This is a genomic window from Rhodanobacter sp. PCA2, from assembly GCF_013620825.1.
In the GTDB taxonomy this organism is placed as follows: Bacteria; Pseudomonadota; Gammaproteobacteria; order Xanthomonadales; family Rhodanobacteraceae; genus Rhodanobacter_A.
On sequence record NZ_NJIC01000049.1, the window covers coordinates 1 to 51,049 of the forward strand.

General features: G+C 67.1%; 36 protein-coding genes and 1 pseudogene. 13 read left to right on the forward strand and 24 right to left on the reverse strand.

The genetic code is table 11. The annotated features are described in order from the left end of the window. The 8 genes and pseudogenes from PCA_RS15390 to PCA_RS15425 all read left to right on the forward strand — a co-directional run. A pseudogene (locus PCA_RS15390) lies at positions 1-338 on the forward strand (O-antigen polymerase); the annotation flags it as partial. Positions 339-343: 5 nt separating this feature from the next. Continuing rightward, positions 344-1,894 (forward strand): oligosaccharide flippase family protein, encoded by a 1,551-nt coding sequence (locus PCA_RS15395; protein ID WP_181303495.1) that lies wholly within the window; start codon positions 344-346, stop codon positions 1,892-1,894. Beyond that, complete coding sequence (locus PCA_RS15400) at positions 1,891-3,237, forward strand: phenylacetate--CoA ligase family protein (protein WP_181303496.1); 1,347 nt, start codon at positions 1,891-1,893, stop codon at positions 3,235-3,237. The genes PCA_RS15395 and PCA_RS15400 overlap by 4 nt, the downstream gene beginning before the upstream one ends. Before the next feature lie 17 nt (positions 3,238-3,254). Beyond that, entirely contained in the window at positions 3,255-4,370 is a 1,116-nt protein-coding gene (locus tag PCA_RS15405) for a glycosyltransferase (RefSeq protein ID WP_181303497.1), read from the forward strand. Further along, complete coding sequence (locus tag PCA_RS15410) at positions 4,367-5,539, forward strand: glycosyltransferase (RefSeq protein ID WP_181303498.1); 1,173 nt, start codon at positions 4,367-4,369, stop codon at positions 5,537-5,539. The genes PCA_RS15405 and PCA_RS15410 overlap by 4 nt, the downstream gene beginning before the upstream one ends. Further along, complete coding sequence (locus PCA_RS15415; protein WP_181303499.1) at positions 5,536-6,177, forward strand: polysaccharide deacetylase family protein; 642 nt, start codon at positions 5,536-5,538, stop codon at positions 6,175-6,177. Before PCA_RS15410 ends, PCA_RS15415 begins: the two co-directional genes overlap by 4 nt. Further along, entirely contained in the window at positions 6,174-7,343 is a 1,170-nt protein-coding gene (locus PCA_RS15420; protein ID WP_181303500.1) for a glycosyltransferase family 4 protein, read from the forward strand. Before PCA_RS15415 ends, PCA_RS15420 begins: the two co-directional genes overlap by 4 nt. Beyond that, the gene (locus PCA_RS15425) at positions 7,340-8,542 is read left to right on the forward strand and encodes a hypothetical protein (RefSeq protein WP_181303501.1); all 1,203 of its coding nucleotides are present in this window, start codon (positions 7,340-7,342) and stop codon (positions 8,540-8,542) included. The genes PCA_RS15420 and PCA_RS15425 overlap by 4 nt, the downstream gene beginning before the upstream one ends. A gap of 1 nt (position 8,543) precedes the next feature. On the opposite strand, the gene PCA_RS15430 is transcribed toward PCA_RS15425, so the two are convergent. The 12 genes from PCA_RS15430 to PCA_RS15485 form a co-directional block, all read right to left on the reverse strand. Beyond that, on the reverse strand, positions 8,544-9,377 hold the full coding sequence (locus PCA_RS15430; RefSeq protein WP_255436911.1) for an alpha/beta fold hydrolase: 834 nt from the start codon (positions 9,375-9,377) through the stop codon (positions 8,544-8,546). Further along, positions 9,374-10,093 (reverse strand): alpha/beta hydrolase, encoded by a 720-nt coding sequence (locus PCA_RS15435; RefSeq protein WP_181303502.1) that lies wholly within the window; start codon positions 10,091-10,093, stop codon positions 9,374-9,376. The genes PCA_RS15430 and PCA_RS15435 overlap by 4 nt, the downstream gene beginning before the upstream one ends. Before the next feature lie 50 nt (positions 10,094-10,143). Continuing rightward, complete coding sequence (locus PCA_RS15440; RefSeq protein ID WP_181303503.1) at positions 10,144-11,457, reverse strand: outer membrane beta-barrel protein; 1,314 nt, start codon at positions 11,455-11,457, stop codon at positions 10,144-10,146. A 79-nt stretch (positions 11,458-11,536) separates the two neighbouring features. Beyond that, positions 11,537-12,313 carry a polysaccharide biosynthesis protein gene (locus PCA_RS15445; RefSeq protein WP_255436912.1) on the reverse strand — a complete coding sequence of 259 codons (777 nt, stop codon included), beginning with the start codon at positions 12,311-12,313 and terminating at the stop codon, positions 11,537-11,539. Continuing rightward, the gene (locus tag PCA_RS15450) at positions 12,310-13,854 is read right to left on the reverse strand and encodes an XrtA system polysaccharide chain length determinant (protein WP_181303504.1); all 1,545 of its coding nucleotides are present in this window, start codon (positions 13,852-13,854) and stop codon (positions 12,310-12,312) included. Before PCA_RS15450 ends, PCA_RS15445 begins: the two co-directional genes overlap by 4 nt. Before the next feature lie 35 nt (positions 13,855-13,889). Next, positions 13,890-14,423 (reverse strand): XrtA/PEP-CTERM system exopolysaccharide export protein, encoded by a 534-nt coding sequence (locus PCA_RS15455; protein ID WP_343204478.1) that lies wholly within the window; start codon positions 14,421-14,423, stop codon positions 13,890-13,892. 555 nt (positions 14,424-14,978) lie between these two features. Continuing rightward, a complete protein-coding gene (locus PCA_RS15460; protein ID WP_181303506.1) occupies positions 14,979-15,959 on the reverse strand; it encodes a hypothetical protein in 981 nt (326 codons plus the stop codon). A 434-nt stretch (positions 15,960-16,393) separates the two neighbouring features. Then, a complete protein-coding gene (locus PCA_RS15465; protein ID WP_181303507.1) occupies positions 16,394-17,398 on the reverse strand; it encodes a hypothetical protein in 1,005 nt (334 codons plus the stop codon). Further along, complete coding sequence (locus tag PCA_RS15470; protein ID WP_181303508.1) at positions 17,398-19,773, reverse strand: hypothetical protein; 2,376 nt, start codon at positions 19,771-19,773, stop codon at positions 17,398-17,400. The genes PCA_RS15465 and PCA_RS15470 overlap by 1 nt, the downstream gene beginning before the upstream one ends. Positions 19,774-20,336: 563 nt before the next feature. Then, positions 20,337-20,621: a BPSL0761 family protein gene (locus PCA_RS15475; protein ID WP_181303509.1), complete on the reverse strand. Its 285-nt coding sequence runs from the start codon at positions 20,619-20,621 to the stop codon at positions 20,337-20,339. Positions 20,622-21,170: 549 nt separating this feature from the next. Then, a complete protein-coding gene (locus PCA_RS15480; RefSeq protein WP_181303510.1) occupies positions 21,171-21,821 on the reverse strand; it encodes a Fis family transcriptional regulator in 651 nt (216 codons plus the stop codon). A gap of 92 nt (positions 21,822-21,913) precedes the next feature. Continuing rightward, entirely contained in the window at positions 21,914-25,036 is a 3,123-nt protein-coding gene (locus PCA_RS15485; protein WP_181303511.1) for an N-6 DNA methylase, read from the reverse strand. A gap of 129 nt (positions 25,037-25,165) precedes the next feature. Here PCA_RS15485 and PCA_RS15490 point away from each other — a divergent pair, with 129 nt between their 5' ends. Further along, complete coding sequence (locus tag PCA_RS15490; protein ID WP_181303512.1) at positions 25,166-26,038, forward strand: WYL domain-containing protein; 873 nt, start codon at positions 25,166-25,168, stop codon at positions 26,036-26,038. Here PCA_RS15490 and PCA_RS15495 read toward each other — a convergent pair. The 3 genes from PCA_RS15495 to PCA_RS15505 form a co-directional block, all read right to left on the reverse strand. Continuing rightward, entirely contained in the window at positions 26,035-27,639 is a 1,605-nt protein-coding gene (locus tag PCA_RS15495) for a hypothetical protein (RefSeq protein WP_181303513.1), read from the reverse strand. The genes PCA_RS15490 and PCA_RS15495 overlap by 4 nt on opposite strands. Before the next feature lie 284 nt (positions 27,640-27,923). Then, complete coding sequence (locus tag PCA_RS15500) at positions 27,924-29,525, reverse strand: glycosyl hydrolase family 39 (protein WP_181303514.1); 1,602 nt, start codon at positions 29,523-29,525, stop codon at positions 27,924-27,926. Beyond that, positions 29,522-30,919 (reverse strand): GH1 family beta-glucosidase, encoded by a 1,398-nt coding sequence (locus PCA_RS15505; RefSeq protein ID WP_181303515.1) that lies wholly within the window; start codon positions 30,917-30,919, stop codon positions 29,522-29,524. Before PCA_RS15505 ends, PCA_RS15500 begins: the two co-directional genes overlap by 4 nt. A gap of 155 nt (positions 30,920-31,074) precedes the next feature. On the opposite strand from PCA_RS15505, the gene ugpC reads away from it, so the two are divergent. Beyond that, positions 31,075-32,169 (forward strand): sn-glycerol-3-phosphate ABC transporter ATP-binding protein UgpC, encoded by a 1,095-nt coding sequence (gene ugpC, locus PCA_RS15510; protein ID WP_181303575.1) that lies wholly within the window; start codon positions 31,075-31,077, stop codon positions 32,167-32,169. A 32-nt stretch (positions 32,170-32,201) separates the two neighbouring features. Here ugpC and PCA_RS15515 read toward each other — a convergent pair whose 3' ends face one another. From PCA_RS15515 to PCA_RS15555, 9 genes are all read right to left on the reverse strand, one after another. Then, positions 32,202-34,403: an alpha-N-acetylglucosaminidase gene (locus PCA_RS15515; RefSeq protein ID WP_181303516.1), complete on the reverse strand. Its 2,202-nt coding sequence runs from the start codon at positions 34,401-34,403 to the stop codon at positions 32,202-32,204. Between the two features lie 8 nt (positions 34,404-34,411). Further along, positions 34,412-35,233 (reverse strand): carbohydrate ABC transporter permease, encoded by an 822-nt coding sequence (locus tag PCA_RS15520; protein WP_181303517.1) that lies wholly within the window; start codon positions 35,231-35,233, stop codon positions 34,412-34,414. Continuing rightward, positions 35,230-36,105, reverse strand: coding sequence for a sugar ABC transporter permease (locus PCA_RS15525; protein WP_181303518.1), 876 nt, complete (start codon positions 36,103-36,105; stop codon positions 35,230-35,232). The genes PCA_RS15520 and PCA_RS15525 overlap by 4 nt, the downstream gene beginning before the upstream one ends. Further along, positions 36,102-37,349: a sugar ABC transporter substrate-binding protein gene (locus tag PCA_RS15530; RefSeq protein WP_255436913.1), complete on the reverse strand. Its 1,248-nt coding sequence runs from the start codon at positions 37,347-37,349 to the stop codon at positions 36,102-36,104. The genes PCA_RS15525 and PCA_RS15530 overlap by 4 nt, the downstream gene beginning before the upstream one ends. Positions 37,350-37,477: 128 nt before the next feature. Continuing rightward, complete coding sequence (locus tag PCA_RS15535) at positions 37,478-38,977, reverse strand: glycosyl hydrolase family 39 (RefSeq protein WP_181303520.1); 1,500 nt, start codon at positions 38,975-38,977, stop codon at positions 37,478-37,480. Positions 38,978-38,986: 9 nt separating this feature from the next. Then, positions 38,987-40,486 carry a glucoamylase family protein gene (locus tag PCA_RS15540; protein ID WP_181303521.1) on the reverse strand — a complete coding sequence of 500 codons (1,500 nt, stop codon included), beginning with the start codon at positions 40,484-40,486 and terminating at the stop codon, positions 38,987-38,989. 82 nt (positions 40,487-40,568) lie between these two features. Then, positions 40,569-42,098 (reverse strand): tryptophan halogenase family protein, encoded by a 1,530-nt coding sequence (locus tag PCA_RS15545; RefSeq protein ID WP_181303522.1) that lies wholly within the window; start codon positions 42,096-42,098, stop codon positions 40,569-40,571. Between the two features lie 126 nt (positions 42,099-42,224). Beyond that, positions 42,225-45,272, reverse strand: a complete 3,048-nt coding sequence (locus tag PCA_RS15550) for a TonB-dependent receptor (RefSeq protein WP_181303523.1) — start codon at positions 45,270-45,272, stop codon at positions 42,225-42,227. A 20-nt stretch (positions 45,273-45,292) separates the two neighbouring features. Continuing rightward, positions 45,293-46,357 carry a LacI family DNA-binding transcriptional regulator gene (locus PCA_RS15555; protein ID WP_181303524.1) on the reverse strand — a complete coding sequence of 355 codons (1,065 nt, stop codon included), beginning with the start codon at positions 46,355-46,357 and terminating at the stop codon, positions 45,293-45,295. A gap of 780 nt (positions 46,358-47,137) precedes the next feature. Between PCA_RS15555 and PCA_RS15560 the strand changes: the two genes are divergently transcribed. The 3 genes from PCA_RS15560 to leuC form a co-directional block, all read left to right on the forward strand. After that, positions 47,138-48,727 carry a 2-isopropylmalate synthase gene (locus PCA_RS15560; RefSeq protein WP_181303525.1) on the forward strand — a complete coding sequence of 530 codons (1,590 nt, stop codon included), beginning with the start codon at positions 47,138-47,140 and terminating at the stop codon, positions 48,725-48,727. Positions 48,728-48,742: 15 nt separating this feature from the next. After that, positions 48,743-49,717 carry a branched-chain amino acid transaminase gene (locus PCA_RS15565; RefSeq protein WP_181303526.1) on the forward strand — a complete coding sequence of 325 codons (975 nt, stop codon included), beginning with the start codon at positions 48,743-48,745 and terminating at the stop codon, positions 49,715-49,717. After that, positions 49,714-51,049: 3-isopropylmalate dehydratase large subunit (gene leuC / locus PCA_RS15570; RefSeq protein ID WP_181303576.1), on the forward strand; the 1,336-nt coding region annotated here is incomplete at its 3' end. The genes PCA_RS15565 and leuC, both read left to right, overlap by 4 nt.

The window sequence follows — 51,049 nt, forward strand, 5'->3', positions numbered from 1 at the left end:
GCCACCTTCGCCGCGTCGCCGCCGCGCTACCGCCGCCGCCCGCGGCGAAGGTGGCCGACGCCGCCGCCGCGGTGCGCGGGGACGCGGCCGAGCAGGCGCTTTCGCTGACCCTGTTCTGCGCGCTGTGCGGCTTCTTCCTGGCCGCGTTCTTCCTCAGCCGCAGCTACAACATCATGCTGTACACGCTGGCCGCGATCGTGGTGGGCCACTACACCAGCATGCGCAAGCAGCACGAGTCGCTGCCGCTGTTCACGCTGTCGGTCAGCGGCTGGCGCTGGCTGCCGATCGCCATGGCGGCCGTGGTGGCGCTGTACATGCTGGTGGCGGTCCTGCTGTGAACGCCATGAACTCCCGCTCGCTCGCGCTGCGCAACACGCTGTTCTCCTCGGTGGGGCTCTACGTCGAGTACTTCCTCGGCATGGTCTGCGCCGTGCTGATCGCGCGCCACCTGGGGCCGCACCAGTACGGCATCTACGGAATGTTCATCTGGTTCGCCGCGATCGGCATCGTGGTGACCAACTCCGGCATCACCACCGGGGTGATCAAGTTCGTCGCCGAGCTGCGCGGCAGCCGCCAGGCGGAACTGATCCGGCCGATGCTGGGCCACATGCGCATGGTGCAGCGCTGGCACCTGGTGGTGGTGCTGGGCCTGGGCCTGGCGCTGTTCCTGCTGTTCGGGCATCGCTATGCCGCCGAACTGGGCACGCTGGAGTTCGCGCTGCTGGCCGCCGCGGTGGGCATGCGCGCGCCGTACATGTTCAACGTGTCGATCGCGAAGGGCTTCGAGGCGTTCGACGCCACCGCCCGCATCACCCTGATCGCCGCGCCCACCAACCTCGCGCTGGTGGTCGCGGCGATGCTGCTGCACGGCGACATCCTGTGGTTCGTGGTGATGTACTCGGCCTCCAGCGTGATCTTCCTGCTCGCCTCGCAGTACCAGGTGCGCCGGCTGCTGGCGCCGCTGCCGCGCGGCGGCAGCCTGCCGGCGGAGCTGCTGCAGCGCATCCGCCGTCACCTGCGCATCGTCTCGCTGACCATCATCGTGAGCTTCGTGATCGCCAGCGACGTGGAGATCCTGTTCCTCAACATGTTCGCCAGCGCCGACTCGGCGGGCTACTTCAAGGTGGCCTACCAGCTCGCCAGCGGCATCATGCTGCTGGTGCCGGGCGTGTTCAGCGCGGTGCTGCTGCCGATGATGGCGAAGGCGCTGAGCGAGGGACGCAGCGAGGGCGGCCGCCGCTTCGTGGCGGCGACCTCGTACCTGGCCTTGCTCGGCGCGCCCATGGTGGCGTTCGGCGCCTGCTTCGCCAGCGCGGTGATCGGGCTGCTGTACGGCAACGCCTATGCCGCAGCCGCGCCGGTGTTCGCGCTGTGCATGCTGGCCAGCGCGCTGAATACCTCCGCGCAGGGCGCGACCAGCCTGCTGGTGAGCGCCGACCGCCAGCACGTGATCCTCACCCTGACCCTGCTGTTCGGCGTGTTCAAGATGGCGATGGACGTGACCCTGATCCGCGCGTACGGCCTGCACGGGGCGATGACCGCGATCGTGGTCGCCGCGGTGGTGAGTTCCGGGGCCTACCTGCTGCTGGGCATGCGCGTGGGCGGCCAGCCGCTGGATTGGCGCCGGCTGGGGCGCATCCTGCTCGCCGCCGCGCTGGCCGGCGGGGTCGCCGCGCTGGTGCTGCCGCTGCGCCTGCCGCCGCTGGCGACCCTGCTGCTGGGCGGCCCGCTGCTGCTGGGCGCCTACGCGCTGCTCACGCTGTGGCTGCGCTGCTGGACGCTGGCGGACATCGAGCAGCTGAAGGACTTGCACCGGCGCTTCGCCGCGGGGCGCCCGCTCGTGCTGGGGCGGCTGCTGGACTGGTCGGGCACGCGGGCGGAGCAGCGGCCATGAGCGCCTACGAACAGTTGTTCCGCCGCGTGCTGTATCCGGCCTACGAGACCGGCCTGCGCCGCCGCCGCACCATGGAATGGATCGCCGCCTACGAGCGCGACCAGTGGCTGGCGCCGGAACGGATCCGCGCGCTGCAGCTGGAACGCCTGCAGCAGCTGCTGCGCCACTGCGAACAGCACGTGCCCTGGTACCGCCAGCGCTGGCGCGAGCTGGGCATCGCGGCGGCGGACATCCGCAGCCTGGACGACTACGCGCGCCTGCCGGTGCTGGGCAAGGACGAGATCCGCGAGCACTTCGAGGAGTTCAAGGCGGACGGCTGGCACGACCGCCTGCTGTACAAGGCCACCGGCGGCTCCACCGGCCAGCCGATGCGCTTCGGCTACACCCGCGAGAGCAACGAGCGGCGCACCGCGGTGATGTGGCGCGGCTACGACTGGGCCGGCGCGCGCATGGGCCGGCGCACCCTGTTCCTGTGGGGCGGCGCGGTGGGCCAGCCGCATCCGGTGAAGCAGCTGAAGGAGCGGATCTACCACGCCGCGTTCGGCCGCCGCATGCTCAACAGCTTCCACATGACCGACGCGAACCTCGGCGAGTACGCCGACGCGATCGACGCCTACCGGCCCGAGGTGATCGTGGGCTACGTCGGCCCGCTGGTGCGCCTCGCGCAATGGCTGCTGGACCAGCAGCGGCAGGTCGCGCGGCCGGCGTCGGTGCTGGGCGCGGCCGAGGCGCTGCACGGGTTCCAGCGCGAAATCATCGAGCGCGCGTTCGGCTGCCCGGCCTACAACACCTACGGCTGCCGCGAGGTCATGCTGATCGCCTCCGAGTGCGAGCAGCGGCACGGCCTGCACGTCAACGCCGACCACCTGGTGGTGGAGCTGCACGGCGCCGCGGCGCCCGGCGCCAGCGGCGAGGTGCTGCTCACCGACCTGTCCAACTACGGCATGCCGCTGCTGCGCTACGCGAACGGCGACATGGCCACGGCCAGCACGGAGACCTGCCCCTGCGGGCGCGGCCTGCCCTTGCTGGCGCACGTGGACGGCCGCAAGCTGGACGCGATCCGCACGCCCGACGGCCACCTGCTGCCCGGCGAGTTCTTCCCGCACATGCTCAAGGACGTGCCCGGCCTGCGCCGCTTCCAGCTGGTGCAGTGCCGGCTCGACCGGCTGGAGCTGTCGATGGTCTGCGACGAGCGTTTCGACGACGACTCGCTGGCCTACATCCGCCGCGAGCTGGCCAAGGTGGTCGGCGACGGCGTCACGCTGGATTGCCGCCTCGTCGAAGACATTCCCCTGACGCCCAGCGGCAAGCTGCGCGTCACCGTCTCCGCCCTCAACGAATGAACGCCCTGAACGCATCGATGAACATCACCCACGTCGTGGAAAACCTCAACCGCGGAGGGCTGGAACGCGTCGTGATCGACCTGGTCATGCTGCAGCACCAGCAAGGCCACCGCTGCCAGGTGGTGTGCCTGTTCCAGCGCGGCTCGCTGGCGCCCGAGCTGGACGCCGCCGGCATCCCCGTGCACGCCTGCGACAAGGGCAGGGGCATCGACTTCGGCGCGCTGGCGCGCGTGCGCCGGCTGATCCGCGACCACCGCACCGAGGTGCTGCACAGCCACAACGCGGTGGCGCACTACCTCGCGGTGCTGGCCAGCGTGGGACTGGACGTGGGCAAGGTCGTCAACACCCGCCACGGCATGGGCGGCATGCAGCGCTGGAACCGCGCCGAGATGCTCTATCGCGCCAGCCTCGCCCGCACCGACGCGGTGGCGATGGTGTGCGAGGCCGCCTGCGACGGCGCCCTCGAACATCGCCTGGTGCCGCGCGACAAGCTGCGCGTGGTGCCGAACGGCTTGCGCGTGCAGGAATTCACCGTCGCCTCGCCGGCCGCGCGCGAACGCCTGCGCGCCTCGCTGGGGCTGCCGCCGCAGACGCGCCTGGTTGGCACCGTGGGTCGCCTCAACTGGGCCAAGGACCAGGCCAACCTGATCCGCGCCTTCCGCCGCGTGCACGAACAACTGCCGGACACGGCGCTGGTGCTGATCGGCGACGGTGGCCTGCGCGGCGAACTGGAAGCCTGCGCACGCGACGAGGGCGTGGCGGCGGCCGTGCGTTTCCTCGGCGACCGCAGCGACGTGCGCGACCTGCTGCAGGGGCTGGACGTGTTCGTGCTGTCCTCGGTGAGCGAGGGCTATTCGATGGCGCTGCTGGAAGCCTCCGCCACCGCGCTGCCGATCGTTGCCACCGACGTGGGCGGCAACCGCGAGATCGTGCGCGACGGCAGCACCGGCAGCATGGTGCCGGCGCGCGACGTCGATGCGCTGGCGCAGGCGATCCTGCTGCTGCTGCGCGAGCCGGCCCGCGCCGCGCGGTACGGCACGGCCGCACGCGCGATGATGGAGGCCAGCGGCTCGCTGGAGGCGATGGCCGTGCGTTACGCCGCGCTCTACGAGGCGCGGAGGTCGGCGGCATGAAGCTGCTGGTGCTGACCAACCTGTTTCCCACGCCCTGGGACCCGCTGCGCGGCGCGTTCAACCGCCAGCAGTTCGAGCGGCTGGGCCGGCGCCACGCGGTGGACGTGCTGACCGCGGTGGATTTCCGCGAACGCCTGCGCGGGCGGCGCGGCGAGGTGCAGGTGCCGGGGCTGCGCACCGACCATTTCGTGTTCGTCTATCCGCCGCGCTTCGGGCGCGCGCTGCATGCGGCGTGCTGGCTGCTGTCGCTGCTGCTGCAGCGCGGCTGGCGGCTGCGCGCGGCCGGCTACGACTGCATCCTGGCGAGCTGGGCATACCCCGACGCGGTGGCGGCGGGCGGGCTGGCGCGCCTGCTCGGCATCCCTTGTGTGGTGAAGGTGCACGGCAGCGACCTCAACGTGCAGGCCACCCACGCGCTGCGCCGGCCGCAGATCGCGGCCAGCCTGCGCGCCGCCGCCGCGGTGGTGGCGGTGAGCCGGGCGCTGGCCGCCAAGGCCGTCGCGCTGGGCGTGGACCCGGCGCGCGTGCACACGATCTACAACGGCGTCGACGGCGGCCGCTTCGCCCCCGGCGACCGCGGCGAGGCGCGCGCGCGGCTGGGCCTGGAAGACATCGCCGGTCCGCTGCTGCTGTACGTGGGCAACCTCAAGGAGAGCAAGGGCTGCCTGGACCTGCTGGAAGCCTTCGCGACGTTCGCGGCGACGCAGCCCGAGGCGCGCCTGGTCTACGTGGGCGAAGGCGCGTGCCGCAACTTGCTGGTCGCGCAGGCACGCGCGCTCGGCATCGAGGAACGCGTGCGCCTCGCCGGCGCGATGCCGCACGCGTCGCTGGCCGACTGGTTCCGCGCCGCCGACCTGCTGTGCCTGCCCAGCCACAACGAAGGCGTGCCCAACGTGGTGCTGGAGGCGATGGCCTGCGGCACGCCGGTGGTGGCCACCCGCGTGGGCGGCATTCCCGAGGTGGTGCCGGAGTACGCCGGGCGGCTGGTGCCGCTGGGCGACCGCGCCGCGCTGGCCGACGCGCTGGCGCAAGCGGCGGCCCGGACATGGGATCATGCCGCCATCGCGGCACACGCCCGCAGCTTCAACTGGGAGTCCAACATCGACCAGCTCGACGCCATCCTGCAGCAGGCGGCGCCCGCCGTGGCCGTGGCGGAGGTGCTGCGATGAGGCAGCGCCCCATGCGGCAACACCTGCTGGGCCTGCTGCCGGAGCGCCTGGTGCTGGTGCACGGCCCGCGCGATCCGGGCGCGCTCTACCTCAGCTTCGACGACGGCCCGCATCCCGAGCACACGCCGCGGCTGCTGGACCTGCTGGGCGAACACGGCGCGCGCGCCAGCTTCTTCCTGGTCGGCCAGCGGGTGGAGCGGTATCCCGCGCTGGTCGAGCGCATCGTGGCGGAGGGCCATGCCGTGGGCAACCACTCGTACAGCCATCCGCTGTTCCGCCAGCTGGACCTGCGCGCGCAACTGGACGAGGTGGAACGCACCGACCGCCTGCTGGCGGACTTCGACCGCAGCGGCCCGCCGCGCTTCCGGCCGCCGCGCGGCGACCTGTCGCTGTCGCTGCTGCTGGCGTTCGCGCGGCGCGGCCGCAACCTCGCCTACTGGTCCTACGACAGCCTGGACTACCAGTCGCGGCCGTCCGCGGAACTGGCCGCGCGGCTGGAACGCCATCCGCCGGAAGACGGCGACGTGCTGCTGATGCACGACGACAGCGACTGCGCGGCGCAGGTGCTGGCGCGCCTGCTGCCCGCCTGGCGCGGCGCCGGCCGCAGCCTGCGCGCGCTGCCGCCGGTGGCGGCATGAGGATCCTCTACCACCACCGCACGCGCGGCCGCGACGTCGAGGGCGTGCACATCCGCGGCGTGGTCGGCGGCCTGCGCGAACTGGGCCACGAGGTCCGCGTGCTGTCCTTCCCCGGCGCGGACCCGGAGCAGGAACAGCCCGCCGGCCCCGCGCAGCCCAGCCGGCAGGGGCGCCTGGGCGCCCTGGTCTCGCGCATGCCGGGCGTGCTGTTCGAGATGCTGGAGCTGGGCTACAACCTGGTCACCGCGGTGCGCATGCGCCGTGTGTTCGCGCAGTTCAAGCCGCAACTGGTCTACGAGCGCTACTCGCTGTTCCTGTGCGCCACCGTGTGGCTGGCGCGGCGGCGCGGCATCCCGGTGATCCTGGAGATCAACGACTCGGCCCTGGTCGAACGCGTGCGTCCGCTGCGGCTGAAGTCGCTGGCGCGGCGCATCGAGCGCTGGTGCCTGCGCAACGCCACCGGGCTGGTGTTCATCTCCAGCTACTTCAAGCAGCAGGCCGAGACCGCCTACGGCGACATCGCGCCCTCGGTGGTGTCGCCGAACGCAGCCGACCTGACCCGCTTCGATCCGGCCCGGCACGACCGCGAACGCCTGCGCGCCGAGCGCGGCGTGGCGGGGCGCGTGGTGTGCGGCTACGTCGGCGCCTTCGTGCACTGGCACGGCGTCAACGGCTTCGTCGAGGCGGTGGCCGCGCGGCTGGCCGAGACGCCCGAACTGGTGCTGGTGCTGGTCGGCGACGGGCGCAGCCTGCCCGAGGTGCGCGCGCTGGTGCAGGCGCACGGCCTGGCCGACCGCATCCTGCTGCCGGGACGCGTGCCGCACAACGAGATTCCCGCCTGGATCGCCTGCATGGATTACGCGGTGCTGCCCGACTCCAACCACTACGGTTCGCCGGTGAAGCTGTTCGAGTTCATGGCGATGGGCGTGGCGATGGTCGCGCCCGACTACGCGCCGGTGGCCGAGGTGGTCAGCGACGGCCGCACCGGCTGGCTGTTCCCGCAGCGCCAGCTGCAGGCCTGCGTGCAGCGCGTGCTGGAACTGGCCACCCAGCCCGAGGAACGCCGGCACGTCGGCGCCGCCGCCCGCGACTACATCGTGCGCGAGCGGCAGTGGCGCAACAACGCCGAGCAGTTGCTCGGCCTGCTGCCGGAGGCGCAGCCATGAAGATCGTCGTACTCGTCGTCCTGGCGCTGGCCCTGCTCGCCGTCGCGGCGGTGGCGCTGGCGATACGCTCGCGCAACATGCAGATCTGGCTGGGCAGCTACCTGCGCCGCCGGCCGCCGCCGCGTCCGGCCAGCGGACCGGTGCACGTGATGTTCGCCTTCGTCGACCACTTCGAGCCGAACTGGGGCAGGGTGGACCTGGCCACCCAGCGCGCCCGCGTCGACCGCTGGTGCCACGACTACCGCGCCCTCGCCGGCCGCCACCGCGACGCCGACGGGCGGCCGCCGCAGCACAGCTTCTTCTATCCCGAGGAGGAATACGTCGAGGAACACCTCGACAAGATCGCCGCGCTCTGCGCCGAGGGCTACGGCGAGATCGAGATCCACCTGCACCACGACAACGACACGCCGGCGAACTTCATCGCCACCATCGACCGCTTCAACAAACTGCTGCACGAACGCCACGGCGCGCTGCCGCGCGACCCGCGCACCGGCCAGCTGCGCTTCGGCTTCATCCACGGCAACTGGTGCCTGGACAACTCGCGCGCCGACGGCCGCTGGTGCGGCATCAACAACGAGCTGATCCTGCTGCGCGAGCTGGGCTGCTACGCCGACTTCACCCTGCCCTCCGCGCCCAGCGACACGCAGACGCGGATGGTCAACAGCATCTACTACGCCACCGACGATCCGCTGCGCCCGAAATCGCACGACACCGGCGTGCCGGTGCGCGTGGGCGGTTCGCCCAGCGGCGACCTGATGATCGTGCAGGGTCCGCTGGGCCTGAACTGGCGCGAACGGCGCATGGGCGTGATGCCGCGCATCGAGAACGCCGACGTGCGCCGCGGCTGCCCGCCCACGCCGGCACGCGTGGACCACTGGGTGCGCACCGGCGTCCACGTCGAAGGGCGGCCCGAGTGGATCTTCGTCAAGGTGCACACCCACGGCACCCAGGAACGCGACATGGACACCTTGCTGGGCGAGGCGGCCGAACGCATGCATGCGCACCTGGAGCGCGCGTACAACGACGGCACCAGCCACGTGCTGCACTACGTCACCGCGCGCGAGATGTACAACATCATCAAGGCCGCCGAAGCCGGCAAGAGCGGCAACCCGGACGACTGGCGCGACTTCGAACTGCCGCCTCCGCCGCACAGGATGCGCGCCCCGGCGCCGGCCACCGCGGGCGCGGCGGCGGAGTAGCTCAGCCGGCCGCCACCCGGGGCGCGGGCGGCGGGAACTGTTCCTTCAGCCAGCGCTCGACATGCCCGAACATGCGCTCGCGGTCGCAGACCAGGGTGTAGGTGTGGTCGGTGCCGTCGAGCAGGTCCATGCGCAGCGCCGGATGGTCGGCCACCTCGCGACCGTAGCATTCGCGGAACTGGCGCGGATGGTTGAACTGCTCGCCGATGCCGCCGCTGTAGACGAAGTAGAGTTTCAGCCCGCGCGCCAGCATCGCGGCCAGTTCGCCGCGCACCTGCTCCTTCGGCGGATAGACGCTGCCGAAGGTGACCTCCTCCGGCGCCACCGCCTGGCGCAGCTTGCGCGCGAAGAAGCCGTGCCAGCGCGCCGGGCTGAGCAGCCGCGGCAGATAGTGGCGCAGCTTGAAACCCGTGGTGCGGTAGATGTAGCCGTCCAGGAAGATCGCCCCGGCCACGGCCGGTTCGGTGCAGGCCGCGGCGTGCGCGCTCTGCGCGCCGCGGCACAGGCCGACGAGCACGAAGCGCGTGCAGCCGGTCTGGGCGCGCAGCAGCGCGACCGCGTCGCCGACGTCGGCGCGGACCTGCTGTTCGCGCGAAGCGGCTTCCGCGCTGGCGCCGCTGTCGCCCATGGTGGAGAGGTCGAAGCGCAGGGTGGGATAGCCCAGCGCGTTGAGCCGCCGGGTCATGTCCACGTGCAGGCGGAACGGGCCCACGCGATGCATCAGGCCGGTGTTCAGCACGATCACGCCCACCGCGCCGTGGGCGCCGGTCGGCAACCCCACCATGCCCACCAGATGCCCGGCGCGGCCGAAGCGGAACGCGCGCTCCGGCATCATGCCGGCTGCCCTGCGGCATCCACGACCAGGCGCAGCAGGTCCGGCGCGAGGATGGCGTGCTCCAGCCGGTGCAGGTCGCCCCACTGCGTGCCTGGCCGCATGGCGACCACGCGCGCGCCGGCCTCGGCCAGCGGCGACCAGCGGCCGGCCTCCGGCTGCTGCAGCGAATCGACGATCAGGGTAGGCACCCGAACCGGTGCGGCGCGCCATGCGGCCACCTGCGCGCGCCAGTGCAGGCTGACCGGGAAACCCAGCCACTGCCCGCCGGCCTCTTCCGCGCTGCGCGGACGCACGTAGTGCAGCGGATCGTTGCGCAGGGTTTCCTGCCAGGCATCCAGTTCGGCCACGTGGCTCGCGCCGTCCAGCACCGGGTCCCACAGGATCAGCTGCGCGAAGCCCGCCGCCGGCGCTGCCGCCAGCGCCAGACTGCCACCCAGCTGGGCGCCGAAGCCGATCACCATGCTGCAGCCGCTGCGCACGCGCAGCTCGGCCGCCGCCTGGCGGATGTCGGCCACGCAGTTCTGCCAGTCCAGCGACCCGCTGTCGCCGGCCGAATCGCCGCTGCAGCGATAGTCGAAACGCAGCGCGCATACGCCCTGCGCGGCGAGGCCGGTGGCCAGCTGGCGATAGAGCCGGTGCGTGCGCAGCAGCGACTGCCCCAACGGCGGACACAGCAGCATGCCCACGGAAGCGTGGCCGCCAACGCCGTGGTACATCCCCATCAGCGCTCCATCGCGACCGAACTGGCAGGGTTCCGATGCCGGGGTCATCGCTGGTAGACGAAGCCGACGTAGACTTCGTTCGCGCGATAGCCCTGCCCCGGCGCGCTGCTGGTGCGGCGGCGGTTGACCAGCGACGCGCGCCAGCTCCAGTGGCTGTTCATGAACTGGCGCACGGCCACGCCGATGTTGGTGGTCGTGTCGCGGCGTCCCAGCAGCGTGGTGTAGGTCACCCGTTCGATGTTCGCGAAGGCGGAGGCCGTCAGCCGGGGGCTGATCCGGTAATCAAGGCCGGCCGCGCCGCCGCGGCCGGTCTGGTCGGGCTGCAACCCTTCCAGGTAGTGCAGCTTGTTGTACCAGGGCGACAGGCTCGCGGTGAGGCGTTCGTTGCTGTAGTCGTAGTGGCCCTCGAGGCGCTGCTCGAGGTAGACGCCGCTGCCGATCACCGCCACGCCGGTCTGGATGCCCAGCGGCGGGCTGGTCGGCGTGCCGGTGGTCGGCGGCCCGGCGAGGTTGATGAGATCCTGCGCGGCATCGGAATAGCTGCGCGTGTAGGCGATCCCGAACTCGTTGCGGGTGCTGGCGTGCCAGGTCAGGGCGATGCGCCCCATCGGATCGGAGACCGACCCGTAGCCCCGCTGGAAACGGATCCGCGACCAGCCGGCCGACGCGTCCAGGTCCAGGTGCGCCAGCTTGCGCGTGTAGCGCATGAACGCCTGGTCGCGGCTGTAGTCCACCTCCTCGCGATCGTCGAAGTTGACCTTCTGCGATTCGAGGTTGAGCGAAAGCTGGCTGGTCGGCGAAACGTCGCGGATCAGGCGCAGCGCCGCCTCGCCGCGCGAGGAATCGAACTGGGTGGTGCGCGAGGCGCGGCTGTTGATGTAGCGCAGCTCGGCCTGGCCGCGCGTCGCGCTGCCCAGGTCGAAATGCAGGGTCGGGCCCACCGTGAGCACGTTGGTCTGCTGCTGGTTGCCGGGCGCGTCGCTGGACAGCGCGCTGATCGGCTGCACGCTGGCGTAATCCTGCGCCACGAAGTCCAGCCGCTGCGGCAGCACGATCCAGTTCACCTGGCCGGCCAGCGAACCGACCTTCTGGTCCGAATAGGTGTTGCCCATGTAATTGCGGTATTCGGCGGCGCCGGACACGCGCGCCTGCACCGTGGCGCCCTGCTGGATGTAATCGAAGCCGAAGCCGGGCACCAGCACCCACTGGCTCACCGGCGCCGGGCCGCTGAGCGTGACGTTGTCGCTGTGTTCGACGCCGCCGTAGAACGAGTAGTCGAACTGTCCGGCGAACGCCGGAGTTGCGGCGAGCGTGAGCGCCAGCGAGACGGCACGGGCGAGCCGGATGGTCGAGGACATGGGTGGCGCTCCTGCATATGTTGCGCGGCCATGGCCTGCGTCCGGCCCCCCGACCGGAACCCGCAGCCGCCGCGGGGCCTCAAGGCACCTGGTTGAACACCACGCCGGCCAGCTTCTCCGGTTCGAATTGGGCCGCCGCCTGGCTGATCGCAGCCGGCGTGTCGCGACCGTAGCCGGCCACCAACACCACGAAGTCGGCAAGCTCCGAAAGGATGCGCGCGTCCGGCGAACCCTTGACGGGAGGTCCGTCTAGGAACAGGTAGCGGTCCGCATAACGGTGGCGCATGGAATCCAGCAGCGCATGCATGCGGAACGAGGAGAAGTACTCGCCGCTGGCTTCGCGCGCGTCCCCCACCGGAATCAGGCGCAGGCGCGGCACGCCGGTGGCGTAGATCTTCGAGGCGATGCCCTGGGCGGGATGCTCGAGGAAATCGATCAGGCCGCCGTTGGCCGCATCGACGCCCAGCGCGTGGTGCTGCTCCGGATAACGCAGGTTGCAGTCGATCAGCAGGCTGGTCCGCGCCTCGTCGAACGCAAACGCGGCGGCCAGGTTGCGCGCCACGAAGCTGGCGCCCGAGCGCGGGCTCACCGCCACCACCAGGGTGACGAAGTTGCCGGGTCCGGCCATGGTCAGCAGGCGCGTGCGGATCTCGCGGAAGGTGTCCGATTCCTTCCGCGACGAAGCCTCGCGGTGCACCAGCCGACGCTCCTCCAGCTGGCGCGGCGCCAGCGCGCGCGGCTCGGCCATCAGGGCGATGGTGTGCGCGGACACCTGCTGCGGCAGGTGGTCGATCTCGCCCGCCCCGTTTTCGCCGGCCTGCAGCACGGTGCCGGACATCGATTCATCGGGCTTCATGCCGCCCCCTTGAGCTTGAACACGAACAGGGCGAAGTAGGATACCGCCACGACCGCCAGGATCGTCGCCAGCATCAGGTTGCGCAGCTGTTCGCGGCGCTTGTCCTGCGGCGTGGCGTAGTAGGGCACGGTGGCCAGCACGGGCAGGCCGGTGAGCCGCTCCAGCTGTTCCGCCGAGCGCACCCGCGGGTCGAACCGCGCGACGCCGAACAGCAGCCCCAGCGGCAGCGCCAGGCCCAGCAGGGTGCCGGCCACGGCGAAGTGCAGGAAACGCAGCCCGGTGGGGATCAGCGGCATCAGCGCGGGGTTCTGCACCGCGAACGTGAGCCCCTGCTGGTTCGCGTCCAGGTCCATCGACACGCGCGCGTTCTCGCGGCGCTTCAGCAGGTCCTGGTAGACGTCGCGGTTGACGTCGTAGTCGCGCGTGAGCTCGGCCGTTGCATTCTCGGAACCGGCGATGCGACGGCTGCGCTCCAGCTCGGACGCCAGCATCGCCTGGCTCGCGTTCATCCGCGCGGTGCCGGCGGCGATCTGGCCGCGCAGGTCGGCGAGCTGGCTCTTGATCTGCTGGTACAGCGGGTTGAACTGCGCATTGCCCCCCAGCGACGGAGACCTGCCGCCGGGGTTCTGCCGGCTGCGCTCGGCCTGCGCCAGCTGCTGCTGCAGGTCCTGCATCTGGTGGCGCACGCGCACCACGTCGGGATAGTCGTTCGTGTAGGTGAGCAGCAGCTTGTCCAGCTGCGCCTGCAGGTCGGCCAGTTGCGCCTGGTAGAGGCTGGCCGTGGTCTGCACCGCGGAGACCGCGGATTCGCCCGACAGCTGTGCCGCCAGCGAGGCTTCCTGCGAGCGCTTCTCCATCACGTCCATGCGGGTGTTCTCCACCTGGGCGCGGAGTTCGTTGATGCGCGCGGCGGTGGCCGCCTCGGTGCCGGGGCGCGCATCGACGTTGTTCTCGCGGTAGACCTTGAGCTTGTCCTCGGCGCCGGTGAGCTTGCGCTTGTAGGCCTCGACCTGGCTGTTGATGAACTCGAACGCGTCGCGGCTCTCGCGCTGCTTGGAGGCCAGGCTCTCGCTGATGAACAGCTGGCCGAACAGGCGCGTGACCTTGTAGGTACGCGCGGGATCGGAGTCGTGGTAGCTGATCGTCAGCAGGTTGTCGCGCGAGAACCGCACCTGGGTGCGCGACTTGATGCCGTTGGTGATGCGGTCCAGCTCCACCGGGTTGGGGTGGCTGGCCAGCCAGCCGCCCTCGGCCAGCACCTTGTCCAGCACCTTCTGGCTGAGGATCACCGCCCGCGCGATGTCGGCGCGGTTGGTGGTGCCGGTGGGCGTGGCCGCGCCCTTCATCAGCGGCGCGATGATGTTGCTCTCCTGCACCAGGATGGTGGTGGAGGCCTCGTACTTCTTCGGCCACAGCAGGCCCAGCACCAGCGCCGCCAGCATGATCGCGGCGAAGACCAGCGCCAGCGCGACGCGACGGCGGCGGCCCTCCTCCAGCAACACGGGCAGCAGGGACTGGATGGATACCGGTTGTTCGTTCATGGCGCTCGCCTCTTCCTGAGCCCCGCAGCCTCTTCTCAGAAGTTGCGCTGGGGTACCGTTATCACGTCACCGGGTTGCAGCGGATAGTTCGTCCCGAGATCGCCGCTGTTGAGGATCTTGCTCAGCCGGACGGCATACGCCTGGCTGTCGCCCTGGCCGGCATGCCGGAACAGCTCGGTGCGGTCCGGCGCGGCGAACTCGGTGACGCCGCCGGCGGCGAGCACCACGTCGAGCACGGTCATGCCGGGGCGGTAGGGCAGCGAGACGGGAGTGCGCACGGCGCCGGTGACGCGCACGCGGGCCAGGTACTCGTGGCTGCGCAACTGGGTCAGGATCACCGCCACCTGGGGGTCGCGCACGTAGGCCTGGAGCTTGTCGCGGATCGTCGCGGCCACTTCCTCGGGCGTCTGGCCGCCCGCCTGCACGTCGCCGATCAGCGGCACGGTGATCTTGCCGTCCGGGCGCACCGGCACGGACACGCTGAGCTCCGGGTTGTGCCACACGGTGACCTGGAGCTGGTCGTCGACACCGATGCGGTAGTCCTTGACCGCCATGGCGTCAGGATTCACCTTCGGCGGCTGGGTCGACGGCGCCACCGAAGCGCAGCCGGCTACCATAGCTGCCAGGAAAAGCACAACTAGAACACTAAGGCGTTTCATGGACATCCCCTGATTCCGTGACGTTGACGTTAGCATATCGTGAACCAAGGGGGCGTAATTTCGATGTGAAATCCCGACCCTCCCCTACAACCCGAGGCCTAGGCTGACAATACGTAGCGCCATGGGATGACACGGTGACGAAGGATCGATGTCTGGCGGCACAAAAAAAGCGGCCCCTCCAGTCTAGGCGTTCAGTTAATCTGTTGATATCGACCCGCAAGGAACGCTACAACCCCCGGAGTTCACTCCGGGGGTTTCTTTTGCCACGCGCCTATCGCAAGAAGTCGGGGCCTCGGCTAAAGGTGATGTTGCCGTACTCCCATTCACCTTCGACCGTTGGGCGCCAGCGGTAGCTCATCCATCCAACCAGTTATTCATCTGCATGGGGAGATCGTCCGTGCGGCGATGCCGCCCTCGGCCGAAAGCCGCATCTGCTCGTCCGGAACCGGAGCTATCGTGATAGTCCTAGGTCGACTCGTTCACCAGGGCCCTGATTCGCTGCACATAGGACTCAAGCCTGCTATCCGATATTTTTCCACCCAGGATTTCAACATTCCCCCTGCGATGCTGGAGAAGCGCTGCCCGGATATCCTGCTCGCGCAGCCGCTGACCTACGCGCCGTCGCAGAGATGCAATCACCGCGTCCAGTCGCTTCTCGTCTGCAGGATGCGACGTGTGCCACGTCGGAAAACGCGCCCACGGCACCAGTTCCTCATAGATGACATTCTGCGTGTAGGTCCAGCCTAGCGACTGCTCCTCCGGATCAGCGTCACCAAGCGCCTCGCATAGGCGTTCCAACCTGCCGACATACTCGACGGCGTCTTTTCGGTTCCGCCACGGCGGATTGCCATCGTTAAACAGGTAGCCTGTCCCCGCGCCCTTGTTCGAAAACCTCCTGAGCTGGTCGAAGCTTGGACGCGCATGCAGGTTGCCGAACTGGCTGTAGTCGACATGATCGTTCACCACATAGCCAACCGGCTTGTAGTGCCGATTGAGGACAATCCTGTCTCCCACGTCGTCCACGACCTCGTGAACCACGTAGGGTAACCACCATCGCATCTCCGCCATCGCCAAGCTGTTGCTATTGATCCGATAGCGGGGACGCGACAGGATCGACTGCATGTAGTCGATGGCAAACTGGGTCGCATGCCACGGTGACACGAAGTTGGCGTGGATGGATTTCAGGTGCTGACCGAACGTTTGCGGCCTACGTTCTTCACCACCCTTGGTTGGACGCAGCGCTTCCTTCCAAGCTTCCTCAGATCGCTCGAAGTGGTAGGGAACAAAATCTCGATTGCGCTTCATCAACCACGACCAGTTCGCGAAACCTTCTTCGATGGCTACTTGGTCGAGGGCCTTGCTATGGGAGATGCTCGATGATCGAGCGAGAAGCTTCGCCTTGCGCTTGAGCTGCTCGATCTGGGCTGGAAAATAGTTTGATCGCATGACACTTCCCTGGTTGCGCCGCTAGCGATCGATGCGCCCGCACACCAAATCCTGCGGCAACCGGAAAGGGTCGACCACATAGCTGCAGCCATGCTGCAGTTCACGTTGCTTTTCGAGCTTCGCCAGCGCGGGCGGGCAAGCCGACGTTTCGCGGCTGGCTCGCACTATACACCCGAGCTTTGGTGGCGTTGCACGAGCGCCGACGTCAACACCATCCGAATGAATCAGTCGGCATCTACCACTGCGCGTGTCTCACGTACCGCAGTGGGCGTGGCTTTGGGTTAATCGTTCGTCTTTCCGCTTTCGACGGCGATTTCAGCCGGTCAATGCAGCTCACTGATGGCTCGGCAGCGGTCGGAGTGTTGCATGCGGCATGTTGGAGCAGGATCCAGCACCAGCACTCTGATCGCCGAGCGCACCATCGACTCCACCTCCTATGCGGGTGCCGTCATCGCTGCCGCCGCCTCCCTCAAGCATCGCCTCAGGTCGATACTGGCGTGGTAGACGAGCGCCACTGGATAGGTGCCGTACTCGCCTGCATGGGCGGATGCGTTTTGTGCCTGATAGGCGGCAAGTAGAGCCAGCAAAATGGCGTGTGCGTTCATCACCTCGCGCACCATGGGCTGCGGGACGCGAAGTAACCAGGTGAAGGCGACCGGTTTAAGCCGAGTATTAGTCGGCAGTGAAAGCGCTTGAGCCAATTTGCAAGCTAGGGCCACCAGTTTATTAGGATCGACGCGCACGATCCGCCGCAGCAGCTGAGACACTAAAGAGGGCACGTCCTTCTTGGCACCAGGCCGATATCCTCGAACGTTGGAAATACTGTCGAGGTGAATCCGATAATCGCTCAGAATCCTCGTGGCGTTGACGGCGTTCCCGTCGTGGAGTTCCGCCAGCAACGCCTCGACGGCTGCTTTGTGGCTGGCCAGCTGACCATAAAGACGGCCCAGCAAGGCCGATTCCAAATCAAAGACCAGCTCAGCAACGTTCTCGATCCGCGCTTCGGGCGCATTGAGCAACACCAGAGCTGATGCCCCGAAATCTTCGAACGCGAAGTAGGTTTCGCGCGAGGGTGCCACAGGAAACCAAGGCGGCAACGCCACCGGTGAACCGCCCTGGCTCAACCGGAATTCGGTGGTCGCCACCACAACGATGCTCAGTCGTTTGACGCTACAGGGCGCGAGCGACTCAAGCAGCTCCCGATGCAAATCGAAGAACTGATTGGCATCGCTCATCAAGATGTTGCTGTTTGTGAACAGGGGGTCTCGAAGGGGCAACCCGATCACGGCCTCACCATCGTCAGAGACGTTATGGAGCTCCTTGGCGAACCAGCCACGTGGCTGGTCTGTGACCTGAATCCAAAACAGCCGAAGGCATTGCCCCGGATTCCAAGGGGCCTGCGTGACACATTCAAGCACGCGTTCGGGGGTGAACTGCATCAGTTGATCCTTGGCATAACGGAGGCTGCAAGGCGCCCCATGAGCGGGATACCCAACAGCACTTGGCCGCCATGCTCCCGGAGGAAGTTAGCGAACTTGGCCTGGGCCAGCAGCCGGTCGGGCATGATATTGGTCGCCAGGGTGTACTTGGCTGCTATACCGCGATAGGCCATTGCTGTGCAGCGAAGCTTCTGTGGATGGGCTTGAGCAATGTCTCGTACAATTCCTGTGATGGCGTACAGCCAAGGGGTGTCGTGGCAGCACTGCTCGCCGAGATACTCGGCCAGCATGTTCTGAAACAGGCCGTAATGCGGACTGCGTGCCAGCCGTCCCACCGTGAGGCACTCCCTTGCGAAGTCCTTGTAGGTGTGCGCCTGCAGGCCCTCTCCCGGATAGTGGGCCTGCTTCACGATCAGCCAGTCGCAGAAATCGGTCATTAGATTGACCGTCAGATAGGGATGACCGTTGGTTTCCTGGTACACCGCATCCGCGAAGGGAGCGGTAAAGGGCAAGCGTGGCGAGAGCACATTGCGCAGGAACTGGTTGAACTCGGCTCCCTCGGCCGCGTGCTCGTGGCTAAATAGCGGGAAGCTGTGCTCACGGACGTTAGGGGTCAGCTGGTTCTGAGCCAGGAAGATGGCGTGAGCGTCTGGACGTTGACCCATGAAGATCAGCACGTTCTTCTGTGAGAAGGCGAGCATCTGACTCAGCAACGGCTGAGCCACGACGTAGCGGATCAAGGGATCGCGATTGCCCAGATGAAGCAGTAGGCCAAACAGGCTCTCGTACTCGTCCAGCAGGAAGACTTGCTTCTTGGCCGGAGCTAACCGGGTATGGGCCTGTTGGCATTCGGCGACAATGCTTTCAAAAAAATGCGGCTCAACCATCTTGCCGGCGGTCAAAGCCTGGCTGACGCGTCGCTCGAAGATGTTCTGGTCCAGCGCAGCCGGCTGATGGTCCATGGTCTGATAGATCACTTGCGTCTCCGGCCCCATCTCGGCCAGCCGGCGCGCTGCGGTGGTTTTACCTGAGCGGCGGACGCTGCACCAGACGAACACGCCGATGCCGCGCTGCAGATCCTGGAACACCTTACGAACGCTATAGCGTTCGACCGTCAACTGCTCACGGGACTGTGGCTCGTCCAGCGGGAAATCCCGGGCATGATTCGTCACGATACGAGAGGCGTCGATGGTCCCGGGCTGGATCGCCAGGTAAGCGCCTAGGGGTACCGCAGCGAGCTCAGCTAGGCTTTCGATATCGCTGGCCTCGGGACGGGTCGCAGAGGCGTCGATGACCTGCTCGTGTCCTTGCTTGTCGACCCATTCACGAACCGGCTTGTCCAGTGTTGCCATGGTGAGTGCCGCACGCAAAGCGAGGCTGTCGTCCAACAATCGGGTATCGTCCACCGTGCCGTTGTAATAGCAGCACACCAGAAGGTCACGCGGGACGTTGACCCCGTCGATGGAATAAATGAGGTCTAGACGCGGCACGTTGATGCCCACGCGACTCAGCCGTGGGAGCACGTATTGGTCGCCCATCACCCGGCTGGTTTGGTGCTGAACGGCCAGTAGCGCAGGCACGACTGTGCGCAGAGGCTCGTCGAACAATCCCGGATGCGAAGCCAGCAGCTCGAGGGCCTCCGAGCCACGCACGAATCCAAGGGCGGGCAACCAAGAGGTCAGATCTTGGGCCAAGAGCGCCGCCCCGGGCACATCGTCAAACGAGGCGTCTGCATAACCCTGGAGCACACCCACGATCATCATTGAGATGAGGTCCCAAGATAGGGCCGCGTCGTGCGCCTTGCGGATGACGTTACGGTGCTCAGCCAGTAGCGCCATGAGCAAGTAGAGGAACTGCCTTAGCCCATGAATGGACTTCGCATGTACGACCTCAATCGCCAAGCCACGGCCGCATGCATGCGCGTAACCGCGGGTGTAGATGTCCGTCGAGTGCCTGGCGAACAGCAGCTTCAAACCATCAATCACCTCCGCCCGCTCAGGCGCGTCATGCAAGCGCCGGTACGCATCCTGAAGGATGTAATTCATCCTCTCGCGATAGAAGGTGTTCCACTGGAAGATGTGCTTGTCGCGAAGCCCATCCAGGTGGTTTTGCCACGCCACGAGCAGGGCGGCGCATTCGATCGGTGCCGGCGGCTCCAGCCGCTGGTCCAGCAGCTCCGTCAAGTCGCGCCGTTTGCGCTTATGGAATTGATCCACGAGTCCGCGCAGCGTGGGCTGCAATAGACGAAGCTGATCGAGGCTGGCGCTATCGAGCAGTTCGCGAAAGGACTGATAGGCTTCGCCCCACGCGGTTTTCTCCACCCACGCCTGCAGCTGCAGCAACTGCTCCTGCACCCGCCCCTCTAACAGCGCCATATTCTTCCCCCGTTAACACATCAGGATGCTTCACGCTGATGTTGGGTCGGCGGAGCATCGCTACCGACATCCTAAGAGAATTCTGGGCAATGGCGAAGTCTTGACGGGCCGGGCCGGTCTTGCGTTGCCTGCGTCCCGCCCTTGTGCGGCAGTCGGCGACCTCGCGGCCAGCGCGGCATTTGTCAGTTCAGGATCGACAGATCCGCGCAGAGATGACGCCAATGGGTGGCGTCAACGCCAAGGGAGCGGCCCAGGACAAGGCAGTGTCCGCCGCGGCCAGTGTTGTCGAGGCGCCGTCGCCTATCGCACCCGCGGCAGTCGTGCACATGAAGGAAGCACTGAAAAAGGCCGCCGCATGCTGCGGCACCTCGGGGAGCCAATGCGCATGACGTGATCACCGCGAAGTTGGTTGACGGGCGTCCCCCTGCTACGGTCTTCCCGAACGATTCTCAAACCGTGATCGACCTGGTCAACGAAGATGCGGATACGTTGTCATGCGACGTTGCCCTAGCGTAGGGCTGGTCCTTCTGGATCGCGAACTCGTCGTCAACTTCTTCGGCAACTCACGCCTCCTCCGGCCAAGCAAGTCGAGTGGAGTAACGAAGGGGGCCGAAGCGACCCGCTTCAATCCCCGGATCGACCTCATCTGGAGACTTCAGCATCGGGCCAAATCCGAGCGGATGGTATAACAACGCCATGCTCGAAATATCCTCAAGGGTTGGGAAGTGTCGTGCGATGGAAACTGCGCTCCTCCTGACATCAAGTGGCAAACTGCGATCCCGGGCAAGCTCAATCAGAAAGCCGCCAGCCCATACCAACGCTCGGGTTCTTTCATTCGGCATGGTCATGGTCGATCCTCGTGGAAACTGTGTGACATAGCTTCCCTTGAAATCGTCGCAAGAGTTGCGACCAACCCATCCATATGCATCGGTCGACACCCTCCGGCACCGTCTCATTCGGTGCGACCCACGCACGGTAGTTTTCTTCGGTCACAAGACATCGCTGTGGGGATCCGCATGCACGAAAAACGTCGCATTGCCCTTGACGCGCCAATACTTCGCGCGAGGCGTACTGTGTCGATTGCTTGGTGGTCTGGCATGAACTCCGTGCAGCCGAGCCGGAACTCACCGATGCCATCCTGGAAATGGGACTCGATGAGCCTAATGCGGCACAGTGGATCTGCTAACTTGGTAAGGAGGGCGACTCGCTTGCAGGATGGGTCGTTGCCGGCCGTAGTGTCGATGCCCTGTCGACGGTGCAGCTAGCCATGCACGGATTTCTTGATTAGCTTTGGGGGCATTGCATGAGCACCAACCTCCACCCTTCTGAACGAATCAGTCGGCATCAAGTCCTGAACGCGTTATACATGAGCCACAGGCGAACAGAGCCCGGGCTATTCAACTCTCGAGGGCGTCGCGAACGGCTTGCTTCCGACCGCGCTGTACGGATGCTCGTGGCAGCCCTGGGAAGCCCAGGAAAATGTGTGAGATCACGATAGTGCCATGAGCCGGCGCTTTCTCACGCGATCGCAGGTGCTCGGTGTCGAATAGCGATTCGTCAGGGAAAAAGTCTGATGGTGCACGGGTCTGCTTGCCGCCGACGGTTTCCATGTACAACAAGGTTTTGGCTTCCGAGCCGTTGAGCCATTGGGCCAACGGCGGCACACAGTCGTCCGCGTGCGTGACCAGGATGCCGACCATCACGGCCAGTGGCTGGCGCAGGCTGTATTCACCCGTGACGAAACGCAGGATGCCCTCTTCGCCGACGTAATAGTCGCGGTGAGACTTCTGGTGTCCCAGCTTCTTGAACTCAAACACGAGCTCCAGGGCCGGATCTTCCTTGTTGGAGAAATACTGAATATCCGTGCGTTTGCGCTCGACTATACGCACGCCTTTGGGCGTGGTGCGTCGAAGTTTCCCCCGTCGCGTCTCATAGGTCCACAGGCCCGTGAGTTTGTGAATGGCCTTAGTGTCATACAAATGCTGACCCAGTAATTCGGTCAGGCACGGTTCCTTCTCGTGGGGATTGAACGTCTCCGGGCTGCTCATTACCAGCTCGTCCCAAGCAGCGTGAAGCGCACGGACGACCGTGGGAGCATCACCCGCCTTGAATGCTCGATGCCACGACGTCCTGTCAGTCATCAAGCGGCCCGCTCCTTGGCACGTGGCACTTGGGTGGTCGCCTCGACGATGCGCTCGGCATCGCGGTGCGCCTGCCGGCGAAGCCAGAGGCGTTCGGCCTGCGGCTTGATGAGGTAGACGGCGTCTCCGGCCACCAGCACGACGTCGGGTACGAAATACAGGCCGTCGCTCACCGACAGCGGGAGAAGGTCACGCTGCCGCAATTGGGCCAAGACCTGTTGCACGACGGCATCGTCATGGGTGCTATGCGCCTTGGGTTTGCCTGTGGGAGTCAGCGAGACGCGCACGATCCCGAACGGGCCGCTGCGATCCTGTCGTGTCAGGAAAGCCTCGACGGCAAACCCCCCCTCACCGCCGCGTGCATCACGCCAGGCCTCCAATTCGGTTCGCAGTGCAGTCGTGTAGGCCGCGGCCTGGGATTCGGACACGCGCAGGCGTGCCAGTTCGAAGACGCGCGACAACCCATAGGGGCGCATCGCCGGCAGGATGGATTCCACCGTCTCGTGCACCATCGCCTGGGTATCGTCATTGAGGCCGAAGTAGTTCTCCAGCAAGCGTTCCACGTCGGGCCGCCGCTCCATCCAGCGCTGTTCGCGCTGCAAGGGGTTCGTGCGCTCCAACACGCGGGTCATGTCGGCCACCTGCCGAACGATCGCCCGGGCGGCCTCCGGCTGCGGATGCCGCTCCGGCGGATAGAACGGAAAGCGGTCGATGTCGGTCAACGACACGCGGTCACGGTCGCTGAGCAACTGGTAGAGCTGCGTCACCATGAAGTAACGCACCAGATCCGAGCGCAAGTAGATGGCCGCGAACCGCAGCAGGTCTTCGTCCTCGACCGGGCCGACGATGACACCCACACTGCTCATGAACGATGCCGGGCCGTTCACGAACGCAGCACGCACTGAGCGATCCGGGGCGGGTCCGTCCGGGAACAGGATGCGCGGCCCATTGAAGAGATCCATCAGGTCGTCCGGATCGCGAGGCAGGTGTGTGATCTCGCGTCGCGGAAAGGGCTCGGCTTCCGCGGGCAACGCCACCGGGCAGTCGTAGAGATGCGACGGACGAATGAACGGACGATCCCAGAGCGGTCGACTGCTGACCCAGTCGGTTCGCGGTACGGCATTGTCGGTGCGGTGGAATCCCTTGCGTCGCCGCCACCGTTGCCGAGGACCGCGAAAAAGGTCGCCGAAGGTGCCGCGCAGCCTTAGCTTGGCCCACAGCGCCAAGTCGAAATCATCCCCCCACATCCGGGTCACCAGCTCCCGGTTCGAATGGGCGATCGCCTGGGTCTGTACTTCGTGACGATCCACTCCATGCAAGGTCAGACGACCGAAGGCTAGGCCGACGTCGGCCTTGGGTGCCCAATACTCGAAGGTCTCAGTGGGCGGAATGGTGTGTTGGCCGGTCGCGTCCGGGCCCCGACGCTCTGCGAGCAAGACCACACAGGAGAAGCGCCCGTCGTCGAACAACAGCTCCTTGAGGTCACCGAAATTGATCACGCGACGCCAGATGACACGCGTCAACCAGCCGGCCAGAAACTCTTGGCTGGTCGACTTCAGCAAGAGGCTCATCGGCAGGATCAGGCAGAGGCGCCCGTTTTCCGCCAGGTAGTCTTCCGCGCGCCAGGCGTAATCGGCCGCCATCTGACGCAAGGCGCGTGGCACCTTCTCCTGTGCCTCCTTCGACACCTTTTCCACCCATGTATCCGCCGAGGTGCGTTCCCCCGGATCAGGCTCCATCCACGGAGGATTGGACAAACACAAAGTGAGGTCGCGCCGCTTCAAGTGCGGATTGGTCGGGGAAAAGAAGTCGCCCTCGGCATCACCGCTGAAGAGGTTCTTGCCTTGCAGCGTCGGCAGTTTGACCTGCGCGTCCTCTTGCAATGCCACGATGTCGTTCGGCTCCAGTCGTTCGAGCAACGACAAGTACAGACTGAACGCGGTCACCTTGCAGGCGGCCCTGCTTAGGTCGCTGCCGAAGATGTGTTCCTTTAGGAGCGTGATGCGTTCGCGCAGCGACAGCTGCACACCCTGCCGGCGTGCCTCGGCCTCGCCAAGCATGCGGCGGAAGGCGGTGGTCAAAAGAATGCCCGAACCGCAGGCGCCATCGAAAATGCGCTCGGCGAGCACGTCGCGCGAGTGCTCAAGCGCCTGGGTCACTACCAGGTTGGCCAGATGCCGCGGGGTGTAGTACGCCGCCAGTTGCTTCTTCGAGTCTCGTCCCAGGAACGACTCGTAGATACCCGACAGCAATTCCACCGGAATGTAGCGGAAGTTGTACGGGAAGAAGCTTGGCTGGGCTCGCTCCAGGTCTGTGGCATCGAGAAAGTCGCTGATGATCTCGTACCCGCGGTCGGACAACTCCACCCACAGGGAGGTGGTCCCGTTTTCGGGCTCGAGGAAGTCGCCGTTGAAGTCCTTCTTCAGGCGCGCCAGAAGGTGCTCCAGCCCGGCCCGGTCACGTTGTGCCACCAGTGCACGCAGCACGCCGACCTTGCGTTTGTCGCGATAGACCGGGCTGACGATGCCGCGGTGTTCCAGATACGAGACAAACAGCACCTGGCCCACCAGGTACTGTGCATCGTCGCGCGACAACGCTGCCCCCTTGGGGGACTCGGCTGCCAGGTGTCGTACCGTCTCACGCAGATTGGCGAGGAGCTTGCGGTCTACGCGCTCTTCCTGCCGGAACCAATCGGGATATCGCTCACGAACGTCGCCGGACTGGATATCAGCACAAGAGAGCGGGCCATCCGGTCGTGCGTCGGAGAGCGACAGGGCGGTGCCTGCGGCCCGCTTGGGTACGACCGGGACGGGCACGACGGTTTCTGCCGTGCACACCAAGAGAACGGACAAAAGCCCCTGGTTCCACACGCGCTGACGCAGCGTCGTAAGGCGCGCTTCATCGAGCAGCAGTGAGCCGTCGTCGACCAGGAAGCCGACCGTAGGCACCCCTTCAACATCGAAGACGGCTTGAACGCCGACCGAGTCGGTCGGCTGGAGCAGGTCGTGGAGTTCGGGTGCGTAGGGGTGGCGACTCGACGCTGACCCGGCCATATGCAGGGACGGCGAGGCCGAGTCGTAACCCAGTCCATTCAGCCAAAGGTGGAGGCGTTTGTCCGTCATCGCACCGTACTGATCTGTCGCGTCCCAATGGTGGCCTAGTAGCACCGTATTGCGATAGTAAGCAAAATATGTAGACTACGCAACATCATTGCTATACATGTTTTGATTGATATGGCCTTGGCGTCAGCGATGGACCTGACTTTTGCCCAGCGCGAACGGTTTCGTTTCGTCGAGTCCACGCTGCTTTGGGAGGGCGGTATCCAGCGGGCGCGCGTGAGCGAAGTTTTCGGGGTCGCGCGCAATCACGTCACGAAGGATTTGCGTGACTACGAGACGTCCTACCCCAAGAGCCTTGTCTTCGAACCGCGTCAACGGATCTACGTGCCGGGTCCACGCTTCAAGCCTCGGTTCGCCTCGGATGATCCGGCGGAATATCTGGCGCTTCAGCTGACGTATGCAGAAAGCGGCTCGACCGCCATGCTGCCGCTTTTGGCGGGCGGCCCCGTACCGACGATGGCTGTGCCGATGCCGGACCATGGCATCACCAAACCCGTACTACAGACCCTCGTGCAGGCCATCCGTCAGAACCGTGGCGTCGAGGTGCTCTATCACTCCATGAGTGCCAACCAGCCGACTCGCCGCACGTTGTGGCCACATGCGCTCGTGCATACCGGGGTGCGATGGCATGTTCGCGCTCTGGACGAACGCAGTCAGGAATTTCGCAACTTCGCCCTGCAACGGATGGAATATCCCACGCTGGCGCTTTCGCAAAGCCCAAAATCCAGCGAAGATGATGAGGATTGGCAAACTAGCCTCATGCTGGAGGTCATCCCTCACCCGGCGTTGAATTCCCACCAACAGCAGGTGGTGGCACGCGAGTTCGGCATGCGGGCCAACCGGCATGGACCGGTCTGGTCTGTGCCATTGCGCCGTTGCTTGATTGGGTATTTCGCCCAGCGATACGGCCTGGATCAGCCGAAGGCCAAGCCTCCGAAGCAGGTGGTAATCCTGCGCAATCTATCGATGGCGAGCCCTTGGTTCCTGCCAGGCAAGGCTCGCTAGCCGCCTTCAAATGCCAATATTTCATCCAGAGTCCAGACGCGATCTGTCAGCCCCAAGCGCTGTGCCGGTGTCGTCTTCTGCTTGCCGGTCAGGTGGAAGTTGTAGGTCACACGGAAGATGTCGAGCAAGCGGATCACCACCAGCGCGCTGTAGGCGCTGTAGCCGTAGAACGCTCGGCCATCGGCACTCGAACTGTGGATCGGGCGCTCCAACAGGTGAATCTTGCGCCGAATCTGCATGAAGTAGCGGTCAATGCTCCGCAAACTGGCGCGTGCATACCCCTGCAGCAGGCGACCCGTCTCGCGCTGCCCGTTGTCGGTTAGGCAAACACTGGCGCGCTCCGGCTCATTGATGGCCGGATAGGGATGCACGATCCATCGATCCCGCGGGCGCGGGATGTTCTGCACCGCAACGCGGTAGCGCGCGGCCAGCATGGCAAACAACACTTCGACGTCGCTTCGGCCAGGATGGTTCGTCCGCTCCCGTGCCAACGCCGCCTCCGCCTCCCACAGCGCTGCTCGCTTCGCGTTCACCGTCAAGGTCTTGTTGATACGGACCAGAAAGGCATCAAGCGAGCCACGCCGTATGCGGTCGGCAAAGGTCAGCAAGCAGGTACGTTCGATGCCAGGCTCGCGATCCAGCGAGAACTGAATATGGTCGGCACCCGCGAGCAAGCGACGAAGCACCTGGAAATGGGCAGCCATGGCGATGTTTTCGTGCACTGGAGTGCCACGACTGGCGGGACGGAAATCTTCATGCGTCGTCAGTTCGGCTTCGCGATCACCGGACGGCGACGCGTCCAAACGCTCATGAGGCAGCCAAAGCCGGGCGAAGCGGCGAAACCCCACGTGCAGGTCTGGGTCACCCGCCTCTCTCGCCGCGAGATCACAGGCGAAAGGATCCGCGTCCGGATCGAAATTCACGTGCTGCGCCAGGATATAGCCGGATTTACCCTCAGCGCTCGCGGTGGCCATTAATACACTTTGCCGCCGGTCTATGGCACTCGCCCAATTGAGCAGATGCTCCTGCCGATCCGTGGCGATGTGGACGTTACCCAGCAGTTTTCCTGCCAGTAAGGGGCGTTCGTGGAACGCGGCAAATGCCCGACACCGTTCGTGGATGAGTTCGATTCGCTGATAGAGCGTCGCCGGTCGGATGTCGGCGATCTCGCAGAGGCGCCGCATGGCCACGCGATTTATGAGGTAGCGGTAGACCTCGAGCGTCTTTTCAGGCTGACGCAATCGGTGGGTGACGGAACGGCACGACGAGAACGTTCGCCGACACACGCGACATCGATAGCGCGGTGAACCAGTGTCGGTCCGGCCAAAGCGCTGGTAGGCCTCCGGCGCTTCGACTACATCCCGCCCCTGGTTTTCACACCCTGGGGTTCGGCAAGCACTCATGGGAGTCGGGCGGTACCAGGTAAGCAGTCGATCCCGCTCCTCGACGACCGCAGCATTGCTGATCAGAGCGGTCGTCTCTTTGCATTGCCGGCATTGCAGGCTCGACCGACCCTTGGATGCCGCCGATGTTCCTATGACGATGTAGGCATCCGGTTGATCCGGGTTCGTCCAGCGACTCACCCCTTCGAGGGGATGCACACCAAAGCTCGGGCAGCGAGGGTTCCGGCAGCAGTTTAGCTGCATGCCGTTGGCGGCGGATGGAACACGAGATCCCGACTTCTTTCGATAGGCACGTGGCAAAAGAAAACCCCCGGGACGAATCCCGGGGGTTATAGCGTCCCTTGCGGGGCGATATCAACAGATTAACTGAACGCCTAGCCCTCCAGTGGAGGGGCCGCCCGCGGTCCAGCACCGTTCCCGTGCAGGCCGTGCCCTGACCGGGGCCACGGCGGGATGGCGGCGGGCAAGCCCGCCGCCCGGGGTCATTTCACCTCGATCACCACCAGCCCCTGGGGCGGGATGTCCAGCCCCAGCTTGCCGCCGTGCACGGCGAGCTGCTCCGGCGCGCTGGGCTTGCCCGCCTCGCGCAGCTGTTCGATCTGCTCGCGGCTGGGGAAGGCCGGCCGCCCCATGCGGTCGAACGTGGCGATGACGTTGCCGTGGTTCTCGTCCAGCCGCCACACCTGGGCGGTGGCCTGCGCCGGCAGCGCCGACAGCTCGACCTCGAAGTGCCGCACCTCGCCCTTCGGCTTGCCGACCGTATAGGCGGCGGTGTCGCCCACCGGCGGCGCGTAGTTCCACAGCGCCAGCACCACGGTGCCGTCGGCGCGGCGGGTGGCGATGGCCGAGTCGGAGGCCACCGGCAGCCGCACGTCGCCCAGCCTGTGCAGCATCGCGAACGCGTTGAACGACGGCTTGGCGATGTTGCGCTCGGCGATCAGCCCGAAACCGCCGTAGAACGGCGAACGCACCACGCCGCCTTCCTCGAACACGTCGGAGAACGTCCAGTAGCTCATCGCGTCCACCTTGCCCGCGCAGGCGCGGATGGTGTTCGCGAGCCACGGGCCCATGTACACGGTGTCGGTGACGTTCGGCAGGTTCGCGTAAGAGGCGTTGTACTCGCTCATGAAGAACGGCAGCTTCGAATACGGCGAGGCCTGGATTTCCTTGTGCACCTTGTCCACCGCGCGGCACACCATGTCCTTGCGCGGGATGTTCTCGTCGGTGCGGAACACGTTCTCGGCGGTGTCGTCGCCGTAGACGTGGGTGCTGACGAAGTCCAGCGGCACGTCGGCCGCGTGCACGTGCCTGAGGAAGCCGGCGACCTCGGCGGCCTGCGCGGTGGACGGGCCGCCCACGCGCAGGCGCGGGCTCACCGACTTCAGCGCGCGCGCGGTGTGGTCGTACAGCGTGTAATACGTTTCCATCTTGGGGTTGCCGGCCCAGAAGCCGATGTTCGGCTCGTTCCACACCTCGAAGTACCACTGCGACACCTCGTCGATGCCGTAGCGCGCGACCAGGTGCTGGGCGAACGCGCGGATCATGCCGTCCCACAGCGCGTAGTCCTTCGGCGGCGCGACGTTCGGGTGGTACCAGAAGTCCTGCAGCGCCTTGGGATCGGAGCTCAGGTCCCTGGGCATGAAGCCCAGCTCCACGAACGGGCGCACGCCGCGCTCCAGCAGGCCGTCGTAGATCTGGTCGACGTAGGAGAAGTTGTACACCGGCTGGCCGTCGCCGCCCGACTTGTCGGCGGCGTTGTAGAACGGCTGGCCGGCCTTGCCGAGCTGGAACAGGCCCACGTCGTCGTCGAGGATGCCGTGGAAGCGCACGTAGCTGAAGCCGGTGATCCGCTTCGCCTCCGCCAGGTCCTTGCGATAGTCGTCGCGCAGCGTGAGCGAGGCGCGGCCGGAGCCGAACATCTCCTCCCAGAAGTGCGGGAACGGCGTGCCGTGCGCCTTCGCGTCCACGCGGACCTGCACCGCAGCGTTCGCGGCGGCCGCCACCTGCGGCGCGCCGACGGCAAGCAGGGCCGCGGCCAGCAGCGCCGCCAGGGCGTGGGTCCGGGCCGGTTTCGTCTTCTTCATCTCGTTTCCTCCGCTTCCGTGTGCTTGGTGGGATGGCCTTGCGGCTCGTCCAGCGCCTCGCCCTGGCTGGCGATCACCCGGGCATACAGCCGGGCGCTGGCCTTGGGCGTGCGTTTCTGCGTGGCGAAATCGACGTGGTACAGCCCGAAGCGCTTGGCGAAACCCAGCGACCATTCGAGGTTGTCCAGCAGCGACCACGCGTAATAGCCCCTGAGATCGATACCGGCCTCGATCGCCGCGTGCGCGGCCTTGAGATGCCGGCGCAGGTAGTCCGTGCGCAGCGGATCGTGCAGCACCTCGCCCTGCACCGACGGCGGGTCGTAGAACGCGGCGCCGTTCTCGGTGATGTAGAGCGGGATGTCGCCGTAGCGGCGCCGGAACCCGGTCAGCATGTCGGTGAGGCCCTGCTCGTAGACCTCCCAGCCGGTCTCGGTGCGGGTGACGTGCGGCTGCGTCACCGGCGCGGCGCGCAGCGGCCACGCCTGCTCGTCGTGGCGCACCACGGCGCGGGTGTAGTAGTTCAGCCCCACGAAATCGACCGGCTGCTTCGTCAGCCGGAAATCGTCCGCCGGGAAATCCGGCCAGGCGGCGCCGTACACCTCGCGCAGCTCCGGCGGATAGCTGCCGAGCAGCGCGGGATCGGCGAACTGCTGGTTCATGTAGGCGTTCGCGCGGCGCGTGGCGGCGAGGTCGTCCGCGCTGTCGGAGGCCGGGTACTTGGGCTCGATGTTGAACACCACGCCGATCCGGTGCCGCCCGTGCGCGCGATAGGCCTGGATGCCGGCGCCGCTGGCGCGCATCAGGTTGTGCGCCGCGATCGGCGCCTCGTACAGGCTGCGGTGGCCCGGCGCCAGCGTGCCGCGCAGGTAGCCGCCGTCCACCACCACCCAGGGCTCGTTGAGCGTGGACCAGAACGGCACGCGGTCGTCCAGCGCCTTGAACATGGTCTGGGCGTATTCGGCGAACCAGTGCGCGCTGTCGCGGTTGAGCCAGCCGCCGCGGTCGTCCAGCGCGGCCGGCAGGTCCCAGTGGAACAGCGTGACGTTCGGCACGATGCCGTTTTCCAGCAGCTCGTCGACCAGGCGCGAGTAGAAATCGAGGCCCTTCGGATTGACCCGCCCGGTGCCCTCGGGCAGCACGCGCGCCCAGTTCACGCTGAAGCGGTAGCTCTGCAGGCCCAGCGCGCGCATCAGGCGCACGTCGTCCTTGTAGCGGCGGTAATGGTCGCAGGCCACGTCGCCGGTATCGCCGTCCGCCATCATGCCGGGCGTGTGCGCGAAACGCTCCCAGATGCTGGGGCCGGCGCCGTCGGCCAGCGGCGAACCTTCGATCTGGTAGGCGGAAGTGGCTGCACCCCACACGAAGTCGTCGGGGAAGCGGAATCGTCGGGTCATGGCCACACGAACTCTGAAATGCCGCAGCGCGGCTTGATGTAATCGATTACATCCCGAGAATAGCCGAACGCCGTCCCGGGATGCACTCCCCAGTAGTCATGTCCCGCGACAGCGAACGCCGCAACGCGACATCCACCCCGGAGCATGCAACGCCGATGGCCAAGGTCAGTCTCGACAACGTGCGCAAGGTCTACCCCGACGGACATGTCGCCGTCGCCGGTGCCAGCTTCGACATCGGCGACGGCGAACTGCTGGTGCTGGTGGGGCCGTCCGGCTGCGGCAAGACCACCCTGCTGCGCATGATCGCCGGGCTGGAAAGCGTCAGCGCCGGCACGGTGCGCATCGGCGACCGCGTGGTGAACGAGGTGCCGCCGAAGGATCGCGACATCGCCATGGTGTTCCAGAACTACGCGCTCTACCCGCACATGACGGTGGCCGAGAACCTCGGCTTCGGCCTGCGCCTGCGCGGCCTGCCGCGTGCGGAAATAACGCAGCGCGTGGACGAGGTGGCGCGCCTGCTGGAACTCGACCAGCGGCTGGACGCGCGCCCCGCCGCGCTCTCCGGCGGCCAGCGCCAGCGCGTGGCGCTGGGCCGCGCGATGGTGCGCCAGCCCGCGGTGTTCCTGCTCGACGAGCCGCTGTCCAACCTCGACGCGCGGCTGCGCCTGTCGATGCGCGTGGAGATCGCGCGGCTGCACCGGCGCTTCGGCTCCACCACGGTGTACGTCACGCACGACCAGGTCGAGGCGATGACGCTGGGCCAGCGCATCGTGGTGTTCGACCGCGGCGTGATCCAGCAGATCGACACGCCGATGCGCCTCTACCAGCGCCCCGCCAACCTGTTCGTCGCCGGCTTCCTGGGCAGCCCCGGCATGAACCTGCTGCGCGGCACCCTGCATGTCGACAATGGCCTCGCGCTCGCCACCGCCGGCGGCGTCATCCGGCTCGGCACGGCGCCGCAGGCTGCCGCGCTCGACGGCTGGCGCGATCGCGAAATCATCCTCGGCCTGCGCCCGGAGGACCTGCATCCGCTCGCCGCCGATGATCCCGGCCCCGCGCTGGAAGCGCGGCTGGAAGTGCTGGAGCCGGTGGGCAACGAGGTCTTCCTCAATCTGCGCCATGGCGATGCCGCGCTGGTCGCGCGCACGCCGCCGGGTACTGCCTGCGCGCCGGGCGAGATCGTGCGCCTCGGCATCGCATCGCAGCGCGTGCACTTCTTCGATCCGCACGACGGCACGCGCATCGACTGAAACGGCAAGGTCTACGCGGACAGGCGGGCGGATCACGGCGTGCAGATCCCGAGTCGCTGCGCCACCTCGGACGCCAGTTGCCACGGCTCGCCCCGCGGCGTGGTCGGCTCCGCCTCGCGCGAAACCGCCCACGCATGTTCCATCGCGTACCAGTCGATCGCCGCGGGCGGCTTGCCGGTCGCCAGCGATTGCTGCAGCGATTCGAAAAAGCGGCGCCAGCGCGGCGCATACAGGCCGCTCACCAGGCCGGACAACTCGCGGTTGGCATAGTCGTGGAGGCCGCCGCGATCGGCGTCGCCGCGGTCGCCCCAGATGGTGATCAGCGTGCGCTGGTCGTACTCGAATTGCGCCGCCTCGGCTTCGCCGGCCGCGGCCGCGCGTGCCGGCGCCAGCCAGTTGCCGAGCAGGAACCCGGGATCGCTGGCGAGCAGGCGGTCGAGCAGCGCCATGTTGTCCAGCCATTCGGTGGACAGGGCGTGCAGGCGCGCGGCGTCCTTCGCCTCGTAGGCTGCCTTGATCCGGGGCAGCAGCAGGCGGGCGTGGTTGGCCATCGTCTGCCGCGCCACGTCCACCACGTCGTGGCGGTAGGCGCTGGTGTCGCGCAGCGCGGGGGCCACCTGCAGCAATTCGCAGATGGCCCGGTCGAAATGCCCGGCGTCGTAGCGCATCTGCTTCGGCGACCATGACGCCGCCGTCGACACGTCCAGCGCGGGGCGCGCGCTGAACAAGCCGTCCTGCGGCTCCGAGTCGCCGTTCGACGGCATCGCATAGGCCGTTTCGCCGAGGACGCGCCACGCGGCCTCGCCATGCGCGTCGGCGCCGCCGTAGCGGTGCTCGGCGTAGGCCTTGAACCAGGCGGCTTCGTCGTGCGGCACCGGCTCCCACGCGAGCGCGGTGAACAGGGCGAACGCCGCCGGATCGATGCCGCTGGCCTCGGGCATCCAGGCGATGCCGCGCAGCTTGCTGCCGGGCTTGTCGCGCCATGCCGCAAAACGCTCGAGCCACACGCCGGCGTTCGCGCCCAGCGTGGTGTGGCCGCCGAAGTTCGGGATGCTGCCGAAGGCATACGGCGTGTCGTGCCAATCCTTCTCGCGATCCAGCCCGTCGTGGCGGTCCGACAGGCCGTCGACGATCAGCAGGCGCTGCTTGTCCACGGCGTCGAGCACGTCCGGCAACGGATTGTGCTGCCAACCCAGCAGCACCCAGCGCGCGCCCGGATGCGCGGTTTGCAGCGCCTTCATCACGCCGCGGGCGGCATCCGCCACCGGCACGTCGCCGGCGCGGCCGCCTTCGTGCAGCAGATCCATCTTGTACATCGTGCCGTCGCCGAACAGCTCGCGCTGCTGGCGATAGAAATCCGCCGCGACCTTCGCGAACAGCGGGTCGCGCGGATCGAGCCAGTCCGGTCGCGCGAAGCCGCCCCACTCGCCCTGCGCCACCACGTTCGCGCCGGGATGCTTCGCCGCAAAACCCGGCGGCACGGTGCCGAACCAGCCGGGGAACACGGGCGTCATGCCCAGTTCGCGCAGGCGCGCCACGATCTTCCGCGCCAGCGCCACGCGGCGCGCGTACTGCGGCGGCGACAGCGGCGCGTCGAACTCGGACATGTTCTGCAGCAGCCACCACGGCTGGTGCGCGGCGGCGGGAATCCACGCGCGCATCTGCGCGTCGTCGTAGCCGAAATCCCGGAAGGTACGGCGATACACCTCCTCCGTGCCGACTGGCATGAACACCTCGCCGATGCCGTGCAGGGCGAGCAGGTCGATCTTGCGTTCCCACGCCGGCCAGTCGAGGTAGGCGTTCGAATAGCCGTCGTCGGTGTCGTTCAGCGCATAGCGATCCGGCACCACCGCGCGGCTGGCGATCGGCGCAGCCGGCGCCGGCAAGGTGGACGGCAGGCGCGACAGGCTGTCGCCCGGCCAGCCGATGCCGACGTGCGCCACCTGTTCCAGGTAGGCCTCCACGCCGGTCAGGATGACCGCGGGCGAGGTGCCCGCCACCACGATGTGCCCCGGCGTGCCGCGGATCTCGAAGCGGTCCGCACCCTGCCCGCGGTCCAGCGACGCCAGCGTGAATTGCGCCTGTTGCTTCGGAAGCAGGCGTTGCAGCGCCGCGCGTGCCGGCGCCGTGTCGAAGGCCGGCGTGGTTGGCGCAGCGGCGGATGCGCTGCAGCCCCATGCGTACAAGCACCCGCACGCCAGTACCGCCAGCAAGGAAAGCCTTCGTGTGTTCATGCCTGCCATCATCCCTTCACGCTGCCCAGCAACAGACCATCGAGGTAGTGCCGCTGCATGGCGAGGAACAGCGCCAGCACCGGCAGCACGGTGAGCACCGAGCCGGCCATCATCTGCTCGGTGCCTTCGGTGTGTTCGCGCGCCATCGAGGCCAATCCCAGCGGCAATGTGTAATGGTGCTGCCCGGTCAACTGGATCAGCGGCCACATGAAGTCGTTCCACGCGGTGAGGAAGGTCAGCACCGCCAGCGTCGCCACCACCGGCCGCAGCAGGGGCAGCACGATGCGCACGAAGATGCACCACTCGCTCGCGCCGTCGATGCGCGCCGCCTCCAGCAGCTCGTCCGGCAGGCCGCGCGCGTACTGGCGCACCAGGAAGATGCCCAGCACCGTCGCCATGCCGGGCATCACCACGCCGGCATAGCTGTCCACCAGGCCGGCGTACTTGAACATCAGGAACAGCGGCAGCATCGCCACCTGGGCCGGCACCACCAGCAGGCCCAGCAGCGTGCGGAACAGCCGCTCGCGCCCCGCGAAACGCAGCTTGGCGAACGCATAGCCGGCCAGCAGGTTGCAGGCCAGCGACAGCAGCGTGATCGCGCCGGAGATCAGCAGGCTGTTGAGCAGGTAGCGCCACATGCCGGTGTGCGCGAACAGCTGCCGGTAGTTGTCCAGGGTGGGATGCGCGGGCCACAGCGGCGGCGGCAGCGCATTCGACGTGCCCGCCGGCATGAACGACACCGCGAGCATCCACAGCAGCGGGAACAGCGCAGCCAGCGCGCCGCCCAGCAGCAGGCCGTTGACGATGGCCTTCGCCAGCCGCGGGTTCATGCATCCTCCCGGCGCGACAGGCGCAGCATCGCCGCGGTCACCGCGAACATCACCAGGAACAGCAGGAAGGCTTCGGCCGAGGCGGTGCCGAGGTTCCACCATTTGAAGCCGTCCTCGTACATCAGGTACAGCACGCTGGTGGTGCTTTCCAGCGGGCCGCCCTCGGTCATCACGTAGGGTTCGGCGAACAGCTGGAAATAGCCCGACACCGTGAGGATCGCCACCATCAGCAGGGTCGGCCCCAGCATCGGCAGGCTGATGTGGCGGAACTGCCGCCATGCCGAGGCGCCGTCGATGCGCGCCGCTTCGTACAGATCGGCGGGAATCGCCTGCAGGCCGGCAAGCAGGATGATCATGTTGTAGCCGAAGTTCTTCCACACCGCGAACAGGATGATCGTGGGCATCGCCCAGTGCGGATCGCCCAGCCAGTCCACCGGATGGATGCCGAGCGTGCCGAGCACGTGGTTGGCCCAGCCGTACTTGGTGTTGAACAGGTAGCGCCACACCACCGCCGTCGCCACCGCCGTGGTCACCACCGGCACGAACAGCGCGGTGCGGAAGAACGCCTTGCAGCGCGCCAGCGGCGAGTGCAGCAGCAGCGCCGCGCCCAGCGAGGCGGCCAACGACAGCGGCACGCCCACCAGCACGAAATAGAACGTGTGCCACAGCGCGGACCAGAACTGCGGCCGGTGCAGCAGCACCCAGTAATTGCCCAGCGCCACGAAGCGCAGGTTGTGCAGGTCGGCCAGCGCGTAGAGGTCGTAGTCGGTGAAGCTGAGCGCGAGCGCGCCGAGCACCGGCAGCAGGAAGAACACGCCCAGCACCAGCAGCGCGGGGGCGAGGAACAGCCATGCCGTGCGCGAAACCTTCATCGCCGCGCCTCCGCGCGATCCAGCATCCAGCGTCGCTTGGCCAGGATCGCATCGGCCTGGCGATCCATCTCCGCCGTGGCCTGGTCCACCGTCAGCCCACCCGCCACGGCGCGCGCGGCGACCTGCTGCATCATCACGGCGATGCGTTCCCACTCGGGTATCGCCGGCGTGGGCTTCACCCGTTCGAGCTGGTCGCGGAACGCATGCATGGCGGCGTCATTCTGCAGCAATGGGCCATCCCAGCTGCTGCGCCGCGGCGGCATGTTGCCGGTGAGCCGGTAGAAGCGCTGCTGCACCTCGGGCTGCGAGAGGTATTCGATCAGCGCCCATGCCGCACGCTGATGCCTCGACGCGCGGAACACCACGAGGCTCGCGCCACCCGCGAGTCCGGCACCGGGGCCATCCGGTCCGGGCAGCGGCGCGGTGGACCAGTTGCCCTGCTCGGCCGCCGGCAGGCGCTTGCGGAACTCGCCGATGTTCCACGGCCCGGACAGGTAGAACGCATACACGCCCTTGCCGAATTCCGCCCACGGGTTGCCCACTTCCACGTTCGTGACCGCCGGCGCCTGGCGCAGGCGGAAGGTGTCCAGGTAGAACTGCAGCGCGCGCCTGAAGCCCGGGCTTGCGAAATTGCCGCGGCTGTCGTGGTCGCGCAGCAATGGATCGGGCTGCTGCAGCGCGAGGGACAGCAACTGCTCGTACTCGTTCGTCGGCAGCAGGATGCCGTAGACCTTGCGTGCGGGATCGCTGAGCGCGGCCAGCATGCGCCGCCATTCCGCCCAGTCGCGCGGCGGCGCATCGAAACCCGCCTGCTTCAGCAGGTCGCGGCGATAGAACAGCAGCCGCGTGTCCACGTACCAGGGGATGCCGTACAGCGCGCCATCGCTGACATTGGTCGCCCAGATGCTGGCGAAGTAGTCCGACGGCGCCACCGCCGCCGAAGCGGCCACGCGTTCCTGCAGCGGCGCCAGCGCACGCAGCGCCACCATCTCGGGCAGCCAGCTGTTGCCGAGCTGCGCCATGTCCGGCGTGGTGCCGCCGGCGATCGCCGTGAGCAGTTTCTGGTGCGCCGCGCTCAGCGGCAGCTGCTGCACCTCGACGCGGATGTCCGGATGCGCGCGCTCGAAGTCCGGCAACAGCTTCGCCACCGCCTCGCCCTCGGGCCCGAAGGTCCAGAACACCAGGGTGTCGTCGCGCTTGCCGGTACAGGCGGCGAGGCACAGCACGGCAAGAACCGTTGCCATGCGCACCCATCGCCGGAATCCACCCTGCCCCATATCCGCCTCCGCCGATCCCGCACCGCGGGCTGCCAGGGCGATGCGCCTGTGAGGGCAAACGCATCGGCCACCGACATACCCGCGGCGCACCATGGTCAGCGGCCCGTGACGGTCACCAGCACCAGGGCATCGGGCTCCAGTACCAGCGTCAAGCCGCCACGATCGAGGCGTTCGCGCGCCGGCGGCGGCAACGCGGTGGCCGCGTTCATCTCCGCCACCTGCGCCATCGTCGGATAACGCGGGCTGCCCATCCTGGCGTAGACCGGCAACACGTTGCCGTGACTGTCGTCCACGCGCTGCACCGTCACCTCGGCGTCCGCGGGCAGGTTGGCGAATTCCAGGCGCAGCGTGCGCGGGGCGCCGCGCTGTCCCGGATCGACCAGGTTCCAGGCCGCGATGGCCAGGCTGCCGTCCTTCCTGCGCGTGACGATCACGTCGCTGGAAGGATTCGCCAATCGCTCATCGCCCAGCTGGTGCAGCAGCGCGAAGTCGTAATAGCTGGGCTTGTCGATGCCGCCGCTGGCGCGCAGGCCGAACTGGCCGTTGAACGGTTCGCGGCTGGGGCCGTTCTCCTCGAACACGTCGGAGAAAGTCCAGAACGACATCATGTCCACCAGCCCGTCGCATTGGCGCACGGTGTTCGCCAGCGCCGGCCCCACGTAGGTGGTGTCGCGCAGCCTGTCGCGCCCAGGCACGTTCCACTCGGTCCAGAACAGGGGCAGGTGCGGCAGCGGCGACGCGGCGATCTCGCCGCGCACCTTGCCGATGGCGCGGCACACGCGCTCGTCTTCCGGCACCGGCTTGTCGCTGTGGAACAGGTTTTCCACCGTATCGTCCGCATAGCCGTGCGATGAAACGAAATCCACCGGCACCCGGTTCCTCGCGGCATGCGCCAGGAAATCGCCGACCCATGAAGCCGCCGCCGTGGCCGGACCGCCCACGCGCAGGCGCGTGCTCACCGATTTCAGCGCGCGCGCGGTGTGGTCGTACAGCTCGAAGTATGACGCCTGGCGCGGCACGCCGCCCCAGAAGTCGATGTTCGGCTCGTTCCACACCTCGAAGTACCAGGTCGAGACTTCGTCGATGCCGTAGCGCTGCACCAGATGCTGCGCGAGCGCGCGCATCAGGCCGTCCCAGCGCCCGTAGTCCTTCGGCGGCGATACGTTGGGCTTGTACCAGAACGCATGCAGCGCATCGGGATTGGCCGCCAGCTTCTTCGGCATGAAGCCGATCTCCACCACCGGCCGCACGCCGTTGCGCAGCAGGCCGTCGTAGATCCGGTCCACCATGGTGAAGTTGTAGACCGGCTCGCCGTGCTCGTCCTCGGTGTACACGCCGTTCTCGTCGTCGAGGAGGCCGTGGAAGCGCACGTAGCGGAAATCGGCGACGCGCTTCACCGCGCGCAGGTCGTCGCGGTAATCCTCGCGCAGGCTGAGCGCGGCGCGACCCGAGCCGAACATCTGCTCCCAGAAATGCGGGAACGGGGTTGCCTTGGCCGCAGCGTCGATGCGCACGGTGTGCTGTGGCGCCGCCTGCGCCCGGATGGGCAGCACGGCGACACAGGCGATGGCAAGGGCGGCCAGCAAACGACGCATGTTCTTTCCTCAGGGCAACGCGGCGGCGGCCGCCTTGGCGTCGGCGCGTTCCAGCCAGCCGCCGGTGAAGCCGGCGCGCTGCAGGCCGCGACGGATGTAGGGGTTTTTCTTCATCACCTTCCACACCAGTCCGCTGCGCCAGTTCTCGATCATCAGCAGGATCGGCCCCTGGTCGATGCCCAGTTGCTGGTTGTCGGCCCAGCCGAAACCGGGATAGGTGCGGCCGTCCCTGGGCGTCTCGTGGAAGCTCAGGTTGAACGAGTCGACGAAGCCGTAGCGACCGTAGATGTAGTTGCCGTAGCGCTGCTTCATCGCCATCAGCGTGGGCACCACGATGGACGGCGCGAACGCGATGGAGCCGCCGGCCGCGGTGGGCGCGATGGTGCCGTCGTCGTTGATCTCGTTCAGCCCGGCGCCGCGCGCCATGTAGCCGCTGAAACGGCGCACGCCCTGCGGCGAGGTGACGGTGAGGTCGCCCGGGCCGTCGCTGGCGGTCAGTCCCCACACGTCGGCGCCGTAGCCCGTCCACTGGCCGGGGTTGGCGATCGCATAGGCACGCTGCGCGTAGGCCGCGAGTCGGCCGTTCTCCGCGTAGTCCAGCCCGTGCGCACGGCTCCAGGCGTCGCGGATGCCGCGGAAGTCCACCCAGGCTTCGGTGTACTGGTGGCCGAACATCGGCGCGAAGTTGAGGAAGGTGTGGCCCTGGAACGTGCCCCACTGCTTCGGATAGGTCGAACACCAGGCGGCCCACGCATCGTCACCTACCGGATGCGTGGGCGAACCCAGCGCCAGCAGGTAGACCATCTTGCCCTCGTCGTAGCCCTTCCAGTCGGTGGCGATGAACTGCCCGCCGGGCGTCCAGCCCATGCTGATCAGCGGCTTGCGCGCCTGCATCCACGGCCAGTCCACCGCGCGGTAGAGCCGGTCGGCCAGTTGCCGGATCTCGCGTTCCCGAGGCGTGGCGCTGTCGTAGTAGCTCTGGGCGAACAGCACGCCGTTCATCAGCAAGGTGGTGTCCACGCTGGACAGCTCCACCCAGCGGGCCTCGCGGCGGCCGGTCTGCATGTCGAGGAAGTGGTAGAAGAAGCCGCGGTAGCCGGCGGCATCGTCCTCGCTGCCGTTCTGCGGCGCCGCCGCGAGGAAGCGCAGCGTGGTGAGCGTGCGCTCCGCCGCCTGTTCGCGCGTGATGTAGCCACGCTCGGCGCCGATGCCGTAGGCGGTCAGGCCGAAACCGATCGCGGCGACGGAAGAAAACGTGTGGTTGGGCCACGAGTCCGGCACCAGGCCGGTGTACGGATCGGCGCTCTCCCAGAACCAGTCGAAGGTGCGGCGCTCCAGCTCGTCGATGAACGCCTTCTGGTCGGGTGCCAGCCCGTGATAGGTCAGCGTCTCGACGGCCGGCGGCGCGGCCGGCGGCGACTTCTCGGCCCGTACCGGGCCGCCCGCGACCAGTGCGGTCAGCGCGACCAGCGCGAAGACGTGCAGATGGCGCCATCTGGATGAAAGCATTCGAACCTCGTGTCGATGGAAAGGGCCGCCCGGTCAAGCGACGACAACGGCGAAGCTGGCCGATGGAAATGCGCGGCGGCTCCTACGCCGCCGCGGTGGCCGTTGGCATCACCGCCGCACAGTGGCGTGCGATGAACGCTTCGTGGGAGGGCATTGCATCCACGCAGCTTTCCACCACGTCGCGCACGCCCTTCATGAATTGGCGCAAGTCCGCTTCCGGCATCTGCCCCGCCAGTGCATGGCAGCGCTCGGGCAGGATGCCCTGCCCGATCATCACCTGCACCCAGCTGGCCGCGCCGAACATTTCATTGCCCTCGCGGAAGAAACTGCCGGTGTCGCGGAACAGGCCGATGTTGTCCTCCAGCGTCGCGGGAACCGACATTTCCCGGCACTGCTTCCAGAACGCGCTGTCGACCCGCTGCGTCGCGTGGTAGTGCAGGATCAGGAAATCCCGTATGCGCTCGGCCTCGAACGTCGATTGCGCATTGAAACGATCCTGCAGCACCGGGCTGCAATCGCGCCGCGGGAACAGCGTCAGCAGCCGCACGATGCCCGCCTGGATCAGGTAGATGCTGGTGGACTCCAGCGGCTCCATGAAACCGCTGGCGAGTCCCAGCGCGACCACGTTGCGGTTCCATGCCCGCTTGCGGCGGCCGGTGACGAAGCGCAGTTGCCGCGGATCGCCCAGTGGACGGCCATCCAGGTGCTTCAGCAGGATGGCTGCGGCCTCGTCGTCGCTGAGGTGCGCGCTCGAGTAGACATGACCGTTGCCGGTGCGGAACTGCAACGGGATGCGCCACTGCCATCCGGCTCGATGGGCGGTGGAACGCGTGTAGGGCGTCGGCGGCCCGACCTTTTCGCAGGAAACGGCCAGGGCCCGGTCGCACGGCAACCAGTGCGTCCACTCCTCGTAACCGGTATGCAGCGCCTGCTCGATGAGCAAGCCGACGAACCCGGAGCAATCGACGAACAGATCCGCCTCCACGCGTTCGCCGCTCTCCAGCACGACGGCCTCGACGAAACCGTCGTCGGGGCGCAGCAGCGTCTGCACGATCCTGCCTTCGGTGCGCCGCACCCCGAGCTTTTCGGCATAGCCGCGCAAATAGCCCGCGTACAAACCCGCATCGAAATGGTATGCGTAGGCGATGCTGGCCAGGGGCGACGTGGGCGGCACGTCGGCGGCCGAAGTCATGAACTTGTTGCGCGGCGCGGCAAGCGTGTTGAGGGAGTAGTCCCCGAGCTCGCCGGCCCACCCCTCCTGCCGCGCCTTCAGCCAGTACTGGTGGAACGGCTGCATGCCGACGTCGTGGCCGATGCTGCCGAAACCGTGGATGTAGGAATCGCCCAGCCTGCCCCAGTCGTTGAACTGGACGCCGAGCTTGAACGTGCCCTGGGTCCGCTTCACGAACTCCGCTTCGTCGATCCCCAGCATGCGGTTGAAGAAGCTCAGGTGGGGCACCGTGCCTTCGCCAACGCCCACGATGCCGATCTGCTCGGACTCGATGAGCCGGATGCCATAGGCGGGGCCCAGCATCTTCGCCAGCGCCGCGGCGGCCATCCATCCCGCCGTCCCGCCTCCCACGATGAGTATGGTCCTGACCTGGTCGTTCATGAGCATGTCATCCCGATGCATGAAGCGTGGGCCGCATGCCCTGCGGCCCACGGATCCGCGGCGACGGTCGACGCGACCGTCGCCGCAGGGAACGCGACCCGCCTGGACGGGCCGCGAGCCGACCGGTCAGAACTTGATGTCCGCGGTCAGCTTGTAGGTGCGTGGCACCCCGTAGATGTTCCCGATCTTGTTGTAGTACGGCTGATACATCGCGCCGGTGTAGAAGTCCGCGGTGTCGGCGTAGTTCTTGAAGTTCAGCACGTTCAGCGCATCGAAGCGAAGCTGCATCACGAAACCATGGCCGAGCGGGATGTTCTTGGAAGCCTGCAGATCGATGTCCCGGTATCCGAAGATCGGGCCGCCGATCAGGAAACGGCCGCCCCGCGGGATACCCACGACCGGCCATGCCGCCGACATTTCATGCTGCGCGCCGACCGCATTCGGATACAGGTTGCAGCAGGAAATGGCCGACACCGGCGTGGGCGTGGCCAGCGTCAGCTTGCCTGCCAGGGTGATGCCCCAGGGCACGTCCACGGAGCCGGTGACGACGAGTCGGTGCTTGGGTGCCGCACTGGAAAGCTGGAACGGATAGTCCCTGATGTTCGGCAGGTCGAACGCATAGCCGTCGGAATACAGCCGGTTCTGCGTCGCGTGCGTGTGCGTGTAGGCGATCGTCATGCTCCAGCCGCTCTCGCGGGTATAGGGCTTCTCCGCCGAGAGCAACAGCTGGGTGTTGTAGGTGGTCTTGCCGTTGTCGAACAGGATCAGCCCGCCAATCCCCGGCACGCCGGCGCCGCCCCACTGGTTGTTGAACGTGCCATAGGTATAGAACTTGCCGTTCGGATAGCGGTTGCCGAGCTCGCCGACTATGCCGTTGTACTGGATGATGCGCGACAGCGTGGCGCTGGTGTTCCAGTCGCCCACCTTGTTGCGCATGCCGATGCTGAACTGGTCGGAATATGGCGCCTTGATGTTGTTGTTGATCATGTCGACTTCGCTGACGCCGGAGCCGAGGCTTTGCAGGTTCGCCGCGTTGAGGTACTTCGGATCCCAGACGAAGCAGCTCTGGTTGTCGGCCATCCCGGGGCCGCAGGCGTTGAGGCCGGTGGGATTCTCGAAGTAGACGCTGGGCTCGGACAGCGCGTTCTTGCTGTTCTCCAGCGAAATCACGTCGAACAGGTTGCGGTCGTAGGCGCGACCGACGCCGCCGAAGATCACGTGCTGCTCATCGGCGTTGAGGTCGTAGGAGAAGCCGACGCGAGGCTGGAACTCGTTCTTCGGCGCCCTGCGGTTGTGGCCGTTGCTGATGTAGTTGGCGATGTTCACGCCACCGGCAGCCAGGCTATCGGCGTAGGAATGGTTGATCGTCTGCCCGTTGAAGACGTAGGTGGGCGCGTAGACCGCGTCGACGATCGGCTGCAGCGTGCGGTAGCTCAGGAACTGCGGCGCCTTCTCGTAGTCCCAGCGGATGCCCAGGTTCAGCGTCAACTTGTCGTTGACCGCCCAGTCGTCCTGGATGTACGTCCCGAACTGCTTGTTCTTCGACGTTGCGGTCAACGGCAATCCGGAGTTCACCTTGCCGAACACGACCTTCCAGGGAATCGATTCGGTGCCGTTCGGGCCGACGTTGTAGAAATAGTTGGCGGCCGTGGAGCTGTCGCGGTCCGTCAGTTCGACCTCCTTGTACTTCACGCCCATCTTGACCACGTGGTCGCCGTGCCAGCTGAGGTCGTTGAAGGTCAGGTTGTCCTGGATCGTGTGGCCCTTCTGGCGCGCCTCGAAATACTGGCGCGGATCCTGGCCGTTGATGGTGAGGATCGTGGCGTTCGGCGCAGGATCGTTCCAGAAGTAGGTGACCGCCGGGGCGTCGCTGATCGCCGAGGGCGAGTCGAGCGTGCTCTCGTAGTTCCACATCAGCTCGTTGTACCAGCTGTCGGCGCTGTGCTGCCAACGCGCGTCGATGCGCTTGTCGTTGTTGCGGTAGTTGTAGTTCGCCGACGCTGCCGTGGTGGTGCCCGCGCCGTAAACCTGGGTTTCCTTGCGGATCTTGGTGCTCAGCTCGAAACGGTCCCGATTGGTGGGCTCCCAGTCGATCTTGCCGAAGTACAGGTTCTCCTTGAACGGCATGGCGCTGGGCCCGAGCTGGGCGCGCGCATCCGGCGGCAGGAAAGTGTTGTACGGCACATTGTTGTAGGACTGCGTGGCGCCGGTGGTGGTGGTCGGGGTGGAGAACTTCTTCGCCTCGTAGGTCACGAAGAAATGCAGCTTGTCCTTGATGATGGGGCCGCCGAACGCGCCACCGTACTCGCTGCTGACGCCGCGGGCCTTGTTGTGCGCGTCCGCCTCGGCAGGCGTTTCCGCGCGCAGCCTGTCGCTGGTGAAGGTGTAGAAGGTTTCGCCATGGAACTCGTTGGTGCCGGACTTCGTCTCGGCGGTGATCGCCGCCGAGGCGATCTGGTCGTACTCGGCCTTGTAGTTCGAGGTGATGACCTTGTACTCGCCGATCGCCAATTGCGGGAACGGGTTGCCCACGTCGCCATCGTGGTTGGGGCCGGCCTGCCCGGAGAGGCCGCCGCCGTGGACGTAGTTCTTCTGGCCCACGCCGTCGATGTAGACGTTGACGTTGCTGCTGGGCTGGGCGCCGGCCTTGATCGAGGTTTTGCCGTTCTCGGTCTGGAACGCCATGCCCGGGACGGTATCGGCGAACTCCAGGAAGTTGCGCGTGATCTGCGGCGTCGTATCGATCTGGTGCAACGACACCGTGGAGCCGATCTCGGACGTCTTCACTTCCTGCAGGGCCGTCCCGCTCACGGTGACCGCTCCGAGCGTCTTGGCGTTCGCTTCGTTCGCCGCCGGAGCCGAACCGCCGAGGTCGAGGGTGCCGGTCGAGGCCACGCTCAGCGTGACGGTGCGCTCGGTGCCCGGGCCGGCATCGACCTGGTAGGTGCCCGGCTTCAGGCCCACCAGCGCGTAGCTGCCGTCCTTGTCGGTACGCGTGACGCGCACCGAGCCGGTGGCCACGTTCTTCGCCGTGACGGTGACGTTCGCAGGCGCCTTGCCGCGCAAGGTGGCGTCGGCCGACTGCGCATACACGATGCCCGGCAACGAGGCCACCATCGCTGCAGCGACGGCGGCCGGAAGCAGGCGCTTCTTGAAAGATCTGTAGGTACTCATGAACTCCCCTCCAAATGTCGTCAACGATTCGACGGATCGCGAATCTTCTTGGTTGTGCTTGTGCTTGTGCTTGCTGCCGCCCCGCCCCGATTTGCCCCGCACGATTCGCGCACGACGATGTCGCAGCCGAGCGTGTGCACCGATGCTGCCGACAAACCGGGACGGTCCATCAGGTCGGCCAGCAGATCCATGGCGTTCTTGCCCAGTTCCGCGATGCGCACCCGCACCGTGCTCAGCGGCGGCGTGACGTATCGCGCGATCGGGATGTCGTCGAAGCCGGCCAGGGCGATCTCGCCCGGCACGTCGACGCCGGCTTCCTTGAAGGCCTGCAGGCAGCCCACGGCCATCATGTCGTTGGCGGCGAACACGGCCTCCGGCCGCGTCTTCGACGCCAGCAGTTCGAGCCCGGCCTGGTAGCCGGACGCTTCGCCGAAGTCGCCGGCCACGATGCGCAGCGGCGCCTTCGGCACCAGCTCGCCCATCGCCGCACGGAAACCCGCCTCGCGCTGCTGGGCGTCGAAGTTGTCCTTCGGGCCGCTGATGAAGGCGATGCGCGAATGGCCGAGGCCGACCAGGTGGCGCACCATCGCGTAGGTGCCGGCGAAGTTGTCGATGTTCAGCACGACCGCGCCCGCTCTGACGTCGCTGTTGAGCAGCACGGCGGGCAGGCCGTCCGGGAGGTTCGCCTTCAGGAACTCCGCATCCACGCGCGGGGAGGACAGGATCACGATGCCATCCACGCGACCCTGCATCGCGCGCAGCGCAGCCGCCGCGTCCTCGGTGCCGTTGTGCGAACTGGACACCAGCAGGTGCAGCCCGTGCGAGCGCGCCTCCAGGTCGATGCCGCGGATCAGCTCGGAGAAGAACTCGCCGTGCAGGTCGGGCATCAGCGCGCCCACCGCGTGCGTGCGCCGGGTGATCAGGCTGCGGGCGGCGCTGTGGGGCACGTAGCGCAGCCGCGCGGCAGCCTCGCGGACGCGCTGCGCGGTCGCCGGGGTCACGCCGCCCGTGCCATTGAGGGCGCGCGATACCGAGGCCACCGAGACCCTGGCCTCGCGTGCGACGTCCTTGATGGTTGCCGTCACCTGGATGCCCTCCCGACCCGTGCGGCACCTCTCTGTCTGGCGCCGGGGAGCCGAACGTAAACGTTTTCACGAACGCTTGTAAAGCGGCTGCTAACAACTTCTTTTGCTGCGACACAACAGCAAAAGCCGCGAGCAAAGTCGATGCGTATGCGAAATCGGCCAAATCAAGGCATTGTCTTTCACAATAAAGAACTTGCGCGCCGCAACAACCAAAGTTTCGGCGCTGGACAGGAAATCGTCCCAAACGCAGTCGCCAAGGCGGAAGATCCGGAGAAATCCGGAAACGCTTACATCGCTCATTTCTGGTCGGCCCATCTGCCTGCGCCGACCCGGCCTGCCACATGCGCCGCCGCATGGTCCGGCCGCGGCGGACGAACGCGCCGCGGCGTTTCCGCATGAAATCCGCGATTCGGACGTATGGACGCCTAGCCGCCCATATGCCGCGAAAGCCCACGCGGCGCCGCATCTGCGAAATCGTCATGAAAAAAAGTTTGACAAGCCGGAAACGCATGGCGTAGGGTCGAACACATGTCGCAGCGCAGCAGCCCCCGCCACAGCACCGGAACGACCCGTCTCACGACGGTCGCCGGCATATTGCAGCTGCGCGGCGCACTCCTTCTCGGCCTTGTACTCGTACTCCTCATTACCAACGGAGGTGCGGGCTGAGGGCATGCGTCCAGGTAGCTAGAAAACGAACCTGAGATCACCCAAAGAACCCCGCACCGAACACGGCGCGGGGTTTTTTGTTGCCTGAAGGCCCGTTCCACAACGGAGCCAGCGATGAAAAACCCGCAACACGACGAGCAGAACGAAGGCGGCGACGTAGCCGCCGAGCACGTGCGCATCTTCGACACCACCTTGCGCGACGGCGAACAGACGCCCGGCTTCTCGATGGACCGGCGCGCCAAGCTGCGCATGGCGCAGATGCTCGAGGCGCTCGGCGTGGATGTGCTCGAAGCGGGCTTCCCGCAGGCGTCGCCGGACGACTTTGCTGCGGTCGCACAGATCGCCGGGATGCTCACGACCACCACCGCCTGCGCACTGGCGCGCTGCGTGCCGGGCGACATCGACAGCGCGGGCCGCGCGCTGGCGTCGGCCAGGCGTTCGCGCATCCACGTGTTCCTCTCCACCAGCCCGCTGCACCGCGAGCACAAGCTCAACATGAGCAAGCAGCAGGTGCTGGACACCGCCGTCGCCGCGGTGGAGCAGGCCATGAAGCTGGCGCACGAGGTGGAGTTCTCCGCCGAGGACGCGATGCGCACCGAGCCGGAGTTCCTGGTCGAGGTGTTCGACGCCGCCGCCGCCGCGGGCGCCACCACGCTGAACGCGCCCGACACCGTGGGCTACATGATGCCCGCGGAAATCGCCGAGCGCTTCGCCTACCTCATCGCCAACGTCAAGCGCGGCAAGCACGTGGTGTTCTCCAGCCACTGCCACAACGACCTGGGCCTGGGCGTGGCGAACAGCCTGGCCGCGGTGGGCGCGGGCGCGCGCCAGGTGGAATGCACGATCAACGGCATCGGCGAACGCGCGGGCAACGCGGCGCTGGAGGAAATCGTGATGGCGATGAAGGTGCGCGGCGCATGGCTCGGCACCGACACGCGCATCGACACCCGCAAGCTCTACCCCGCCTCGCGCCTGCTCACCGAACTGACCGGTCAGAACGTGCAGCGCAACAAGGCCATCGTGGGCGCCAACGCATTCGCGCACGAGTCCGGCATCCACCAGCACGGCATGCTCAAGCACCGCGGCACCTACGAGATCATGCGGCCGCAGGAGGTGGGTATCGCCGAGACCAGGCTGGTGCTGGGCAAGCACTCGGGCCGCGCCGCGCTGCGCCAGCGCCTGCAGGCGCTGGGCCATGCGCCGGACGAGGCGGCGATGGACGACATCTTCGCGCGCTTCAAGGCGCTGGCCGACAGGAAGCGCGAAATTCACGACGAGGACCTGGAAGCCATCGCGCTGGGCCAGGACCCGGATGCGCAGGGCCCGTGGCGCCTGCTGCAGCTGGGCACCAGCACGCACCTGGGCGGCAGCGCCTCGGCCTCGGTGAAGCTGCGCCACGACGACGGCCGCGAGGCCGGCGAGGCGGCGATCGGCGACGGCCCGGTGGACGCGGTGCTGCGCGCGATCGAGCGCGCCACCGGCAGCACGCTGGACGTCACCGAGTTCCAGGTGCGCGCGGTCAGCGAGGGCGGCGACGCCCAGGGCCACGCGCAGCTGGTGGCGCGCCACGCCGAACGCGACTGGCGCGGCCAGGGCGTCAGCACCGACATCATCGAAGCCACCGCGCAGGCCGCGCTGGCCATCGTCAACCGCATCGAGCGGCAGGCCCCGGCATCCGCGCCGGTCGTCGTTGCCCATCTGTAAGCACGGGAAACCTCCATGAGCCACACCGCCTTCCTCTGGCACAACGGCCGCATCAAGCCCTGGGCCGAAGCCAACGTCCACGTCAGCGCGCACGCGCTGCACTACGGTTCCTCGGTGTTCGAGGGCGAACGCGTCTACGCCACGCCCTCCGGCCCGGCCTACTTCCGCCTTGGCGACCACACGCGGCGCCTGTTCGAGTCGGCCAAGGTCTACGAGATCGAGATCGGCTACAGCGAGGCCGAGATCGACGCGGCCTGCATGGACGTGATCCGCGCCAACGGCATGAAATCCGCCTACGTGCGCCCCATCGTGTTCCGCGGCGCCGGCGGCCTGGGCGTGCTGCCGAAGGACGGCGCGCCGGTGGAAGTGGCGATCATGGCGCTGGAATGGGGCGCCTACCTGGGCGACGCCGCCGAGCGCGGCGCCGATGTCTGCGTGTCCTCGTGGAACCGCCCCGCGCCGAACACCTTCCCCAGCTGGGCCAAGGCCGGCGGCAACTACCTGTCCAGCCAGCTGATCGGCATGGAAGCACGGCGCGGCGGCTACGACGAAGGCATCGCGCTGGGCCACAACGGCCTGCTCAGCGAAGGCGCGGGCGAGAACCTGTTCCTGGTGAAGCGCGGCAAGCTGCTCACGCCGCCGTCCAGCGCCGGCATCCTCGCCGGCATCACCCGCGACAGCGTGATCACGCTGGCCGCCGAACTCGGCATCGCGGTGGAAGAACGCGACCTGCCGCGCGAGGCGCTGTACACCGCCGACGAAGTGTTCATGACCGGCACCGCCGCCGAGATCACCCCGGTGCGCTCGGTGGACCGCAAGCCGGTCGGCAGCGGCACGCCCGGCCCGGTGACGCGTGCGCTGCGCGATGCGTTCTTCGGCCTGTTCGACGGACGCACCACGGACAAGTGGGGCTGGCTGGACTACGTCAACGCGAATGCCTCCGGTCGCACGCATCAGGAAAAGCCCGCCACGGTGGAGGCATCGGCATGACGGCCGCACGCACGCTGTTCGAGAAGGTATGGGACGCCCACGTCGTCGCGCCCGAGAGCGCCGACACGCCGGCGATCCTCTACGTCGACCTGCATCTCGTGCACGAGGTCACCTCGCCGCAGGCCTTCGACGAGCTGCGCTCGCGCGGCCTGAAGCTGCGCCGCCCGGATCGCACGCTGGCCACGCTGGACCATTCCACGCCCACCTTGCCGACGAACGCCGACGGCACGCATCCCTACGCCAACGCCGAGGCGCAGGCGCAGGTGGCCCAGCTGGAAACCAACTGCCGCGAGTTCGGCGTCGAGCTGCACGGCTGGGACAGCGCCGATCGCGGCATCGTGCACGTGATCGGCCCCGAGCTGGGCGCCACGCAGCCGGGCGACACCATCGTCTGCGGCGACAGCCACACCTCCACGCACGGCGCCTTCGGGGCACTGGCCTTCGGCATCGGCACCACCGAAGTCGGCCACGTGATGGCCACGCAGTGCCTGCTGCAGCGCAAGGCGAAGACGCTGGCGATCCACGTCGACGGCGAGCTGCCGCCCGGCGTGGGCGCGAAGGACCTGATCCTGCACATCATCGGCACCATCGGCGTGGACGGCGGCACCGGCCACGTCATCGAATACCGCGGCGCGGCCATCGAGAAGCTGTCGATGGAAGAGCGCATGACGGTGTGCAACATGTCGATCGAGGCCGGCGCGCGCGCGGGCCTGATCGCGCCCGACGAAACCACCTTCGCCTGGCTGAAGGGGCGCCCGCGCGTGCCGCAGGGCACAGCCTGGGACAAGGCGGTGGCGCACTGGCGCACGCTGAAGACCGACGCCGGCGCGCAGTACGACCGCGAGGTGCGCATCGACGCCGCCGCGGTGAAGCCCACCGTCACCTACGGCACGCATCCCGGCATGGCGATCGCGATGGACACGCCGGTGCCCGCCGCGCGCAACGCGATGGAACAGCGCGCGCTCGACTACATGCAGAGCAACGCCGGCCAGCCCATGCAGGGCACCAGGGTGGACGTGGTGTTCGTCGGCAGCTGCACCAACTCGCGCCTGTCCGACCTGCGCGAGGCCGCGCACGTGCTGCGCGGCCGCCGCGTCGCCGCCGGCGTGCGCATGCTGGTGGTGCCCGGCTCCGAAGCGGTGCGCCGCGACGCCGAGGCGGAAGGCCTGCACGAGGTGTTCCGCGCCGCCGGCGCCGAGTGGCGCGTGCCCGGCTGCTCGATGTGCATCGCGATGAACGGCGACCTGGCGCAACCGGGCCAGCTCGTCGTGTCCACTTCCAACCGCAACTTCGAAGGCCGCCAGGGCAAGGGCGCGCGCACCGTGCTCGCCA

Excerpts from the sequence above, each read along its gene's own strand:
- PCA_RS15395 (WP_181303495.1), top strand. The coding sequence starts at position 344 with ATGAACTCCCGCTCGCTCGCGCTGCGCAACACGCTGTTCTCCTCGGTG.
- PCA_RS15400 (WP_181303496.1), top strand. The coding sequence starts at position 1,891 with ATGAGCGCCTACGAACAGTTGTTCCGCCGCGTGCTGTATCCGGCCTAC.
- PCA_RS15405 (WP_181303497.1), top strand. The coding sequence starts at position 3,255 with ATGAACATCACCCACGTCGTGGAAAACCTCAACCGCGGAGGGCTGGAA.
- PCA_RS15410 (WP_181303498.1), top strand. The coding sequence starts at position 4,367 with ATGAAGCTGCTGGTGCTGACCAACCTGTTTCCCACGCCCTGGGACCCG.
- PCA_RS15415 (WP_181303499.1), top strand. The coding sequence starts at position 5,536 with ATGAGGCAGCGCCCCATGCGGCAACACCTGCTGGGCCTGCTGCCGGAG.
- PCA_RS15420 (WP_181303500.1), top strand. The coding sequence starts at position 6,174 with ATGAGGATCCTCTACCACCACCGCACGCGCGGCCGCGACGTCGAGGGC.
- PCA_RS15425 (WP_181303501.1), top strand. The coding sequence starts at position 7,340 with ATGAAGATCGTCGTACTCGTCGTCCTGGCGCTGGCCCTGCTCGCCGTC.
- PCA_RS15430 (WP_255436911.1), bottom strand. The coding sequence starts at position 9,377 with ATGATGCCGGAGCGCGCGTTCCGCTTCGGCCGCGCCGGGCATCTGGTG.
- PCA_RS15435 (WP_181303502.1), bottom strand. The coding sequence starts at position 10,093 with ATGTACCACGGCGTTGGCGGCCACGCTTCCGTGGGCATGCTGCTGTGT.
- PCA_RS15440 (WP_181303503.1), bottom strand. The coding sequence starts at position 11,457 with ATGTCCTCGACCATCCGGCTCGCCCGTGCCGTCTCGCTGGCGCTCACG.
- PCA_RS15445 (WP_255436912.1), bottom strand. The coding sequence starts at position 12,313 with ATGAAGCCCGATGAATCGATGTCCGGCACCGTGCTGCAGGCCGGCGAA.
- PCA_RS15450 (WP_181303504.1), bottom strand. The coding sequence starts at position 13,854 with ATGAACGAACAACCGGTATCCATCCAGTCCCTGCTGCCCGTGTTGCTG.
- PCA_RS15460 (WP_181303506.1), bottom strand. The coding sequence starts at position 15,959 with ATGCGATCAAACTATTTTCCAGCCCAGATCGAGCAGCTCAAGCGCAAG.
- PCA_RS15465 (WP_181303507.1), bottom strand. The coding sequence starts at position 17,398 with ATGCAGTTCACCCCCGAACGCGTGCTTGAATGTGTCACGCAGGCCCCT.
- PCA_RS15470 (WP_181303508.1), bottom strand. The coding sequence starts at position 19,773 with ATGGCGCTGTTAGAGGGGCGGGTGCAGGAGCAGTTGCTGCAGCTGCAG.
- PCA_RS15475 (WP_181303509.1), bottom strand. The coding sequence starts at position 20,621 with ATGACCATGCCGAATGAAAGAACCCGAGCGTTGGTATGGGCTGGCGGC.
- PCA_RS15480 (WP_181303510.1), bottom strand. The coding sequence starts at position 21,821 with ATGAGCAGCCCGGAGACGTTCAATCCCCACGAGAAGGAACCGTGCCTG.
- PCA_RS15485 (WP_181303511.1), bottom strand. The coding sequence starts at position 25,036 with ATGACGGACAAACGCCTCCACCTTTGGCTGAATGGACTGGGTTACGAC.
- PCA_RS15490 (WP_181303512.1), top strand. The coding sequence starts at position 25,166 with ATGGACCTGACTTTTGCCCAGCGCGAACGGTTTCGTTTCGTCGAGTCC.
- PCA_RS15500 (WP_181303514.1), bottom strand. The coding sequence starts at position 29,525 with ATGAAGAAGACGAAACCGGCCCGGACCCACGCCCTGGCGGCGCTGCTG.
- PCA_RS15505 (WP_181303515.1), bottom strand. The coding sequence starts at position 30,919 with ATGACCCGACGATTCCGCTTCCCCGACGACTTCGTGTGGGGTGCAGCC.
- ugpC (WP_181303575.1), top strand. The coding sequence starts at position 31,075 with ATGGCCAAGGTCAGTCTCGACAACGTGCGCAAGGTCTACCCCGACGGA.
- PCA_RS15515 (WP_181303516.1), bottom strand. The coding sequence starts at position 34,403 with ATGAACACACGAAGGCTTTCCTTGCTGGCGGTACTGGCGTGCGGGTGC.
- PCA_RS15520 (WP_181303517.1), bottom strand. The coding sequence starts at position 35,233 with ATGAACCCGCGGCTGGCGAAGGCCATCGTCAACGGCCTGCTGCTGGGC.
- PCA_RS15525 (WP_181303518.1), bottom strand. The coding sequence starts at position 36,105 with ATGAAGGTTTCGCGCACGGCATGGCTGTTCCTCGCCCCCGCGCTGCTG.
- PCA_RS15530 (WP_255436913.1), bottom strand. The coding sequence starts at position 37,349 with ATGGCAACGGTTCTTGCCGTGCTGTGCCTCGCCGCCTGTACCGGCAAG.
- PCA_RS15535 (WP_181303520.1), bottom strand. The coding sequence starts at position 38,977 with ATGCGTCGTTTGCTGGCCGCCCTTGCCATCGCCTGTGTCGCCGTGCTG.
- PCA_RS15540 (WP_181303521.1), bottom strand. The coding sequence starts at position 40,486 with ATGCTTTCATCCAGATGGCGCCATCTGCACGTCTTCGCGCTGGTCGCG.
- PCA_RS15545 (WP_181303522.1), bottom strand. The coding sequence starts at position 42,098 with ATGAACGACCAGGTCAGGACCATACTCATCGTGGGAGGCGGGACGGCG.
- PCA_RS15550 (WP_181303523.1), bottom strand. The coding sequence starts at position 45,272 with ATGAGTACCTACAGATCTTTCAAGAAGCGCCTGCTTCCGGCCGCCGTC.
- PCA_RS15560 (WP_181303525.1), top strand. The coding sequence starts at position 47,138 with ATGAAAAACCCGCAACACGACGAGCAGAACGAAGGCGGCGACGTAGCC.
- PCA_RS15565 (WP_181303526.1), top strand. The coding sequence starts at position 48,743 with ATGAGCCACACCGCCTTCCTCTGGCACAACGGCCGCATCAAGCCCTGG.